Raw genomic sequence first — 56142 nt, forward strand, 5'->3', positions numbered from 1 at the left:
CGGGCCCCCCCCCCGTTTCCCCCCCGCGGGGGGCGGGGGTGCCCGCCCCCCGGGGGGGTCCCCCCTTGTTTGACCACCGGCCCGGGGGCGGCCGGGCCCCCCGCGCGCCCGCCAGGGCCACCGCCGGTGCGGTGGCCCCTTCACTACCGCTCCTCGGCGCCCAGCAGGTGACGGGCGATCACCACGCGCTGGATCTGGTTGGTGCCCTCCACGATCTGGAGCACCTTCGCCTCCCGCATGAGCCGTTCCACGGGGAAGTCCGCCGTGTAGCCGTAACCGCCCAGGAGCTGGACCGCGTCGGTGGTGACCCGCATCGCGGTGTCCGTGCAGAACAGCTTGGCCATGGCCGCCTGCCGCCCGTAGGGCCGGCCCGCGTCGCGCAGCCGGGCCGCGGCCAGGTAGAGGGCCCGGCCGGCCTCAATACCGGTGGCCATGTCGGCCATCAGGAACCGCAGCCCCTGGAAGTCGGCGACCGGCCGGCCGAACTGCCGCCGCTCGGTGGTGTAGCGCAGCGCCTCGTCGAGGGCGGCCTGCGCAAGGCCCACCGCGCACGCGGCGATGCCGAGCCGGCCCGCCTCCAGCGCCGCGAGGGCGACGGTGAGCCCCTGGCCCTCGTCCCCGATGCGGCGGGCGTCGGGGACCCGCACCCCCTCGAAGTGGACCTGCGCGGTGACCGAGCCCTTCATGCCCATCTTCCGCTCGGGCCGGGCGGAGGACAGCCCGGGGGCGTCACCGGGCACGAGGAAGGCGGTCACGCCGCGGGGGCCCGGGCCGCCGGTGCGCGCCAGGACGGTGTAGAAGTCGGCGATGCCGCCGTGGGTGATCCACGCCTTGGTGCCGTCCAGCACCCAGTCGTCCCCGTCCCGGCGGGCGCGGGTGGTCAGTGAGGCGGCGTCGGAACCGGCAGCGGGCTCGGAGAGGCAGTAGGCGCCGAGCAGGCCGCCGCCCAGCATGTCCGGGAGGTGCTCGGCGCGGGCCTCCTTGGTGCCGTAGGTGGCCAGGGCGTGGCAGGCGAGGGAGTGGACGCTCACCCCCAGCCCGACGGTGAGGCGGGCGGCGGCGAGTTCCTCCAGCACTTGGAGGTAGACCTCGTAGGGCTGTCCGCCGCCGCCGAACTCCTCGCTGTACGGCAGGGAGAGGAGACCGGAGGAGGAGAGCAGGGTGAAGGTCTCGCGCGGGAAGCGGCCCGCCTCCTCCTCGTCCGCGGCGTGGGGGCGGATCTCCCGCGCGGCCAAGTCCCTCACGAGGGCGAGCAGATCACGGGCCTCCCGGGTGGGAAGCTCCCGTTCCACGGCCGGCGGCAGGTACTCGGTCACAGCGACACTCCAACCTGTGCGTTCCGCGACCGGGCCGGGGTGGAGCCGGGGCGCGGGAAGAGGACAACCTGCGGACGTGCATACCGCCAGATCGTCTCCCGCCGGGTCTCGGCATGCGACGACCTGCTGTCGCGGCGCTTGGAGTATGCCCGAACGGAGGCCTCCCGTCACCGGTGATCACGCACTTCCGGGAGCGAACGCCCCGCTCCGGGTGTTGGTACGAACCATTGACCACAGTGGTCTAGTCCTCTACGTTCTGCTGAACGCCCGGCGCTCCACCGCCCGTTGACGCAACCCGGGCGGTCGCCGGGTGGCCGGAGCCCGTGGACCACCCCTTCCCCCCACCGAGGAGCCCCCATGGCTGGAAGCCGACCCTGGCGCACCCCCCACAAGTTGCTCGCGGCAACCACCGTAGCGGCGACCCTGGCCCTGTCGGGGGCGCTCGCCACCACCGGCGCCGCAGCCGGCGAGGCGCCGTCCCACAAGGAGGCCGGGACCCGGCCCGCCGCCGCGACGCCCTCGACCGCCGCCGGCGACAAGGTCGTCGGCTACTTCACCGACTGGGGCGTCTACGACCGCGACTACCACGTCAAGGACGTCCAGACCTCCGGCTCGGCGGACCGGCTCACCCACATCAACTACGCCTTCGGCAACGTCACCGGCGGCAAGTGCGCGATCGGCGACTCCTACGCCGACTACGACCAGGCGTACACCGCGGCGGACAGCGTCGACGGCACCGCGGACACCTGGGACGCCGGAGCGCTGCGCGGCAACTTCAACCAGTTGCGGGAGCTGAAGAAGCTGCACCCGGGCCTGAAGATCATCTACTCCTTCGGCGGCTGGAACTGGTCCGGCGGTTTCGCCGAGGCGGCCAAGGACCCGGCGGCGTTCGCGCAGTCCTGCTACGACCTGGTCGAGGACCCGCGCTGGGCCGACGTGTTCGACGGCATCGACATCGACTGGGAGTACCCCAACGACTGCGGCCTGACCTGCGACACCAGCGGGCCCGAGGCGTTCCGCGACGTCATGAAGGCGCTGCGGGAGAAGTTCGGTTCGCAGAACCTGGTGACCGCGGCCATCACCGCGGACGCCACGGACGGTGGGAAGATGGACAAGGCGGACTACGCTGGCGCGGCGCAGTACGTGGACTGGTACAACCCGATGACCTACGACTACTTCGGCGCCTTCAACCCCACCGGCCCGACCGCCCCGCACTCGCCGCTGACCTCCTACGAGGGCATCCCCACCGCGAAGTACGACACCACCGACACCATCGCCAAGCTCAAGGGCATGGGCATCCCGGCGTCCAAGCTGCTGCTGGGCATCGGCTTCTACGGCCGCGGCTGGTCAGGAGTGACCCAGGAGGCCCCGGGCGGCACGGCCACGGGTGCCGCACCGGGCACCTACGAGGCGGGCATCGAGGACTACAAGGTGCTCAAGACCAAGTGCCCGGCGAACAAGACGGTCGGCGGCACCGCCTACGCCAAGTGCGGCGACCAGTGGTGGAGCTACGACACTCCCGCCACCATCGCCGGCAAGGAGGCCTTCAAGGACCAGCAGGGCCTGGGCGGCACGTTCCTCTGGGAACTCAGCGGCGACACCCCCGACGGAGAGCTGATCAAGGCGATCGGCTGACCCTCCCCCGCCCGCTGCGGACCGGGTCCGTCCGCTGCCCGGCGGCGGACGGACCCGAGGGCCGGTGGGCGGGCCGCCCGCCGGTCCTGCGCGGGCTCAGGAGTCCCTGCGCCACACCAGGCGCTCCAGCAGTTCCTGGAACTCGCCGTCGACCACGACCCGCAGCGCGTCCCCGTCCGGCTCGCTGAGGCTGGTCATCCGTCCCTCGCGCCACCAGAAGACGTTGGGGCTGATCGCGCCCGCCGCGTCCTCGTGACCGGAGGCGGCGAACCGGGCCATGCTCTGGAGCGCGGGCAGCACGCCGGCACCGTCGATGACGTGGAAGGCCAGTTGGTGGCGGAAGGGGAGGGCGACCAGCGCCCCGTCCCGCCCCAGTCGGCGGCCGGTGACCCGGCCCACCACGTCGTCCAGCACGAGGACCCTGCTCGCGGTGAAGAAGCTGTCCCCGAGCAGCACGTCGAAGCCGGCACCCCGCCCCGCGCGTACGGTCCCGTGCCGCTCCACCGGCAGTGACCGCAGGTTGTTCACGGCCCGGATGCGCAGTTCCGCCGGGTCTCCGAACTTCTCGACGGTGTCGCGGCCGAGCATCTGCACCGCCTCGGGAAGGTCCAGCGCCAGTACCTCCCGCAGGCCGGGCCCGGGCACGTGGCCGTAGCGGTAGGTCCCGGAGGCCGGCAGCGTGTCCTCGGAGACCACCCGCGGGTAGAGGCGGGCGCGCACCTGGTCGGCGTCGAGCGTCGCCATCGGGTCCGGACCGTCGACCGCGCGCAGCACCTTGCCCACGTGGTCCCGGATCACCGCCGGCCAGGACCGCTCGCCCCGTCGGTCCCCGTGGCACACCGCGGCGAGGTTGCCGAGCCCGAAACGGCGTCCGGCGGAGTCCACCACCACGCCGGCGTAGACGGTCACCTCCAGGCCCCGTTCGGCGAAGGCCTGCCGCACCTGGGACCTGAGGACGCCCGCCTCGCGCACCGAGAGGTAGCCGAACTCCGGGTCGCGGGGCGAGTCCGGGGGGTCACGACGCGTGCCGCGACGGAAAAGACCCATGGCTCCCCTCCCCGACCGGTGCAGGACACGGTGATCGTATCGGCCGGTCCGCGGGCGGCGACGGGCGGACCGTGTCCCGGGGCCGGCTCGTCGCTGCCGGGGCCGGCAGTGGCGCGAGGCACCGTGCCGCAGGTTTTACCGGACTTCGGGTACTCCGTTAGACCCGGGGCAGGGAGCGGTGGAGCGCGCCGGGGGGCGCCGGGGGCAGATCCGTCCCGGGGCCGTCACCGTCCGGTGGGTCTCCCATGTCCCAGTCCAGGCCGAACCGGTCGAACACCTCGCGCCGGACGGCGTCCAGGGGCAGCTGCGCGCCGGGCAGGAGGAGGGTGTAGACGCTGCCCATCAGCACCGCGCGCAGCAGGCGGTAGTCGCGTTCGACCGAGCGGGAGCCGTAGGCCCGCACCGCCTCCTGCAAACGTCGGGCGAGCTCCTGCTGCTCCGAGCACTCGATGAAGCCCTCGGCGGTGACCAGACCCGCCATGTGGGTCCGCATGAGGAGCGGTTGGTCCTGCGTCAGGCCGAGGATGGCGTCGACCGCGCGGGCCAGCGCTTCGGGCCCCGCCTCCGCCTCCGGACGCCGCGAGGGCCGGGAGAGCGCCGCGCTGACCGTCCGGTGCATCAACCGGTGCACCGCGCACTGGAACAACTCGCGTTTTCCGCTGAAGTAGTAGGAGACCAGTCCGCGGGCCGCCCCCGCCCGCACGGCGATGTCGGCGAGCGTGGTGGCCTCGTACCCTCGTTCGGCCACCAACTCGACCGTGGCACGCAACAGGCGCTCCCGGGAGCGCCTTCGCAGTTCCTCGTTGACCGATGCACTGCGCGGCGTCATGCTACTCCTGCGTTGACTGGCTCCTAGCCAATATACTCGGAGCCGGCTGCTGAAGCGACGGCCCGTCGTGGCGCATCGCTCAGTGCTGCCGCCCTGCTCGGGCGAAACGGGGGATCGCCCGAGCAGGAGTGGTCACTCCCCGCCGCGGCGGTCCCGGGCACGGGCGCCAACTCCCGCCCGTCCGGCCCTGATCGGGCTTGCCCCTCCGGGAAACTCCTGCGCGGTACCGCGGGCTCTTCGCCAACCCCCGTGCCGGCACCCGCGATCCGCCCGCCGCCGGGGCCGTCTCCTCCCGGCATGCTCCGCCGACGCCGTCGTACCCGGTCAGGGCAGACGCCAGTCCACCGGTGCGGCGCCCTGCCGTTCGAGGAGGGTGTTGACGCGGCTGAAGGGACGGGAGCCGAAGAAGCCGCGGTCGGCGGACCTGGGCGAGGGGTGCGTCGACTGGACGGCGGGGACGTCGCCGAGGAGCGGGCGGAGGGTGCGGGCGTCGCGCCCCCAGAGCACCGCCACCATGGGCGAGCCGCGCTGGACGAGTGCGCGCATGGCCTGGTCGGTGACCTCCTCCCAGCCCCTGTCACGGTGGGCACCCGGGTTGCCGGGGGCGGTCGTCAGCGCCCTGTTGAGCAGGAGGACGCCCCGGCGGGTCCAGGGGGTGAGGTCGCCGTTGGAGGGACGGGGAATGCCGAGGTCGCTCTGGAGTTCCCGGAAGATGTTCTCCAGGCTGCCGGGCAGGCGGCGCACCTCCGGCGCCACGGCGAAGCTGTGCCCGATGGCCATCCCCGGCGTCGGGTAGGGGTCCTGGCCCACGATGAGCACCCGCACGTCGTCGAACGGCTGCTGGAAGGCGCGCAGGACGTGGGCGCCGGCCGGGAGGTAGGTGCGGCCTGCCGCTATCTCGGCGCGGAGGAAGTCCCCCATGGCGGCGATGCGGTCCGCCACCGGCTCAAGGGCCTTGGCCCACCCGGCTTCGACGATGTCGTGGAGAGGTCGTGCAGCCATGGTCCGCCAATCTACCGGTGCGGGGCCGGGCTTCTGCCGCCCGGTCACCGTCGCCGGTCCGGAACCGGCCGGCGGCCTGCGCGCCTGGCTCCTCACGCCGCGGGCCGCAGGGTCCCGGCCGGTCCGCACCGGGCCGGGCCCGGTCGGCCCTGGTCGCTAGGCTGGCTCCCATGACCCAACCGAACATCCCCGCGGGCTGGTACGCGGACCCGCAGGGCGCTGCCGACCTGCTCCGTTGGTGGGACGGCGCACGGTGGACCGAGCACACCCATCCGGCCCGGCAGACGCAGCCCTCCCCCGCCCCGGCCGCCCAGCAGCAGGCCCCGCAGCCGCAGGTCCAGCAACCGCAGCAGCAGGTCCAGCAACCCGCGCCGATACCTCAGCAGGCGCCACCGCACCAGATGCCTCAGCAGCAGGTACCGCAACAGCACTTCGCCCCCCAGCAGGGTGCGCCCGCAGGCGTCCAGGCCCCCGGGCAGCAGGCGCCCCACCAGGGCGGTCCGCAGGGGGGCCGCCCCCAGGGCGGGACGCAGTGGGAGAAGGGCGCCGGGCAGCCCCACGGTCAGGCAGACCCGTACCACCAGGCCCCGGGGCAGCCCTACGGTCAGGGCCCCGCAGGTCCGCCCGGACAGCAGCAGGCGCCGGGGCAGCAGCCCATGGGGGTGCAGCCCATGGGGATGGCGCCCATGGGGACGCAGGGCGGGCCGCAGGGGCCGGTGCCCGCGCTGTTCACCGAGCCGGTGCTGGTGGTCAACCAGAAGGCCAAGGTCATCGAGGTCACCAACGAGTACAGCGTCTTCGACCGCAACGGCAACGCCATCGGGACGGTGGTCGAGGTCGGGCAGAACATGGCCAAGAAGGTCCTGCGCGTGGTCTCCAAGCTCGACCAGTACATGACGCACAAGTTGGAGATCCGCGACGCCTACGGGCAGCCGCAGTTGGTGCTGACCCGGCCGGCCAAGCTCCTCAAGTCGAAGGTCCTGGTGCAGCGGCCCGACGGTTCGATGGTGGGCGAGATCGTCCAGAAGAACGTCATCGGGAAGATCGACTTCGCCATGATGGTGGGCGACCAGCAGATCGGCGCCATCAGGGGCGAGAGCTGGTGGCAGTGGAAGTTCCAGATCGTCGACCACACCGGGCAGGAGGTCGCCCGCGTCACGAAGCTGGTGGAGAACATCGCCAGTGCGCTGTTCACCACGGCGGACAACTACGCCCTGGAGATCCACCAGCAGTTGCCCGAACCTCTGCTGAGCCTGGTGGTGGCGAGCGCGCTCACCATCGACACCGCGCTCAAGCAGGACGAGCGTTGAGCCTGCCGGAGGGCTCTCCCGGCGGCGCCACCGTACTCGCCGTCGACTCCGGCGGCTCCGGGCTGCGGGTCGCGGTGTCCCCGCTGGCCGCGGCAGGCCCGGGCCCGGCACAGGTCCGCCACCGCCACACACCGGTACCCACCGGTCCCCGCGGCATCGACGCCGAGCACCTGCTGGCCGGGGTGCGGGAACTCACCGCCGGGCTCGCGGAGCCGCTTCGGCCGGTGGCGGTGTGCGTGGGTGCGGCCGGCATGGCCACCCTGGGTGAGGAGCTGCGGGAGCGGCTGCCGTCAGCACTCGCCGCGGAGTTCGGCGTCCGGCGGGTGGCGCTGGCGGCGGACGCGGTCACGGCCTACGCCGGCGCTCTGGGCCAGCAGCCGGGGGCGGTGGTGGCTGCGGGGACCGGGCTCATCGCCATGGGGACGGACCTGAGCCCCGCGGGCGGCTGGCGGCGGGCGGACGGCTGGGGGCACCTGCTCGGCGACTGCGGCGGCGGTGCCTGGATCGGACGGGCCGGCCTGGAGGCCGCGCTGCGGGAGCACGACGGCCGCCAGGGCGGTTCCGGCGCCTTGCTGGAACGGCTCACGGCACGGTTCGGGGCGCCGGCCGCACTGCCCGCGCTGCTCTACCCGCGCACCGACCGGCCCGCGCTGCTGGCCTCGTTCGCGCCGGACGTGGCGGCGTGTGCCGCCGGCGACCCGGTGGCCGCGGACATCCTGGAGCGGGCCGCAGCGGAGATCGCGGACGCGATGGCGGCCGTCTGCCCCGACGTCCCCGGAGCGCGGATCGCCGTCACGGGCGGCCTGCTCCGGCTCGGCGCACCCCTGACCGAGCCCTTGCACGCCGCCCTCGACAAGCGGCTGCCGCGGGCCCGGGAGACCGGTGCCGTGGGTGATCCCCTGCACGGCGCCCTGGTCGTCGCCGCCGCGCTCGCCGCGGGGAACCTGCGGCTTCCCGTCGACGGCCGGCTGCTGCACGTACCGGGTTGACCTGCCCGGACGCCGGGTGGGGCGCGCGCGGGGGAGCCGGCACGCGGGACGCGCTGGACAAATCGGGATGGAGGTCACCCCGGGCCTCCCTGCCTCGGCACCGGTGACCTCGGAGGCGTTAGCATGCGGCGCCATGAGTTCCCCCACAGGGCCCGCACCTGGCCTGCCCGTACGAATGCCACGCCCCCGCCCCTCCGGCCGCCACCGCCGGCCGGAGCCCGCGGCGGCTCCCGAGGGTGCGCCGTCCCTCGTGCTGGCCGTCCCGGGGGTGCCCGGCGCGGGCTCCCGTGCCCTGGCCGAGGAAGTGTGCAGCATCGCCAGGTCCGGGCTGCCCGGCCTGGACGCCCGGATCGGTTTCGTGGACGGCCCGGGCGCCGCCCAGGACGAGTTCCCCGCCCTGGAGTCGGTACTGGTGCACCTCGGCGCGGAGCGCCGCGAGCGGTTCGGGGAGGACATCGACCGGGAGGGCCCCTCGGCGGTGGTGGTCCCGCTGCTGGCGGGGCCCGACAGCGCCTCGCTGCGGCGGATACGGCAGGCCGTGCTGAACAGCGGGTCGGGCGCCGAGCTGACCGACGTGCTCGGACCGCACCCGCTGCTGGCGGAGGCGCTGCACGTGCGCCTGTCCGAGGCCGGTCTCGCCCGGGCCGACCGCGCCCGGCTGTTCACCGTCACGACGGCCGCCGACGGCATCATCCTGGTCACCGTCGGGGGTGACGAGGCCGTGCAGGCGGCGGGCATCACCGGCATGCTGCTCTCGGCGCGGTTGGCCGTCCCGGTTCTGGCGGCGGCGCTGGACGAGGAGGGCGCCGTGGCCCGCGCCGCCGAGCAGCTCCGCGGTTCCGGGTCGGCGCAGCTGGCTCTCGCCCCGTACCTGGTGGGTCCGGAGGTGCCGCGAGAGCTGCTGGAGGCCGCCTCCCACGAGGCCGGTTGCGCGGCCGCCGAGCCGCTCGGCGACTACACCGCCGTCGGCAAGCTGGCCCTCTCCCACTACGCGACGGCCCTGGGCATCACGCTGGAGCCGTCCGCGCCGGGCACCCCGGTCCGCTGACCCCGTGCGGTGGGGCGGGGTACGCCCCGGCCCACCGCGAAGCGGTCCGCCCGGCCCGGTCGCCCCCACGCCCGACGACGGGGGAGGTGGCGCCGCAGGCCGTCGGGCCTGTTGGCATGCTGGGCCCATGAGCCCCTCCCCCACCCCGGTCGTCTTCGACCTCGACGGCACCCTCGTCGACAGCGAGCCCAACTACTTCGAGGCCGGTCGCCGGCTGCTGGCCCGTTTCGGGGTGGAGTACACCTGGGAACACCACGCGCGCTACATCGGCATCGGCACCCGCGAGACTTTGGCGACGCTGCGGGAGGAGTACGGGCTGCGTCCCGGGGTCGACGAGTTGCTGGCCGAGAAGAACCGCCTGTACCTGGAGCTGGCCCGCGCCGGCACCACCGTCTTCCCCGAGATGCGCGCCTTCGTGGACCTGCTGCGCGCGGGCGGCCACCCGATGGCGGTGGCCAGTGGCTCCTCGCGGGCGGCGATCGACGTCATCCTGGCCGGTACCGGGCTGGACGAGGTCATTCCGACGCGCGTCTCGGCCGAAGAGGTCGCGCACGGCAAGCCGGAGCCGGACGTCTTCCTCGCCGCGGCCCGGCTGCTGGGCGTGGAGCCGTCGAGGTGCGCCGTCCTGGAGGACGCGGTGCCCGGCGCCGAGGCCGCCCACCGGGCCGGGATGGCCTGCCTGGTGGTGCCCTCGGTACCGGAGAGCGTGTCGGACCCGGCGTTCGCCCGTGCCGGGTTGTTGTTCCGCGGCGGCCACCCGGAGTTCTCCGCCCAGGTGGCCTACGACTGGGTGCAGGGGTTGTCGGCGCACGGCGGGTAGCGGCGGTCCGCCCGGGCCGCGGTCGCCTGGGCCGGGGGCCGGGGCGGCCTCGCCGGTCGGGCGGTGCCGGCGGGGCGGCCTGGCACGGGTGCCGGGCGGTGGACGTCCCCGGCACCCGCCCGAGGTCAGCGCGCGGCGGCCACGGCGGCCTGGCCCATGGACTGTTCACCCGCGGCGTTGGGGTGGAAGGGTGCGGCAGCGGTCGTCAGCAGCGGCTCGACCCACCGGGTCCCGGCGGCCTTGCAGACGTCGTGGCCGACCGAGGGCCGGTAGGTGTCGACGTACGTCGCGCCGTGCGACGCGGCCTGAGCGGCGATCATCGAGTTGAGGCGCTTCTCGGTGTCGCGCAGCCACGGCGCGTCGCCCTTGGCGATCGACACGGTGGAGGAGCAGTTGGAGCCGTCGTCGGGAAGGATGTCCGGGTAGCCGACGACGAGGACCTTGGCGTGCGGGGCCCGCTGGTGGACGCCGTCGAGGACTGCCGCGATCTTCGGTGCGGTGGAGTTGATGGTCCGGGCGAGCTGGTCGGTGCCGGTCCAGGTGTAACTCGTCTTGCACGGTGACCCGCCCGGCGAGAGGACACCGAGGCTGATGCACCGCACGAGGATGTCGGCGAAGCCGATGTCGTTGCCGCCGATGGTCACGGTGACCAGGTCGGTGTCGGAGGTCAGTGCGTCGAACTGCGGTGGCGCGGAGGCGCTCTGCGCGGAGGTCATGTCGTCGGTGACGGCCCCTCCGCAGGTGACGTCGGTGCGTACGGCGGGGGCGAGCGAGGCGCTGACCACACTGGGGTAGTTGTGGTCGCTGCGGGTGCAGTCGGTGTCGACCTGGGTGGGTACCCCGGCGCCGGAGGCGTAGGAGTCCCCGAGGGCGACGTAGTGGGCGACCGCGCTCTGCGCCGAGGCGGGGGCCGCACCCGCTCCGGCCGCCACGCCCAGGGATGCGGTGACGGCGGCTGCGGCCAAAAGGGAACGGACACGCGGCGATCTGGCTGACGACATGGGTCTGCCTCCACGGTGAGGAAGAAGGGGACGCGCCCCGCCCCGACGGGTCTCGACCGCCGTGCGGGCACGCCGGCACGGCCCGGACGGTCTGGCCGTACGGTGTCGTGCCGTGGAGCACACGTGGTTACTGATCGGTCCTACCGAAGCGTAAGAATGGGTCCGGACCTGGCGGGGCGTCAATGTCCCGGACAGGACTGCCTCAAGAGACGGCCGGTCGGCGTCAGGTGCGGCCGGCGACGGCAGGGGCCCGCCGAGGCCCGCACCGAGGGCGGCCCGGGTGACGCAGTGGGCCACGGGCAGCGGGGGCGTCGGAGACCGTGGCGAGGAGTCCGGAGGTGACCGGGCCGGGGTCCTCGGCGCGGTCGGTGGTGGCTGCCGGCGTCCGAGGCTGTCGCAGGGATCACGTGCCCTCTGGACCGTGCGCACCCGCGGAGAGCGTTCCCCCAGGTCACCGCCGTGATGAGCCCGGCCGCGCGGTTCCCTGCGGCCCACCGGCCGCCGGGCCCGGCGGAGAAAATCCCGGCGGGTGGCGGTCGAGGTGGGGTAACCTGGTCGGGTCCTGTTGTCTCCGATAGAGGTGGACGTTGCGCATCTGAGGTCCGCGATCACCACGCGGTACGGCCCGGCCGTACCTCACGTCACGCTGCAGTCGGCTTTCCTGCCGCCCGTGACCTGCGTGGATGCGACCTCGGTGCACGAGCCGTCCTCCGTCCTCCCAGGACCTCTCCTTCCGGCTCGACCGCCGCGTGGTGCTCGCACACGAAGCCCGTGTCCCTGCGCTGACGACTGCGAGTACGCCATGCACGATTCCCCCATGACCGGCACCTCGGTCACCTGCTCCTCCCTCTCCTTCCAGTGGCCCGACGGCACCCCCGTACTGGACGACCTCTCGGTGGTCTTCCCCCGCGGCAAGACCGGCCTGGTGGGCGCCAACGGCACCGGGAAGTCGACCCTGTTGCGGCTTCTCGCCGGCCGCCTGCGTCCCTCGGGCGGCTCGGTCACCGTCCACGGCGGCCTCGCCTACCTGCCGCAGGACCTCACACTGGACACCTCCCTCCGCGTCGACCAGGCCCTGGGCATCGCCGAGCGCCGCGCGGCGCTGCGTGCGGTGGAGGCAGGCGACGTGTCCGAGGCCCGTTTCGAGACCATCGGTGACGACTGGGACGTCGAGGAACGCGCCCTGGCGACCCTCGGCTCCCTGGGGCTGGGCGGTCTCGAACTGGACCGCACCGTCGGGCAGATGTCCGGCGGCGAGACCGTGCTGCTGCACCTGGCCGCGCTGCTGCTGGAACGCCCCGACGTCCTCCTGCTGGACGAACCGACCAACAACCTGGACCTGTTCGCGCGCCGGCGGCTGTACGAGGCCGTCGAGTCCTGGCGTTCGGGTTCGCTCATCGTGGTCAGCCACGATGTCGAGCTGCTGGAGCGGGTGGACCGGATCGCCGAGCTCCGGGCGGCCGCGGTGACCTGGTACGGCGGCGGCTGGTCCGCCTACCAGGAGGCGTTGGCCGTGCAGCAGGAGGCGGCCGGGCGCATGCTGCGGTCTGCCGAGGCGGATGTGCGCCGGCAGCAGCGGGAACTGGAGGAGGCCCAGATCAAGATCGCCCGGCGGCAGCGCAACAGCAGGAAGATGGACGTCGAACGCCGCGCCCCGCGCATCGTCGCCGGCGCGCGCAAGCGGTCGGCGCAGGAGTCGGCGGGTCGGCTGCGCGGCCTCCACGAGGAGCGGCTGAGCGATGCCCGGGAGCGGCGGGAGGAAGCCGCCGAGGCGGTCCGCGCGGACGCCGAGATCCGGGTGGACCTCCCCCACACCGCGGTCCCCGCCGGCCGCACCGTCCTGAGCCTGGACGGGCTGCGTCCCGCCTACGGCAGGCTGCGGGAGGGGACGCTGCGGGTGCACGGCCCGGAGCGGATCGCCCTGGTCGGACGGAACGGCGCCGGCAAGACGAGCGTGCTGCGCACCCTCACCGGTGAACTCCCCCCGCTGGCCGGGACGGCACAGGTCCACGTCCCGGTCCGGTTCCTGCCGCAGCGTCTGGACGTGCTCGACGACGAGCTGAGCGTGGCAGCCAACGTCTCCCGGGCGGCTCCCGGCGCCACGGACAACACCGTCCGCTCCCAGCTGGCGCGTTTCCTCTTCAAGGGAGCGCGTGCCGAGCAGCCTGCCGGCAGCCTGTCGGGCGGCGAACGGTTCCGGGCCGCCCTGGCGGCCACGATGCTCGCCACACCGGCACCGCAGTTGCTGATGCTGGACGAGCCGACCAACAGCCTCGACCTCGCCAGCGTCCGGCAGCTCACCAGCGCACTGGAGTCCTACCGGGGCGCGCTCCTGGTCGCCAGCCACGACCTGACGTTCCTCGCGTCGATCGGTGTCACCCGGTGGCTGCTGCTCACCGACGAGTTGCGGGAGACCACGGCCGAGGAGGTCACCGACCTGCTGGCGGAGACGGAGCACTGAGACGGGCCCGGACCGGCAGGCGTGGGGCGCGCCCGCCGGTCCGCGGGCTGCCGCATCCCGGGCCGGTGGCGGGCCCGCACCGCCCGCCCCGGCTCACCCCATGGTCTTGGCGCCGTCCAGGGCCTCGCGGATGATGTCGGCGTGGCCCGCGTGCTGCGCGGTCTCGGCGATGACGTGCAGCAGCACCCGCCGGGCCGACCACCGCGTGTCGGGCTGGAACCAGGGGGCCTTCGGCAGCGGATGGGAGGCGTCCAGGTCGGGCAGGGTGGTGACCAGTTCGTCGGTCCGGGCCGCCACGCGGGCGTAGTCCGCCAGGATTCCGTCCAGTGTGTCGCCGGGCAGCATCCGGAACTCGTCGTTCCGTCGCGCCAGGTCCTCCTTGGTCATGTCCGCGAAGTCCCCCATCGCCGACGGCCCTTCCACGATGAAGGCCGCCCAGTTCCGCTCGACCGAGGCGGTGTGCTTGACCAGGCCGCCCAGGCACAGCTCGCTGGCGGTGGTGCGCCGCCCCACCTGTTCGTCGGTGAGGTCGCGTGTGGTGAAGCGCAGGAAGTGGCGCGCCCTGCCCAGCATCTCCAGCAGGTCGGCGCGTTCACCGGTGGCGGCCGGTGCCTCGGGGGCCTTCTTCGGGGTCGTCTGGCTGTCGCTCATGGGGTTCACCTTCCGGGGTTCCTGTTCCCTGTGCTGTGGTCCACGCTAAGCAGCACAGCGGTCAGTTCCCGTCCTCAATGGCGAAGGAAGCACGGCATGGCGAACACCAGCACCCGGACCCTGCGGCTGCTGTCCCTGCTCCAGAGCCACCGGCACTGGTCGGGCGGCGAACTCGCGGAGCGGCTGGGCGTCTCGGCCCGCACGCTGCGCCGGGACGTCGAGCGGCTGCGGGAGCTGGGCTACCCGGTGCAGGCGCGTCGCGGGGTGGACGGCGGGTACCAGCTCGCCGCGGGCGCGGCGCTGCCGCCGCTGGTGATCGACGACGACGAGGCGGTGGCGCTGGCCCTGGGCCTGCAGGCCGCGGCGCAGGGTGCCGTGGAGGGCATGGCCGAGTCCTCGGTGCGGGTACTGGCCAAGGTGGTGCAGGTCATGCCCACCCGGCTGCGGCGCCGGGTAGAGGCGCTGCGGGCGGTGACCGTGCGCGCCGACTGGGACGCCCCGGCCCCGGCCGAGGTCGACCCCGGCGTGCTCACCACGGTGGCGCTGACCTGCCGGGACAGCGAGCAGCTCCGCTTCTCGTACACGGCCGCAGACGGCAGGCACACCGAGCGCCACGTCGAGCCGCACCGGCTGGTCCGGCTCAGCCGCCGCTGGTACCTGGTCGCCTACGACCTCGGGCGGCACGACTGGCGCAGCTTCCGGGTCGACCGGCTCACCGCTCCGCGAGGAGCGGGTGGCCGGTTCGCGCCACGGGAGCTTCCGGCGGCCGACGCCGCCACCTTCGTCCGCCGGGGCCTGGTCGAACTGCCGCGGCCCTACCGGGTGGAGGTACTGGTGGACGCCCCGGCCGAGGTCGTCCGCGCGCGCATCGGGCGGTGGGCCACGGTCGAGGAGGTCGACGCCGACCACTGCCGGATGCGCATGACGGCGGACTCGCTGGACTGGCCCACCCTGGCGCTGGGCGTGGTCGACGCCGAATTCCACGTGCTCCACCCACCCGAGCTGCTGGAGCGGGTGCGCCAGTGGGGGGTTCGGTTCGGGCGCGTCTGACCGGTCGGGCGGCCCGGAGCGTGGCCGGTACGTCACCGCAGGCGGTGACGCGGCTCCCTGCCGAGGGTGCCGGACCGTCCGCCCCCGCGCGGGGAGCCGGTCCGTGTCGTTGCCCGCCGGCCGGTGGCGGCTGCCGAGCGTGCGAGGTGCCCGGTTCTCGGGCGGTGCTTCAGGACCGGCGGCGCGGCTTGCCCCGTCCGCCGCCGCGGCTGCCGCCGGCCGCCTTCCGTCCGGCTCGGCGCGGCCCGCCCGCGGCCCTGCCCCGCTGCGGGTTCTCGGTGCGGGGGCGGGCCGGCTTCGTCTCGGCCTCGGCGGCGGACTTGCGGCGGCCCCGGGTGCTGTTGACCGTCCGGCCGCGGACGACGCCGACGAAGTCGTCGACGTGGTCGGTGGTGCGGTCCTGCGGCCAGGCCAGAGCGACGCCGGACTGCGGGGCGTCGGTCAGCGGCCGGTAGGTCAGGTCCCTGCGGTGGTGCAGGCGCGCGAGGGACTGCGGCACGGCGAGCAGCCCCACCCCGGCCGCCACCAGTTCGATCGCGTCGGCGGTCGTGGCGGGGCGCTCCAGCGCGGGCCGCCCCGGCGGGCGCTCCCAGTCCAGCACGTCGTCCAGGGGGTGCAGCGCGAGGTCCTCGGAGAGATCCTCGCCACACACCTCCTCGGCCGCAGCCACCAGGTGGTCCTTGGGGACCACCACCACCGTCGTCTCGGTGTAGAGGGGGATGGCGCTGAAGACGTCACGGTCCACCGGCAGCCTGACCAGGCCCGCGTCCGCGTCACCACGCCTGAGCACCTCCTCGGCCTCCGCCGGGGAGACCGCCACGAGCTCCAGGGGCACCTCGGGGTACCGCTCGTTCCAGGTCCGCACCCACTTTCCGGGAGTCACGCCCGGTACGTAGGCGAGGCGAAAGGTGGCAGAGGCATCCGAGTCGGTCATTGCGCAAGGGTATCGGCCGTGGTCACGGGCGCCGCGCACGCTCGATACCCTGGACACCATGACCTCGCACCGCAGCACCCAGACCATGAAACCCGCCACCGCGGCGAAGAAGCTGGGTGTGTACCTCCAGGCCACCCCCGCCGAGTTCCAGGAGGGCGTGGTCTCGCGGGACGAGCTGAACGCCCTGCAGGCCGATCCGCCCGAGTGGCTCCGCGAACTGCGTCGCAACGGTCCGCACCCCAGGCCGGTGGTCGCGGCGAAGCTGGGCGTCTCCATCTCCGGTCTCGCCCGCGGCGGGATCACCGAGGCGCTGACCACCCAGGAGATCGACGCGCTGAAGGAGGACCTCCCCGAGTGGCTCCGCCAGGAGCGTGCCACCCAGGCCGAGGTCCGCAGGGAGGCGGTCCGTATCCGGGAGAAGCAGGCCGAGCGGGAGGCGCGGCCCGGGGACGCCCGGCACTGAGGCCGGCCCGCGGCCTGGCGGCGGCCCGTCCCGGCCTCCGCCTCGCCGGAGAGCGCCCCGCGGTCCGGCTCCTCACTCGGTGTCTGGGCCGCCTCGCGCCAGCGTGGGGATCGGGTTCTCCGAGAACCACCTGGTCAGAAAGGTGAGGAGCACGGTGATCCGGCGGGGCGTCTCCCGGCCCGGCCCGTGGAGCGCGTACAGCGGGCGGTCCGGCACCCCCAGCTCGGGGAGCAGCACCTGCAGCGTCCCGGCCGTCAGGTCCTCGTAGACGGGACGCTGCGGCAGCAGCGCGATGCCGCGGCCGTGCACGGCGGCCTTCTGCAGGGCCAGGTAGGAGTTGGAGGAGAAGGCCACGTTGCGGACCTTGTGCAGGGTGGCGGAATGCCCGTGTCCGAGCCGCCAGACCGGGTCGTTGACGTGGAGCAGGCAGTCGTGCCGGGCCAGGTCGTTGGGGTGCGTGAGCGGTCCGCGCCGCGCCAGGTAGGCGCGCGAGGCGCACAGGACGAAGGGCAGCGAGGCGATCTTCTTCAGCCGCATGCTGGAGTCCCGCAGGTCACGCGTGTGGAAGGCGATGTCGAAACCGCTGTCGAGGAAGTCGTAGGTGCGCTCGGACATACCGTCGAGCTCGAAGCGGACGACGATCTTCGGATGCGCCACCGAGAAGGCGGATATGGCGTCCCCCAGGTCCAGGCTGCCTATCCACCTCGGGCACAGGATGTTGAGGGCGCCCTCCGGCCGGTCGTGCAGTCCGGCGATGCTCGACTCCTCGGCCTGGATCTCCTCGAGGATGCGTGCGGCGAACTCGGCGTAGCGCTGCCCCGGTCCGGTGAGGCTGACGGAGCGGGCGGTGCGGTTGACCAGCCGGACGCCCAGCTGTCGTTCGAGTTCGGCGACGTGCCGGGAGACCAGTGACCCCGAGGAGTTGAGCACCTTGGCCGCACCGCTGAAACTGCCGGTTCCGGCGACGGTGACGAGACTGCGCATGAGGAGCAGGCGGTCCATGGTCTTCCTTCGGCCGGCCGGGCCCCGGGGCGTGGCCGGAGCGCGGCGGATGGATCCGGGACGGGGCGGGGCCACAGGGCCTCGCCGAGGCGGCGCCCGGGCGGCTGCCGGTCACGTCCTTGCCGTTGCGGCTCCCGCGCCCACCGGCCGGCCCCCGCACCCGGCCGGTGCCCCCACCGCTCGTACCGGGAAACTAACCCGGGCAGCCGGCGGCGACAAGATCCGGAAGCCGAAGTTCATCGCGCTCTCATGAAGGCGGCGGACCGGCCCTCCCGAGGGCGTCAGGCCGGTCCGCCGCCTCCGCCGGTGACCGTGACGGCGCGGTTGGTCGTGGACGCCGGCTGCGGCGGGGCGGCCCGTCAGGGCTGCGGGACCACGCCCACCACCTTCCCGACGGCGCGGTTGGCCTCCATGTGGCGGTGGGCGGCGGCGAGCTCCTCCAACGGGAAGACGCGGTCCACGACCGGACGGACTCCTCCCGTCTCGATCCGCCGCACGATGTCGGTGAGGGCCTGCCGGGCCCAGTCGCCGGTGTTGATCGCGCTGCTGGAGAACGTGGTCAGCGTCGCCCCCGACGGGATGTCCTCCAGGGGCTCGAAGGCCGGGATGACCCAGCTGTCGGAGAGGATGCCGGTGTTGCACACCCTGCCGCGCGGTGCGAGGGCCCGGAGCGAGTCGAGAACGGCGACACCGCCGACGAGGTCGAGGACGCGGTCCGCACCGTCGGGCCAGACCTCCCGGACCGCCTCGGCGACACCGTCACCCGCGTCGTGCACCACGTGGTCGGCGCCGTGGCGGCGCAGGACCTCCGCCTTGCCCGGGTCACGGGTCGTACAGGCCACCTCCACCCCGTATCCGGCAGCGAGGGCCAGGGCGCCCATGCCGACGGAGGAGGTCGCCGCCCGGATCAGCAGACGGTTTCCCGGTGCGAGCGACAGGGCCTCCAGCGAGCCGTGCGCGGTCAGGCAGGTTTCGGGTACGGCGGCAAGTGTGGTCCAGGGAAGGGTGGTGGTCAGCGGCATGAGCTGGGAGGTGGGCAGGAGGGCGTACTCGGCGTAGCCGCCGTCGAAGTCCCGGCCCATGCCGCCCATGGCCGCTGCGACGGTCGTGCCCGCCGGCAGGCCCGGGTCGTGGGACTCGGCGACCACCCCTACGCACTCGATGCCCAGCACTCGCGGGAAGGCGACGTTCGGCGACTGGCCGCGGCGGGTGAACAGCTCGGAACGGTTCAACCCGAACGCGCGCACCTGCACGAGCGTCCAGCCCTCCCGGGCGCGGGGCCTGGGCAGTTCGACCGGTTCCAGGACCTCCGGCCCGCCGGGCCGCCGCACCACCACGGCTCGCATCGTCTCCCCCACCGGCCTCTCCCCCTGTTCCCTGGCGCACGGGACAGCGAAAGGGTATCCGGGGAACCACCGGTGCGGGCCGGGGCCCTGAGGGTTGCTGCCGGTGGCCGGGGCTCCCCGCCCCCCGGCTCCGGTCCCACCACCAGGAACGCCCCCCGTCAGCCCGGTCCGCCACTGCGTCGCCGGCCCGCGCCCGTCGGGCCCGGTCCCGTGCCCGGGTCGGCCGCAGGCATAGTGGGCAGGGACCGAGACCGCACCCCCCGAGGAACCCGCATGCACACACAGCACACCGCCACGCAGCCCTCGCCCGCCTGGGAAGGCAAGGTGTTCGACGGTTCCTGGCGCGCCGGCCGCGGGGGCGTGCTCGACGTCACCGCCCCCGCGACCGGCGAGGTACTGGCCACCGTGGGTGTCGCCGGCGCGCAGGACGTGGCCGACTGCGTCGCCACGGCGGTCGGCGCGCAGCGCGACTGGGCGCGCCTGACCTACGAGGGGCGGGCCGGTGTCCTGACCCGCGCCGCCGAGCTGCTGGCCGCCGACCCGGACCGCGTCGTACGGTGGCTGGTGCCCGAGTCGGGCTCGGGCCAGGGCAAGGCGCGGTTCGAAGTCGGCCTGCTCATCTCGGAGTTGCGTGAGGCGGCGGCTCTCACCTCGCAGCCCTGGGGTGAGCTGCTGCGCAGCACCAAACAGCGCCTCTCGGTCTCCCGCCGTGTGCCGCTGGGCGTCGTGGGCGTGATCAGCCCGTTCAACTTTCCCGCCATCCTGGCGTTGCGCTCTCTCGCCCCGGCCCTGGCCGCCGGTAACGCCGTGGTGCTCAAGCCCGACCCGCGCACCTCGATATCGGGTGGCCTGGTACTGGCCGAGTTGCTGGCCGAGGCGGGGCTGCCCGCCGGTCTGCTGCACGTCCTGCCCGGGGGTGCTGAGGTGGGTGAGGCCCTGGTCGCCCACCCGCAGGTGCCCTGCCTCTCCTTCACCGGCTCCACGCCGGCCGGCCGGGCCATCGCGGCGGCCGCCGCTCCACTGCTGAAGAAGGTGCACCTGGAACTCGGCGGCAACAACGCCCTGCTGGTCCTGCCCGACGCGGACCTGGAGGCCGCGGCCTCGGCCGGTGCCTGGGGTTCCTTCCTGCACCAGGGGCAGATCTGCATGACCACCGGCCGGCACCTGGTCCACCGCTCGCAGGCCGCCCGGTACGCGGCCCTGCTGGCGGAGAAGGCCGACGCCATCGCGGTGGGCGACCCCACCGACCCGTCCCACCAGCTCGGTCCGCTCATCGACGAACGGCAGCGGGACAGGGTCCACTCGCTCGTCACCCGCTCCCTCGAGCAGGGCGCGACCCTGGCCGCCGGCGGCACCTACCAGGGCCTCTTCTACCGGCCGACGGTGCTGACCGATGTGCCCCTGGACGCGCCCGCCTTCGCCGAGGAGGTCTTCGGACCGGTCGCCCCGGTGGTGGCCTACGACACCCTCGACGAGGCGATCGACCTGGTCAACGCCTGTGAGTACGGGCTGTCGGTGTCGATCCTGACCGCCGACGCGTTCGCCGCCTGGGAGCTGGCCGACCGTATCGACTCGGGCGCCGTGCACATCAACGACCAGACGGTGGACGACGAAGCGGTGGCGCCCTTCGGCGGCAGCAAGGCGTCCGGGGTGGGCGGCCGGTTCGGCGGCAGGGCGGGGCTCGACACCTTCTCCGAGGTGCAGTGGGTCACTGCTCAGTCGGCCATCGCACGCTACCCCTTCTGAACCGGCCCCGGTCAGCACACCGTCGCGCCCGGGCCACGGGCACAGCCCTCGCGCCGGGCGGTCGGTCGTGGCGGGCGCCCCGCCGGAGCAGCGGCCCGGTGCGACGCGAGCGGTGCGGGCCCCGCTCACCCCGCGTGCTGGGCCGACATCCGCGCAGGGGCGTTGGCGGCGCCGAACCCGCGGTAGCCACCGATGCGTTGGACCATCTCGAAGAAGAGGTGGCGGCCGACCATGGGGGTGTAGAAGTGGAGGAACTCCCCGTCCTCGTCACGGTCGTAGAGGACGGAGTGGGAACGCAGTTCGGCGATCCGGTCCCCGGGCAGGTCCCAGCGGGCCGCCAGGTCCTCGTAGTAGTTGTCGGGGATCGCGAGCGGCGCCAGACCCGCGTCCCGGGCCGCTCGGGCCGCGGCGAGGACGTCGTCGCAGGCGAAGGCGGCGTGCTGGGTGGCCGGAGACGGGTGGGCGCCCAGGTGTGGGGTGTTGAGCGCGATCCGCACGCCCCGGCCCGCCTCCTCCGGCACGGTTCCCCCCGCCCGGTCAAAGGCGTCGGCGCCGGCGGGGGACGCCGTGCCGCCTCGGCCCGGTGCGGTGGTGAACGCCCGGCTGCGCACCAGCCCGTAGGGATCGGCGAGTTCCTGGCTGTCGGCGGGGTGGAGGCCGAGCACCGCGCGCAGGAACAGCGTCTCCTCGTCGTACCGGTCGAAGGGCACCTGGGCGGTGACGTGGTCGACGCCCCGCGCGCGGGCCGGGCCCGTCCGCGGCCCGGGGGCTGCCTCGCGGCGGTCACCCTCCGCTGCGGCCGCCGTGGTGTCGGTGGCCGGCCCGGGGCCGCGGTCGCCCGGGGCGGCGCCGAAGTCGGTGCGCCAGGTCCGGCCCTCGGCGTCGGCGGCGCAGAGCAGCACCTCCAGGGGGCCGTCCGTGGCGAGGGCGGGGAGGGCCGCTTCGCCGGGGCCGCGGGTGCCGGGGTCGGGACGGGCGCGGAACGCCGCGGCGCGGGCGGCCGCCCGGTCGAGGTCCGGTGTGCTGAGCCCGACTGCCGCCAGCGAGGGGCCGTCGGGCCGTGGGCCGCGGCCGGTGTGGACCACGATCCGGGCCTCGCCGTTCTCCCAGAGCGTGGCCGGCTTGGTGCGGTGGGTGCCGGTCTCCCGGAAGCCGAGGGCGGTCAGGGTGCGCGACAGGGCGGCGGGGGCGGCCGGGTCGGCGGCGAGTTCGACGAAGGCGAAGGCGCCGGCGGGCGCCGGCTCGGGCGGCCGGAACAGCTCCACCCGCTCCCCCGCCGCGGCGCCGGTGGCAAAACGGCCGACGGACTCCTCCAGCAGGAGCAGGGAGCGCAGCGCGTCGGCGGCGGTGCGGCCCGCATCCGCCTGCCGGAAGGTGTCGTTGAAGACCTCCAGTGACAGCGGGCCCCGGTAGCCGGCGGCCAGGACGTGGCCGGTGAAGCCGGTCAGGTCGAAGTCGCCCTGGCCGGGGAAGCAGCGGTGGTGCCGGGACCAGGACAGCACGTCCATGGCCAGCCGTGGGGCGTCCGCCAACTGGACGAAGAACAGCTTCTCGGCGGGGATCTCCCGGATGTGGGCAAGGTCGGTGGAGCGGGAGAGGATGTGGAAGCTGTCCAGGCAGACCCCGAGGTGGGGGTGGTCGGCAGCGGCCACCAGGGCGGCGCTGTGCCGGTAGTCGTTCACGTGCCGGCCCCAGGCGAGCGCCTCGTAGGCGACCCGCAGTCCGCGGGCGTGGGCACGTTCGGCCAGGGTGCGGAGCTGGGCCGCGGCCCGTGCGTCGTCGTCCACGGCCGCGGGGTGGACGCTGGAGCAGACCAGCATCGTCGGTGCGCCGAGCCGTTCCATCACGTCGAACTTCCGCTCCGCGCGGCGCAGGTTGCGGGCGAAGAGGTCGTCGGGCACCCCCTCGAAGTCGCGGAAGGGCTGGTAGAGGTCGACGGTCAGTCCGAGGTCCCGGACGCGGGCACCGATCTCCTCGGGCCCGAGGGCGCAGTTGACGAGGTCGCTCTCGAAGATCTCCACTCCGTCGAAGCCGGCCCGGGCAATGGCGGTCAGCTTCTCCTCCAGCGTTCCGCTGATGGACACGGTGGCGAGGGACTTGTGCATGGGACATCCAGGGTGAGGGAGGGACGGACGGTGGGCCGGTCGTCGACGGCACGCGGTCAGGCGGGAGCCGGCTGCAACGGCCCGCCGGGGTCAGCGCATTTCGATCCGTTTGACGTCGCCGACGAGGAAGACGTAGGCGGCGGCGCCGACCAGTGCCACGGCGCCGATGTACAGCAGGGCTCCGACGAACGAGCCGGTCGCCCCGACGAGGGCGCCCACCACGAGCGGGGTGAGGATGGAGGCCAGCATGGCGGCGAAGTTGAAGAGGCCGCCGGCCAGGCCGAGGAGGCCGGCCGGGGCGATGTCGGAGACCAGGGTCCAGCCCAGCGCCGCCATGCCCTGGGCGAAGAAGGCCACCGACATGATGGCGATGACCAGTGCGTCGTCGTCGGCGTAGTTGGCGGCGACGATGGTGGAGGCGAGCAGCAGCCCCGCGATGACGGGGAGTTTGCGCGCCAGGTTCACCGAGGCGCCGCGGCGCAGCAGGGTGTCGGAGGACCAGCCGCCGAAGAGCACCCCGACGCAGGCGGCGAGGAAGGGGATCATGGAGGAGAAGCCGACCTTGAGGAAGTCCATCCCCCGCTCGGTCTCCAGGTAGGTGGGGAACCAGGTCAGGAAGAAGACCAGGGTGGAGTTGCCGGCGAACTGCCCGAGCGAGATACCGAGCATCCGCCGGTCGCGCAGCAGCGGCAGGGCGCGTCGCCGGAACCCGTCGGCCCCTGCCGCAGTGGGGCCCTTCGCGGCGGGCCTCACCAGGCCACCGCCCGCCTCGATGAGGTCCAGCTCCGCCCGGTTGACCCGGCGGCTGGCGTGCGGCTCGCGGTACGTCGCCCACCAGCCGATGCCGAACAGCACCCCGACGGCGCCGACCAGGCCGAAGAGCACGCGCCAACCCCAGTGTCCGGTGATCCAGTAGAGCAGCGGGCTGATCAGGGCCATGCCGACGTACTCGCCGACGGTGTAGACGCCGGTGGCCGTGGCGCGTTCGCGCTGCGGGAACCAGGTGGCCACCACCCTGCTGTTGGCGGGGAAGCACGGCGACTCCGCGGCGCCCAGGGCGAGTCGGGCACCGAGGAGGCCGCCGAGCCCTGCGACCAGCGCGTGTGCCGCGGTGACCAGCGACCACAGCAGGACCGAGAGGCCGTAGGTCACCTTGGACCCGAAGCGGTCGAGGAAGAGGCCGCCGGGGATCTGCATCACGGCGTAGCTCCAGCCGAAGGCGGAGAAGACCACGCCCATGGTGGCCGCGCCCAGCCCGAGGTCGTGGCTCAGGTCGGGGGCGGCGACGCTGACCACCGCACGGTCCAGGTAGTTGACGAGGGTGCCGATGGCGAGGAGCGCCAGGATGCCGTGGCGCACCCTGGTCGGCCGGGCGGTGGCACCGTCCGGGGGCGCGGGTGGTGCGGTGGTCGGGGAACGGTCGCTGAGGGACATCGTGTCCTCCTGCGGGAGCGGGGGCAGGGGAGCCGGCCGGGGTGGCGGGCCGGAGGAAGAGAGGGCGGTCGGGGTCAGGCGGCGGTCGTCGCCGCGCCGGTGGTGTGGTGGGGGTCCGTGGCGTGGGGCGCGCGACCGCCCGCCTGCTCCTCGGGGTTGCCGTTCGCGGTGAGCCGGGCGAAGTGGCGCAGCATCCGTTCCGCGTCGGGGGTGGCGCCGGTGAACAGCTCGAAGGCGTGGACGGCCTGGAAGACCGCCATGCCGCCGCCTCCGACCACCGGGCAGCCGGCCCGCTGCGCGTGGCGCAGCAGTGCGGTCTCCAGTGGCCGGTAGACGACGTCGGCCACCCAGAGACCGGGGTGCAGGGCGGCCGGGTCCAGGGGGCAGCCGGGGTGGCCGACCATGCCGGTCGGGGTGGCGTGCAGGAGTCCGTCCGCGGCGGCCAGGCGGGCGTCGAGGTCGGTGCGGGGCGCGGTGAGCACCCGCTCGGTGCCGAAGTGGGCGCGGAGCCGGTCGGCGAGGGCTTCCGCCCGGTCCTGTGCGACGTCGACGACGGTCAGCCGGCCGGCGCCCAGGCTGAGTGCGGCATGGCCGACGGCGGCTCCCGCTCCGCCCGCGCCGAGGAGGACGACGCGGTCGAGGCGCGCGTCGGGCAGGGCGCGGGTGAGTCCGGCGGCGAAGCCGGTGGTGTCGGTGTTGTGCCCCACCGCCCGTCCGCCGTCGAGCACCACGGTGTTGACCGCGCCGATCGCCGCGGCCTGGGGCGAGAGGGCGTCGAGTGCGGGCAGGACGGTCTGCTTGCAGGGGTGGGTGACGTTGAGTCCGTCGAAACCCAGCCGCCGTGCCGACTCCAGCACCTCGGGGGCGTCCTCGGGCCGGACGCCGAGCGTGTCGATGTCCAGGACGCGGTAGGCGTACCCGATGCCCTGGGCGCGGGCCTCGGCCTCGTGCAGCGCGGGGCTGAGGGACCCGCCGATCCCGGAGCCGATCAGGCCGACGAGGCGGGAGGGGGTGTGGCTGGTCATGCGGTGGCTCCGATCAGTGTGCAGGCGCGTTCCACGGCGAGGGCGTAGCCCTGTACGCCGCAGCCGGTGATCACGGCGTCGGCGACCACCGAGACGTACGAGTGGTGGCGGAAGGCCTCGCGGCGGTGGATCGCGGTGAGGTGGACCTCCAGGACGGGCTTGCCGTCCAGGGTGGCGAGGGCGTCGGCCAGCGCCACCGAGGTGTGGCTGTAGCCGGCGGGGTTGATGACCACGGCGGCGTGCGACGTCCGGCTCTCGTGCACCCAGTCGATGAGCCGGCCCTCGTGGTTGGACTGGCGGAAATCGATGGTCACTGAGTGGGGCGCCGCTGCCCGGACGCACAGGTGCTCGGCGTCCGCCAGGGTGGCGGTGCCGTACAGTTCCGGCTCCCGTTGACCGAGCAGGTTCAGGTTCGGTCCGTTGAGGACCAGGATCGTTCGGGGAGACACGTTCACGTCCCTGTAATGTACGAACTGGTTCGTTAAATAGAACGACACGCAGTCGACCCTTGGGAAGCCCCCGCAGCCGACTTTTTCGGCCACCCGGTCGGCCCGGCCGGGACGTCGCTACGATGACGGTGCCGGGCGGGCCGGCCAGCGCCGCCGTCCCACCGGTCGCTCCGACCGGTCGCGCGCCGGCGTCCGCAGTCCGTGGCGGCCCGGGGCGACGCGCACCGCCGACCGAGGAACCCCATGCCTTCGCCCCGCCCGACCGCCGGCCCCGACCGGGAACGCCTGCGCGATGCCGACCGCACCAGGGCGGAGATCCTGGACGTGGCCACCGAGGAGTTCGCGCGCCTGGGGTACGCGGGAGCGCGGGTCGACGAGATCGCCGCGCGGACCCGGACCACCAAGCGGATGCTGTACTACTACTTCGGCGGCAAGGAGCAGCTCTACCGCACGGTCCTGGAGCGCGCCTACGCGCGCATCCGCGAGGTGGAGCGGCAGGCGGAGGTCGACCACCTCGACCCGGTAGCCGCCATCCGCCGGCTGGCCGAGCTCACCTTCGACCACCACCAGGAGCACCCGGACTTCATCCGCCTGGTGAGCGGTGAGAACATCCGCGAGGCCGACCACATCCGGGCCTCGCCGGAACTTGCGCGGCTGGGCACGCCCGCGGTCGGCATCATCGAGTCGATCCTCACCCGCGGCCGGGCCGAGGGGCTGTTCACGGCCGCGGCGGACGCGCTCGACGTCCACATGCTCATCAGCTCGTTCTGCTTCTTCCGCGTCGCCAACCGGCACACCTTCGGCGCCCTGTTCGACCGCGACCTGACCGACCCGGCGCTGCGCGAGCACTACCGGAGCATGCTCGGGGACCTGATCGTGGCGTATCTGACGAGCGCGCCGGCACCGGGGAGTTGACGGACCGCCCGCTGACGGGGGACGCGGCGCGCCACCGCGTTTGCCGTAACGGCAACCTGGCTCGTCGTCCGGGCGAGCAGCCGGGCAGGATCGTCCCCGGCGCCCCGGCCGGGGCACCCCCTCCGCCCGTCCCGTCCGGGCGCACCGTTCTCCGGGAGGACCGCAGTGCCGCAGACACCCGCCGCCGACCGCACCCACCGCCTGGTGCCCTCACCCGCCGGCCGCATCCACCTGGTGGAGCAGGGGACCGGTCCGCTGGTCCTGCTGGTGCACGGCTTCCCCGAGTCCTGGTACTCCTGGCGCCACCAGCTCCCCGCGCTGGCCGCGGCCGGTTACCGGGTGGCCGCCGTGGACGTCCGCGGGTACGGGCGCTCCTCACGGCCTGCGCAGGTCGAGTCCTACCGGCTGCTGGACCTGGTGGCGGACAACGTCGCGGTGGTGCAGGCCCTGGGCGAGGAGTCGGCGGTGATCGTCGGGCACGACTGGGGTGCGTCCGTCGCCGCGACCTCCGCCCTGGTCCGGCCCGAGGTGTTCCGCGCGGTCGGACTCCTGAGCGTGCCCTACACCCCGCCCGGCGGTCCCCGGCCCAGTGAGGTCTTCGCCCGGATGGGAGACGGGGAGGAGTTCTACGTCTCCTACTTCCAGCAGCCCGGCCGCGCCGAGGCGGAGATCGAGCCGGACGTCCGCGGTTGGCTGGCGGGCTTCTACGCGGCCCTCTCCGCCGGCACCCGGCCCGCCTCCGACGCCCCGGACCCGCACTTCGTCAGCGACGGCGGGGCACTGCGCGACCGTTTCCCGCAGGGTGGGTTGCCGCACTGGCTCGACGAGCACGACCTCGACGTCTACGCGGGCGAGTTCGAACGCACCGGGTTCACCGGGGCCCTGAACCGCTACCGCTGCATGGACCGGGACTGGGCGGACCTGACCGAGTACACCGGCCGCCCCCTCACCCAGCCCTCACTGTTCCTCGGCGGGGCCCTGGACGCGTCCACCACCTGGCTCGCCGACGCGATCCGGGCCTACCCCACCACCCTTCCCGCCCTGAAGTCCTCCCATGTCCTGAAGGGCTGCGGCCACTTCGTGCAGCAGGAGTGCCCCGAGGAGACCAACCGGTTGCTGATCGACTGGCTCGCCACTCTCGACTGAGCCGGACCACCCCCCGGCGGTGCGCTGCCGCCGGTCCCGGGAAGTCCTCGCCGTCCCGCGGCGGACGCGTCGCTCAGGGGGACCCGGGGCCCATCAGATCGCGCAGCAGCGGGCTTTCGAGGACACCGTGCGGGTCGAGGCCACGCAGCGTGGCGAGGGTGGCCTCCCACCCTGCGTTGCCCGGCCCGGCGGGAAAGCCGCCCGGAATGCGGTGGCCGATCACCTCCGCGTCGCTCCACGCCGCCTCGTCCGTGTACGCCCAGCCCTTGGACCACTCCACGCGCAGCGCGGACCGGTCGGTGCCGTCGAAGGCGGTGAACAGGGCGCGTTCGAGGTCGCGGTAGAAGCGGTGCGCTCCCGGCGTGCCGGGCAGGGTGAGGACGTCCAGCCAGACGGCGGTGTCCCACTCGGGGTGGTCGGGGCGGGGGGTGACGGCGGAGAGGGCCGGCGCGAGAGCCCCCGGCGTGCCCGCCCAGGAAGGGTCGTCGACGCCGGTGACCCTGATCTCCACCTGGCCGTTGACGGGGTACTCACCGACGGGCCGCGTAGCCCTCCAGCAGCTCGCGGTAGAGCGTGGCGAAGGTGTGGACCACCCACTGCACGTCGCGGCGCCGGACGAGGACGGCATACCCGTCGGCGGTCTCCCGCAGGGTGGTGGGTCTGATGTAGAGCAGCAGGTGGCGGGAGGCCCCCCACAGGTCCGACCGGGGCCCTGCGGCGAGGAGGTGGCGCAGCGCCTCCCCGTCCAGCAGGTCCCGCAGGAGGGTGTCGGAGAGGAGGAGATCGCTGATGTCCCCGGTCAGGGCGGCACGCGCCACGGCGTACTGCAACCGGCCGAAGAGGGGGGTCAACGCCCAGGACCCCTCGGCGAGTTCGCCGGCCAGGCGGGCGACCGGCTCGGGCAGGCTGTCGGAGAACGGGTAGTTGTAGGGCCCGTCTACGGCCCGGGAGGCGAACGGGCGGCGTGGTGAGCGCTGCCAGGTCTTCAGCCAGGGGTGGTCGGTGAAGGCGAACCAGATGGCCTCGGCGCGCCCGGTGCGGTCCAGGAAGGCGGCGAAGCTGTCGCTCCCGGCGGCCTCGGGGGCGGCGAAGAGACGGCTCGCGGGGACGTCCAGCGTGCTCACGCAGCGCAGCGTGGCGTCCTGCTCCACGCGCAGCACGACCTCGGTGACCAGCGCCCGGCCCAGGTGGACGAGGAGCGCCGCGCACGTGGGGTCGGCGCGCTCGAAGGTGCGGGCCACGTGCCGGCCGGCGTCCTCGTCCCAGACGACGGCCGTGAGCGCCACCACCCGGTTGCTCACCGAACCGTAGCCCTGGCCCGGCGCACGCTCCTCGCCTCGCGCCGGAACCGCCGTGCCGTGCCCGCCGATGGCCAGGACGCCGCCGAGGGTGAGGTCGCCGGGGGCCGGGCAGGAGGTGAGGCCGAGGCCCCGCTCCCCCAGGAAGTCCAGGAGTTCCTCCATGAGGACGCCGGTGCCGGCGCGGACCGTGTCCGGCCCGTCGAGCGAGACGGTGGTGAGATGGGCCGTGGTGTCGAGCAGTACCACGCGCTCGGTGCCGGCGGTGCCGTCCGCGACGGCCAGCGGCGCCCAGGTGTGGCGCTTCCCCCGCGGCCGCAGCCGCCACCCGTGCGTCGCGGCCCAGTCGGCGAGCGCCACGACCTCCTCGGCATCGCGTGGCGCGCAGGTCCACAGGGCGTCGGTGCGGACCTCGCCGGACCAGTTGACGAAGACGTGACGCTGGGCGGGTATCCCGGGCGGCAGGCCGGGCGGTGCCGGGGTCGGTGCGGCCGTGGCGGCAGGTCCGGCCGCCACGGCGGCTCGGGCGGGAGCCGCCGTCAGCGTGCCCGTGAGCAGCCAGCCGGCACCGGCGGACAGGGCGGCCACCGCGCGCCGCCGGCTCCACTCACTTCCGCGGCCCGCCGTCTCGGGCGTGTCACCGTCCGTCATCTCATCCCCTCGCGCTCAGCGTTCCGGTAGGGCGGCACCCGCCGTCGGGCGTCTTCGTGCGCCGTCTCACCGTAGGGACCTCCGGCCCGGGAGGAGGGGGGTTCGCCCCACCAGGCGGAGACCTTCGCGGCCGGGCCGGGCGACGGACCCGGTTTCCTCGAACTTGCTTGCTTCCGCTGGCACTTGCGTTCGGTTTTCGGCGTGCGCCCCCCGCTGCCGACCCCGAACCCGACTCCGACTCCAGGGACCCACTTGCCTGCGTCACCCCCTTGACCGGTGACGCATGCCGTGCGACAGTCACCCACAGGTGGACCGAAGGGGGCTCGGCGGGCTGCCCGGGCCGCACACCGCCGATGGCCCTCCGGCCCGACTCGACACACGCAGCGGCGACTTCCGGCAAGAAGCTCGCGCCGGCGCAGCCGGGCGGAGCCACGCAGGGCGTGCGCCTCTTCGCCTCGTCATCATCCGAGTGGAGGCTGGACGATGGAGTACCGGAACACGACCGAGCGGGACGCGGCGGCCCGGCAGGCGCGGTTCGGGGCACTGCCCGAGCGCACCCGCTTCGAGGACATGGTCGAGGAACGACCCGCCGACCCCGTGGGTCGTCCGGGGCAGGCGTACGCGTCCGAGGGCGCGTGGACCCACTACTCCTGCCTGGCACTGGACCTGGGCCTGTGACCGCGGTGGCCCGTGCGCTGCGGACGCGGGCCACCGGGGCGTCGGCGTGGCGGGGGGCTCCACCGTGAGCGGCGTTCCAGCCGCGTACCGGAGCCGGACGGCCGCCTGACCGATGGCCGGACACTCGGGTGCGCCCGCCCCCGCACCCGGACCCGACGGGGCCCGGGACGCGGACGCCGGCCCGGGAGTCAGCGCCTGTCTTCACCGGCGGACCGGTTGTCCGGGCCCCCAGGTGGGGCCGGTTGCGGCGCCGGACCGTCGCCGATCAGCGTGAACAGCCTGGTCATCGCTGCCACCGCCACAGTCCCCTCGGGACGCGCCGCGGGGTCGTCGTCCCGTTCGCGGTAGGCGGTCAGCAGGCGGCGGACGGCGGCGCCGAGTTCGGCCATCTCGGTCGGGGTGAGGTGGAGCACGGCGCTGAAGGACTCCTCCCGCCGCCACTCGGCCGGCATCGACTCCCGGTGGGAGAGCCAATGTGGGTAGCTCTCGTCCTCCAGGCCGCGTACGAGCGCGTTGAGGGGTTCCGGCACCGGCCGGGCGGACCCGTCCGGTTCCCAGCGCAGCCGCCACGGCCGGGCCCGTCCGCCGTGGTGCGGAGCCTCCTCGATGAGGCCCTGCCGCGCGAGTTGGCGCAGGTGGAAGGAGCACAGGCCGGAGCTGTGACCCAGGCGGGCGGCGGCCTGCGTGGAGGTGACGGTGCCGACCTCGGCGAGCAGGTCGAGCAGGGCCACGCGTACGGGATGGTCCGGGAGGGGCTGCCGTGCGCGGCGCGTCGGCGAACCCGGGGACTGTCTGCGGCCGTTGTCCTCACTCACTTTGCAAAGACTGCTACCTTGCAAAGCGTTCGGTCAAGCGCCGCACCTCGGCGCGGCCGAGGCTCCCTCGTGGTGTGGGTTCGGTCCTCTGTGAAAGGCGTTGGCTTCCCATGACGTATCGGTTCGGTGGCATCCCTCAGGGCCGTCGGATGTCCGGTGGCACCTCGCCGGACCGCCGGGTACGGGTGCAGGGCGAACCGGTCGACTCCTATCCGCGGTTGGCGCCGGAGGTGGAACGGGGGGCGGTGCGCCGTATCACCGTCGTCGGGGAGGAGGTCCTGCACCGTCGGTGCCGCGAGGTCACCCGCTTCGGCACCCCGGAGCTCTCACATCTGGTCGACGACATGTTCGCCACCAACCAGGTGGCGGAGGGGGCCGGTCTCGCCGCCAACCAGGTCGGGGTGGACCTGCAGTTGTTCGTGTGGGACATCACCGACGAGTGGGGGGTGCGCCACGTCGGGCACCTCGCCAACCCCGTCCTGGCGGAGGTGCCGGCCGAGCACCGCCGGTTGGTCGAGGAGCCGGAAGGGTGCCTGTCGGTCCCCGGCCCCTACCGGGTGGTTCCGCGCCTCGACAGTGCCGTGGTGCGGGGCCGCGACATGAACGGCTCACCCCTGGTGATCGAGGGCAGGGGCTACTTCGCCCGTTGCCTCCAGCACGAGACGGACCATCTGCACGGTCGTCTCTATCTGGACCGGCTCGCCCAGCGGGAACGGAAGGCAGCGCTCCGCGAGATGGCCGAGGCCAAGGAGCGGACCTTCGCCCGGCGCGCCGCTCTGGCGGCGAAACTGGGCAAGTGACCCCGCCCGGGCCCCGAGGTGACCCTCGCGGCTCCCGGAGCCGAAGGGCCAGGCGGTCCGGCCCCTCGACCCGAGGGCCCCGCCGCGACAGCCCGGCCCCGGCTGCGGGGCCTCCGGGCCGCGCCTGCCCGGAGGCCGTACCGTTCCGCCTCAGCGCAGCACGGCGTCCACCGCCGCCCGTGCCGCCGCGACCGTCTCCGGATCGGTGAGGAAGTGGGTGTCCTGCTCGGCCGAGGTGCCGGCGGCGCCCATCGGCACCCACGCAGCGCCCCGCCTGGTGGGCGCGCGGCGTTTGGCGGAGAGGTGGACGGCGGCGACGCCGGCGCCGGCCAGCCGGGGCACGTCCGTGGGGCGGACGCCCGCGCCGGCCATCACCTCGACGCCGGGCGCCGCCGCAGCCACGGCCGCAAGGGTGGCCAGACCGTCGACGGCGGTGGGCGCTCCGCCGGAGGTGAGGATCCGGGTGAGGCCCAGCTCGGCGGCGAGGGCGGCGGTGGCCACCGGGTCTGCCGACTGGTCGATGGCCCGGTGCAGGGTGATCTCCGCCGGCCGGCCGGAAGACCTGGCGGCGTCGGCGAGGCGTGCCATCGCCGGCAGGTCCAGGCTGCCGTCCGCGGTGAGTGCGCCGACGACCACCCCCGCGGCCCCCGACGCCAGGACCGAGCGGACCTCGGCCGCCATCAGGGCGACCTCCTCGTCCTCGTGGACGAAGTCGCCGGGCCGGCACCGCACGAGGACGTGGACGGGGAGACCGACCGCGGCGACCGTCTCGACCGAGGCCGCCGACGGGGTCAGGCCGCCCAGTTCCAGCGCGGAGCACAGCTCGACCCGGTCGGCACCGTGGTCGCGGGCCACCCGTGCCCCGGCGGGACCGGTGACGGCGATCTCCAGGGCAGGCCGGCGGGTGGCGCCGGTGCTCCCCCGGTCGTCCCGCGGTGTGCGCGCCGGTGTCCGGGCCGTCCGGTCCGGCCTCTCCCGCCCGGCGGCTGTGTCACCCCCCGGTCCGCGCCCCTGAGGTTCCCCGCGTCGGTCCCCTGCCCCGGGGAGGGCAGCCCGGGCCGCATCGCCTTCCTGCCGTGGGGTGGTCACTCGTCGTCCCCGGTGAGCGGCCGGTCGGCGGCCGGGATGATCCGGGCCGAGAGGTCCGGGTCGGCCATCTCCGGGTCGAAGGGGAACAGCGGACGGCGGATACGGCGGTGGCCCAGCCGCACCAGGTCCTGGTCGACTCCGCCGGGGGTGAGCGCCATCTTCCAGCTCACGGACATGTCGAAGAGTTCGGGCTCCAGGTAGCCGATCTTGACGACGACGATGTCGGCGCTGCGCGGGTCGAGGCCGAGGCCGGTGAAGTCGCTCTCGTGGTGGTACGGCTTGCGCAGCTTGGTGAGGATGGCGTGGACGCTGCCGACCCGGATCACCACCTCGGTCCCTGCGTCGCGGTCGCCGTGGCGGATGGCGTGCACCTGGCCGGTGAGGGTGACCGGGCCGGCGTGCCGGTCGTCCACCTCGGCGCCCGCTGTGACCGTGACGGTGGCCCCCACGCCGGCGGCCACAGCGGTGGCGACCGCGGCGGGGCCGGGCACCGAGGCGTAGATGACGGTCGGACCGTCCGGCTTCTGGAACTCGGGGCGGGCCAGCAGGTGGGTCAGGCCCCAGGTGACGTCGCCGGCGCCGCCCGCCGTCGGGTTGTCGCCGGTGTCGCTGATGAAGTAGGGGCGCCGGTCGGTGGCGAGGGCCTCGTCGAGGAGGCCGTCCAGGGTGCCGGTGGGGGCCACGAAGTCGAAGTCGCGGCGGGCCTCCCAGAATCCCCGGGCCAGACGTTCGGCGCCGGCTGCCACGGCCTGTTCGTCGGCGCCGGTGACGACCACGGCGGCCCGGTTGCGGGGCTCGTCGGCCCAGGCGTAGCCGACCCAGATCGCCGCGTCGGTGACGCCGTCCACGGCCTCGACCTCGTCGACGGCGGCGTAGACGCTCCGGGCGGGTTCGATGCGGGTGGAGGTCTGCTCGCCGGCCAGCAGCACCGGCACCGGCACCCAGGCCTTGACGGGGCGGGGCGCGCCGGAGACGAGGAGGTCCACGAGGTTGCGGGCGGCCCGCTCCTTGGTCTCCATGTGGTCCTCGTGCGGTGCCATGCGGTAGCAGGTGATCAGGTCGCTGCCGTGGACGAGTTCGCGGGAGACGTTGCCGTGCAGGTCCATGGAGGTCGAGATGATCACGTCGGGACCGACGACCTCGCGTATGCGCTCCAGCAGGACGGCCTCCGCGTCGTCGACGCCCTCCACGGTCATCGCGCCGTGGATGTCGTACCAGAGGCCGTCGGGGCGGGGAAGTGCCGCGAGCCGTGCCAGCAGTTCCCCGGTCAGCTCGGTCCAGGCGGCGGCGGTGACCGTGCCACCGGGCAGCGACTTGCCGACCAGCGCCCCGTGCCACTCGGCCGCCTCCCGCAGCGGTGCACCGTCGGCGAGGAAGGGGTAACGGGCGAGGACCTCCTCATCGCCCCGGGAGGGGTGGAAGGCGGGGGCCTCGGTCCGGGCCGGGGAGAAGGTGGAGGACTCGATGCCGAGTCCGGCGACGGCGATGACCGGGCGGGGGACGGCGGTGCGGGAAGGCGACATGGCTCCTCGTGCGGGGTGTGCGGGGTGGATCGGTCGGAGGTGCGCAGGGCTCGGGGCGGTCCTGAGGAGGTGCGGTCCTCAGGGGTTGCGCGGTGCGGCGATCGGGGCGCGGCCGGGGGCGGTGTGGCCGCCCGCCTCGCGAAGGGTGTCGGCCAGCGCGCGCTGGAGGGCGAACCGGCCGGCCCCGGCGAGTCCGGCGTCGGCGCCCAGGCTGACGCGTTCGATGGTGAGGTGCTTGGTCATCAGGGGATGGCAGCTCTCGTAGAGCTGACTGCGGACGGCGGCCACGAACGGCTCCAGGGTGGACAGGATGCCGCCGAGGTAGACCGCGTCGGGGTTGAAGAAGTTGACGTTGGCGGCCAGCACCTGGCCCAGGTAGTCGCCGGCCCGGCGGACCGCGCGGGTGGCCTCGGGGTCGGCGTCCATCGCCAGGGCGACGACGTCCTCGGGGCGGCTGACGTCGGCGCCCCGCTCGCGCAGGACGCGCACCAGGGCCGCGCCGGACGCCACCGTCTCCAGGCAGCCGGTGTTGCCGCAGGAGCACGGGATGTCGGCGCCGGCGTCGATCCGGATGTGGGTGATGTCGCCCGCCGCGCCGGTCGCCCCCCGGTACAGGCGCCCGTCGACGACGACCCCCGCCCCGATGGCCGAGCCGATCTTCACCGTGATCGTCTGCCGGTGCTCGGCGGGCCGTGCGCCGGCTTCGCCGACCGCCATGCAGTTGGCGTCGTTGTCCACGGCCGCCGGCACCCCGAACCGCTCCGCCAGCCATGCGGTGACCGGGAAGGAGTGCCAACCGGGCATGCGCGAGGGCAGGACGACGGTCCCCGAGACGACGTCGACCGGGCCCGGCAGTGAGAGGCCCACCCCGCGCAGCCGGCCCGTGCCATGCCGCTCGGCCAGTCTGTCGAGTGTGTCGGCGAGGTCGCAGAGGGCCGTCTCGGGGCCGGCGGTGATGTCGAACGGGACGGTGGTCACCTCGCTGAGGCCGCCGCCGGGCAGCACCACCCCGATGCGGGCGTGCGCTCCGCCCAGGTCGGCCGCGAGGGCGAACTCGTCGGTGCTGCCGAGCCTGAGCACCTTGCGCGGCCGTCCGCCGGTGGAGGACCGGGTGCCCTCCTCGGCCACCAGTCCGCGCTCCACCAACTGGCCGACGGCCAGCGAGATGGTGGAGGGGGCGGCGCCGAGCAGGTCGGCGAGTTCGGCGCGCGAGGTGGCCTGCCCGGAGGCGATGAGTTCGACGATGCGTGCGGCGAGCGACGGTGCGCCCTTCCCGGCCCTGCGGCCCCGTGCACTTATTTCAGTCATGTACGAAGTAACTTCCGCAACGGTGTGTGTGACGACGACAGTACGCCCGGGATGCGGCGAGCGGAACAGGCGATGAGGCGAACGGAGCGTCCCTGCAACCGTGCTGAACACATCAAACTGGTACATAAGCCCACCCCGATCGGCGCCCCGGGACTTAGATCGAAGCCGAAGAAACTTTCTTTTTACTAAACTTTGTTTGTTTGTTCGGCGTGTCCGTCGTTGACTGTCGGCAACGTCGCGCCGTTCCGACGGCGGCGCCCCCGCCGCCCCGTGGGCGGAGCGGGTCCTTTCACTTCCGAGGAGAGCCATGTCCCCTGCTCAGCCGGCGAGACGCCGGCGCTGGGCCCTCGTGACGGGCGCCGCCGTCACCGTCGGAGCCCTCCTGACCGGCTGTTCCGGGACGGGCGGCTCCCCGAGGTCGTCGGCCGACACGAACTCGATCGACTACGCGCTACCCCCCAACTTCACGCCCAACTGGATTCTGCCGGTCGGCACGGCGGCGCACCTGAACACCAACAACTCCTCCATATCGCAGTCCCTGTGGGAGCCGCTGGTCGCCTACGACGGCTCCACGGGCAAGATCGGTTGGAACAAGGACGCCTCCCTGGCCACCGACGCGGACTTCGCCGAGGACGGCCGGAGCGTCACCCTCACCCTCGGCGACCGCCACTGGAGCGACGGGAAGCCGATCACCTCCCGCGACATCCAGTTCTGGTACAACCTGGTCAGGGCGGAGAAGAAGCAGTGGGCCAGTTACAACCCCGGCAAGGCGCCGGACAACTGGACCTCGCTGAAGGTGCTCGACGACAGGCACTTCACCCTCACCTTCGACCGGTCCTACAACCAGCAGTGGATGCTCGCCAACGAGCTGAGCCTGATCCGCCCGATGCCCCAGCACGCCTGGGACAGGACCAGCGCCTCGGCCGCCGTCTCGGACGCGGACCGGACCACGGCCGGCGCCAGGAAGGTCTGGAAGTACCTCAACTCGGCCGCCAAGAACATCTCCGGCTACGCCACCGATCCGCTCTGGAAGACCGTCAGCGGCCCCTACACCATCAAGTCCTTCTCCACCGCCGGCCGTGTCGTGCTGCGCGCCAACCCCCACTACGACGGCGGCGGGAAGGCCCACATCGCGACGGTGAACCTGCTGCCGTTCACCACCACCGCGGCCGAGGAGAACGCGCTGCGCGCGGGGACGGTGGACTACGGCTACATCAACGCCACCGACCTGCCCCAGAAGGCCTCGTTCACCGGCCGGGGCTACACGATCAAGCCGTGGGCCGGCTGGGCCGTGACCTACATGCCGTACAACTTCCACAACCCGGCGATGGGCGCGGTGTTCAAGCAGCTCTACGCCCGCCAGGCGATCCAGATGTCGGTGGACCAGACCACCATCTCCAAGGTGCTCTTCAACGACACCGCGGTCCCCACCTACGGCCCGGTCCCGCAGGGCCAGTCCTCGGCCTTCCTCGCCCCCGAGCAGCGCACCAACCCCTACCCCTACTCCCCCGCCAGGGCCAGGGCTCTGCTGACCGGCCACGGCTGGAAGCTGCGCGACGGCGTCATGACCTGCGCCAGGCCCGGCACCGGCGACACGCAGTGCGGGGCGGGGGTGGGGCGGGGCACCGAGTTCCGGATGCAGGTGCTCTCGCAGTCCGGCTCGACCGTCACCGACAACATGATGAGCGCCCTGCAGTCCTCGCTGGAGCAGAGCGGCATCGCCTTCTCGATCAAGACCGCGCCCGTCAACTCGGTGCTGTCGCAGGCGAGCCAGTGCTCGGGGCGCTCGGGGTGCTCCTGGCAGCTGTCGTTCTTCGGCACGGCCGGGAGCTGGTACTTCCCGGCCTACCCCAGCGGTGACTCACTGTTCCAGAGCGGCGGCAGCTCCAACTTCGGCAGCTACTCCAACCCCGCCGTGGACCGCCTGATCACGCAGACCACGAGGTCCACCTCCCCGGCCGCGGTGCGCAGGTACAGCGCGGCGCTGGCCAAGGACCTGCCCGTGGTCTGGCTCCCGGAGCCGGACTACCAGGTCTCCGTGATCCGCAAGGGCCTGGGCGGCTTCGCACAGGACTCGCTCGCCAACTTCCACCCCGCCCAGTGGGCCTGGACCACCAAGTGAGAGGCGGACCGGTGACCGTGCGCACCCTCACCGAGCCGAAGCGACCGGAAAGCATATGAGTACCCCCACCTTCCTGATCAGACGGGCCCTGCAGGCCGTCACCGTCATCGTCATCGTGACGATCGTGGTCTTCTGCCTGCTGCACGCCCTGCCCGGGGGGCCCGCCCGCGGCATCCTCGGCCCGCAGGCGACGGCGCAGCAGATCACCGCCTTCGAGCACGAACAGGGCCTCGACAAGCCCCTGCCCGTCCAGTACTTCTACTACCTGGGCCAGCTCCTCCACGGCGACCTGGGCACCTCCTACACCCTCAACGAGCCGGTCTCCCAGCTCATCGCCGAGCGGCTCCCCAAGACCCTCCTGCTGACCGTGCTGTCGGCGCTCGTCGGCCTGGTGTTCGCGGTCCCGCTGGGCATGTGGCAGGCCGTGCGGCGCAACCGGCCCGCGGACTACGTCATCACCACGCTGAGCTTCATCGCCTACTCCACGCCCGTCTACTTCCTCGGGCTGGTGCTGGTGCTGGTCTTCAGCCAGGTGCTGCCCTGGTTCCCCGCCCAGGCGCCGCAGGGCGACACCCTCGCCCAGGTCTTCGCCGAACCCAGGGCGCTGGTGCTGCCGCTGATCGCGGGCGCCGCCTCGATGGTGGCGGTCTTCAGCCGGTACATGCGGGCGGCCACCCTGGAGAACCTCTCCGAGGACTACGTCCGCACGGCCCGGGCCGGCGGCTCCCGCTCCCGCGCCATCCTGTGGCGGCACGTCTTCCGCAACTCGCTGACCCCGGTGACGGCCATGCTCGGGTACTACGTGCCGGTGCTCTTCGGCGGTGCCCTGGTGGTGGAGCAGCTCTTCAACTACCCCGGGATGGGACTGCTGTTCTGGAGTTCGGCGCAGGCCTCGGACTACCCGGTCCTGCTGGGCTGCGTCCTGGTGATCGCGGTCGCCACCGTGGTCGGTTCCCTGCTCGCCGACGTCGTCCAGCGCGTCATCGACCCCCGAGTGAAGGCAGGTCGGGCATGAGTACCGTCACCCAGCCCGGCGAGATGCCCGGCACCCGACCGGCCGCCGCACCGGGCGAGACCTCCGGCACCCGGCTCGCCGCCCGCCGGTTCCTGCGCAACCGGCTCGCCGTCGTCGGCCTCGGCGTGGTGGTGTTCTTCTTCCTGTTCTGCTTCGTCGGGCCGCTGCTGTTCCCCACCGACCAGACCCACACCCTGCTGCACCAGGTCAACCTCGCCCCGAGCGCCCACCACTGGCTGGGCACCGACGCCGTCGGCCACGACGAGCTCGGACGGCTGATGTACGGCGGCAAGGTGTCGCTGGTCGTCGGTTTGGCGGCGGGCGTCCTGGCCACGGTCATCGGCACCCTGTGGGGCGCCGCGGCCGGGTACGCCGGGGGCTGGCTGGACGCGGTGATGATGCGGGTCGTGGACGCCGGAATCGCCATCCCGGCACTCTTCATCCTGCTGGTGGTGTCCGCCATCACCACCCCGGGGCTCACCGGGCTCGTCGTCATCCTCGGCTTCGTGTCCTGGCTGGTGCCGTCCCGCCTGGTCCGGGCGGAGACCCTCACCCTGAAGAACCGCGACTACGTGCTGACGCTGCGCGCCATCGGCGGTACCCACTCCCGGGCCATCACCCGGCACATCCTGCCCAACTCCGTCTCGACCATCGTCGTCGCCGCCACCTTCCAGATCGCCGACGCCATCCTGCTGGTCGCCTACGTCTCCTACCTGGGCATGGGCGTCCAGCCGCCGGCCACCGACTGGGGCGGCATGCTGACCGCCGGCCTCAGCGCGGCCTACTCCGGATACTGGTGGCTCATCCTGCCGCCCGGCCTGGCCATCATCCTGGTGGTGTGGGCGTTCAACGCGGTCGGGGACGGGCTCCGCGACGCATTCGACCCGAGGGGACGCGGATGACCGCCACCCAGGGGCCCGCCGCCACCGCGGCCGGGCCGATCCTCGAACTCGACGACCTGCGCGTCGACTTCACCACCGAGACCGGTGAGGTGCCCGCCGTCCGCGGTGTCGCCCTGCACGTCGGCCCGGGCGAGACCCTCGCCCTGGTGGGCGAGTCCGGCTCGGGCAAGTCCACCGTGGCGCTGGCCGCGATGGGGCTGCTGTCCGGCAACGCCCGGGCGAGCGGCAGCGTCTCGGTGGCCGGCACCCAGGTGGTCGGCGCCCCGGAGAGCGCGCTGGCGGGCCTGCGCGGCCGGACCGTCTCCATGGTGTTCCAGGAACCGGCCACCGCGCTGGACCCGCTCACCCGGATCGGCGCGCAGATCGCCGAGGTCATCCGCAACCACCGCCCGGTCAGGTCCGAGGAGGCCCGGCGTGAGGCGGTGGAACTGCTGCGCCGGGTCGGTATCCCGGAGCCGGAGAAGCGGGCGTCGGCCTACCCCTTCCAGCTCTCCGGCGGGCAGCGGCAGCGGGTGGTCATCGCCATGGCGATCGCCAACGAGCCCGACCTCTTGATCGCCGACGAGCCGACCACCGCCCTGGACGTGACGGTGCAGGCCGAGATCCTCGACCTGCTGCGGCGGCTCGCGGTGGAGACCGGCACCGGCGTCCTGCTGGTCACGCACAACATGGGCGTGGTCGCCGACTTCGCCGACCGGGTCGCGGTGATGTACCGCGGCGAGATCGTCGAGACCGGGCCGGTGGAGGAGGTGCTGCTGCGGCCCGTGCACCCCTACACCGAACGGCTGCTGGCCGCGGTGCCCCGCCTTACGGTGGCCGAGAGCGGAAGCAGCACCCCGCAGCCCGCGGCCACCGAAGCGCGGACCGACGCCGTCGTCGAACTGCGCGACGTCTCCGTGGTGTTCGGACGCGGCAAGGGGGCGGTGCACGCCCTGGACGGGGTCTCCTTCGCCGTCCACCCCGGTGAGACACTGGGCCTGGTCGGGGAGTCGGGTTCCGGCAAGTCGACCGCGGCCCGGGTGGCGCTCGGCCTCGTCCCGCCGACCGCCGGCACGGTCACGATGTTCGGCGCGGACCTCGCCCGTACCCGGGCCCGCGCCCGTCGGGCGCTGCGGGCCGGCGTCGGTGTGGTGCTCCAGGACCCGGTGGCCTCCCTGGACGCCCGGATGACGGTGGGCGAGTGCGTCGCCGAGCCGCTCAGGGTGCACCGCCGCGGCATGTCGGCCGCCGACCGCCGGGCCCGGGTGGCCGAGGTGCTGGACCGGGTCCGGCTGCCGCGTGACCTGGCCCGCCGGGCACCCCGGGAGCTCTCCGGGGGACAGCGTCAGCGGGTGAGCCTGGCCCGCGCGCTCGTCCTGGAGCCCCGCCTGCTGGTCGCCGACGAGCCCACCAGCGCCCTCGACGTCAGCGTGCAGGAGGCGGTGCTGGAGGTGATCTCCGAACTCCAGGACGAGCTCGGCTTCGCCTTCCTCTTCGTCTCCCACGACCTCGCCGTGGTCCAGCACCTGGCGCGGCGGGTGGTGGTCATGCGCGCCGGCCGGGTCGAGGAACAGGGCGCGACCGACGTGACCCTGCTGCGTCCGGAGACCGACTACACCCGGCGGCTGCTGGCCGCGGTGCCGGTACCCGACCCGGTCGTCCAGCGGGAGCGCCGGGCCCTGCGTCTGCGCACGCCGGCCACCGGCCGCACGGAGGCACAGGGATGAGCGGGACGGAGCGGACCCTGTTCGCCGGGGTCGACATCGGCGGCACCACCACCCAGGTGGTGCTCTGCCACCGCGACCTCACCGTGCTGGAGCGCGCCGAGGTGCCGACCCCGGCGGCCGAGGGCGGCCGGGCCATGGTGGGGGCGGCGACGGACGCCCTGGCCCCCCTGCTGGCCCGGACCCCGGGCCGGCTGGCCGGCGCCGGCATCGGTGCCGCCGGGGTGGTGGACGCCGCCGAGGGCCGCGTCCTGGTGGCCAGCGACTCCTTCCGCGGCTGGGCCGGCTTCCCCGTCGCCGCCGTGGTCGGCGACGCGCTGGGCGTCCCGGCCTTCCTCGACAACGACGTCAACGCCTTCCTGCGCGGCGAGGTCTCCGGGGGCGCCGTGCGCGGGGAGGCCGACGTGCTCGGCATGACGCTGGGCACCGGCGTCGGTGGGGCACTGTGGGTGGGCGGCACGCTGTTCGAGGGGCCGCACGGGGCGGCCGGAGAGATCGGGCACATCCCCGGCTTCGGCGAACTGCCCTGCACCTGCGGGGGCCGGGGGCACCTGGAGACCCTGGCCTCGGGCCGCTCCGTCGGGGCGCGGTACGCGGACCGCACCGGCCGCCGCCTGACCGCCCGCGAGGTCGCGACGGCCGCCGGGGATGGCGACCCGGACGCCCGTGAGGTGTTCCGGGCCGCAGGGGCGGCGCTCGCCCGGGCCGTGGTCATGACGGCCGGTCTGGTGGACATCACCACCGTGGTCGTCGGCGGCGGCCTCACCCGCGCCTGGCACCTCCTGGAGCCCCTTGTCCGCGCCCCCCTGGAAGCGGAACCCCCGGTCAGCGGCCGGCCCGTCCGGCTGGTGCGCGGGAGCCTGGGTTCCGACGCGATCCCCGTCGGCGCCGCCGCCCGGGCCCGGCGGGAGGTGGGCACGGAGTAGGGGTGCCGGGGCCGGTGAGTCCACCGGCGCACACGGCACGGGCGGCGGGCCCGCCGGGCGCAGGTGTCCGGCCGGCCCGCCGCGCCGAGGTCCTCGGGCTCCGCCGCAGGCGCCTCGGGAGACCCTTCCGTTCCGCGCCTCCCCGCGGTCACAAGGGTGCATGCCGCCTCGCTCCGGTGACACAGGCCACCCGGTTGGCTCTGCGGAGCACGGGTACTGGGCTGACTCCCCCGCGACGTCACCACGACGAGGAGAGACATGCCCGACATCAACGTCTTCGTACTCGGCCTGGACGAGGCCAACCTGCCCACCCTCCAGGAGGTGCCGGAGGCCGAGTCCTACCGGTTCCACCGCCTGCTGAGCGTGGAGGAGTTGCAGAGCGGCGAGGTCTCGGTACCCGACCTCCTCGCCCGCGCCCGCAAGCAGCTCGACGCCTTCGAGGGGTCGATCGACGCCGTCGTCGGTTACTGGGACTTCCCCGTCAGCACCCTGGTGCCGTTGCTCAGCCGCCACTACGGCACCCGCAGCACCTCCCTGGACTCCGTGGTCAAGTGCGAGCACAAGTACTGGAGCCGGCTGGAGCAGGCCAAGGTGATCGACGAGTACCCGCGGTTCGGGAAGGTGGACCTCTCCGCCGAGGACCCCCGGCCGCCGGAGGGCGTCCGCTTCCCCATGTGGCTCAAGCCCGCCCTGTCCTACTCCTCGGAACTCGCCTTCGGCGTCAAGGACATGGACGAGTTCCGGGACGCGGTGGCGCAGATACGGGAGGGCATCTCCCGGGTGGGGCGCCCCTTCGAGTACGTGCTGGACCAGTTGGACCTGCCGCCGGAGATGGAGGGGGTGGGTGGCCAGGTCTGTCTGGCCGAGGAGGCGCTGAGCGGCCTCCAGGTCGCCGTCGAGGGGTACGTCCACCAGGGCGAGGTCGTGATCTACGGCACGCTCGACTCCATCAACTACCCCGGGACCTCGTCCTTCCTGCGCCACCAGTACCCCTCCGCGCTGCCCGCGCCGGTGCAGGAGCGGCTGCGCGACGTCAGCTCGCGCGTCATGCGCCAGATCGGCATGGACGGCGCCACCTTCAGCATCGAGTACTTCTACGACCCGGCGACCGACGCGATCAACCTGCTGGAGATCAACCCCCGGCACTCCCAGTCCCACGCCGAGCTGTTCGAGTTCGTCGACGGCGTCCCCAACCACCACTGCATGCTCAGCCTCGCGCTGGGCCGGGACCCACGGCTGCCGGACGGGGAGGGCCGCTACCGCACGGCGGCCAAGTGGTACCACCGCTGGTTCACCGACGGCGTGGTGCGCGGCGTCCCCGACGCCGCGGCGATCGAGCAGGTGGAGCGCGAGGTGGGGGGCGTGCGCATCGACGTGGTGCCGCAGGACGGGCAGGCGCTCTCGGAGCTGGAGCAGCAGGACAGCTACAGCTACGAGCTGGCCCACGTCTTCACCGGTGGGAGGGACGAGGCGGAACTGCGCGAGAAGTACGACCGCTGCATCGCCGCGCTGGGCCTGGGTGCCGAGGACGTGCGCCCCGACGCCGCCCGAACCGGTGAGCGGCGTTGAGCCGCTCGCCCCGCCGCTGGTGTCGCAGGGTGCCCGGCGGGGCACGCGGGCCCGTGTCGCCGGTGGCGGATCCGCGCCCCGGCGCACCGGTGCGGCCCTGACCGCCGGGGCCGCACGGAGAGACGGAGAGGAGACGGCCGGCCACATGCGCTTCGTGACCAACCTGCCCCACCCCACGATGGAAGAGGACCACGTCGCCGTACCCGTGCGGGACGGCACCGTGCTCTCGGCGCGGGTGTGGCGGCCCGTCTCCTCCGACCGGGAGCCGGTTCCGGCGGTACTGGAGTACATCCCCTACCGCAAGCGGGACCTGACCTCGACCCGCGACGCCCTGCACCACCCCTACATCGCCGGCCACGGCTACGCCTCGGTCCGCGTGGACCTGCGCGGCACCGGCGACTCCGAGGGGGTGCTGCGCGACGAGTACCTGGAGCAGGAGCAGGCCGACGCCGAGGACGTGCTGGCCTGGCTCGCCGACCAGCCCTGGTGTGACGGCAGCACCGGCATGATGGGCATCTCCTGGGGTGCCTTCGCCGCCCTGCAGACCGCCGCGCGCCGCCCGCCGAGCCTGCGGGCCATCGTCATCGCCTCCTTCACCGACGACCGGTACGACGACGACATGCACTACATGGGGGGTGCGCTGCTCTCGGACAACCTCGCCGAGGCGGGCACGATGTTCGCCTACGGCACCTGCCCGCCCGACCCGGCCGTGGTGGGCGAGCGGTGGCGGGAGATGTGGCGGGAGCGGCTGGAGGGGACCAGGCCCTGGGTGCTGGAATGGCTGCGGCACCAGCGGCGCGACGACTACTGGCGCCACGCCTCGGTGTGTGAGGACTACTCGGCGGTGCGCACCCCCGTCCTCGCCTCCAGCGGCTGGGCCGACGGCTACTCCAACGCCGTCACCCGGCTCCTGGCCGGTCTCGACGTCCCCCGCAAGGGCCTCATCGGCCCCTGGTCGCACAAGTTCCCCCACCTGGGCGAGCCCGGCCCGGCCATCGGCTACCTCCAGGAGGTCGTGCGCTGGTGGGACCACTGGCTCAAGGGCGTCGACAACGGCGTGATGGACGGCCCCATGCTGCGGACCTGGATGCAGGAGAGCATGCCGCCCTCCACCGCCTACGAGGAGCGCCCGGGCCGCTGGGTCGGGGAGCCGAGTTGGCCGAGCCCCCAGGTCCAGCCGGTGGCGCACCCGCTGCGCGCTCACCGCATCTGCCGGCCGGAGGAGGAGGTGCCGGGCGGCGGCGAGCCGCTCACCGTGCAGTCGCCGCTCTCCGTCGGCCAGTTCGGCGGGAAGTGGGCCTCCTACAACGCTCCGCCGGACCTGCCCTACGACCAGCGTGAGGAGGACGGCGGCTCCCTCGTCTTCGACACCGACGTCCTGACCGAGCGGGTGGAGATACTGGGCTCCCCCACCGTCACCCTGGACCTCAGCGCGGACCGACCCGTCGCGCTGGTGGCGGCCCGGCTCTCCGACGTCGCGCCGGACGGCAGTGCCACCCGGGTGACCTACGGCATCGTCAACCTCACCCGCCTGGAAGGCCGCGACGCACCCGAACCGCTGGAGCCGGGACGGCGCTACCGTGCGACGGTGCGGCTGAACGGGGTGGCGCAGGCGTTCCCGCCGGGACACCGCATCCGGCTCTCGCTCTCCACCTCGTACTGGCCGCTGGCGTGGCCCCCGCCGGAGCCGGTGTGCCTGAGCATCCACGAGGGCTCCAGCAGCCTGACGCTGCCGGTGCGGCCCGTCACCGTCCCGGACGGCGTGGAGCAGCCGGCCTTCGGGGAGCCGGAGGCCACTGCGCCTCCGCCGACCACGCAGCTGACGCCGCCCGAGCAACGCTGGGAGGTGAAGCGTGACCTGGTGGGCTACAAGTCGCAGTTGGAGATCGTCAAGGACCCCGGGCTGACCCGGTTCGACGACATCGACCTGGAGGTGGGGCGCCGGGCCTACGAGCGCTACTCCTCGGTGGCGGACGACTTCTCCTCCGTCACCGGGGAGTCGTTCTGGACGATGAGCTTCCGACGCGATGACTGGGACGTCCGGGTCGAGACCCGTACCGTCCTGCGTTCCTCGAAGGAGGAGTTCTTCGTCGACGCGACCCTGGACGCCTACGAGGGCGACCGGCGGGTCTTCTCCCGCACCTGGAACGAGACGGTGGGGCGCGACCTGCTCTGACGAGGCGGTCGACCGGAGGAGCGGGGCCGGGTGCGAACCCGCTCCGGACCGACCCCGGTCCCCCGGCACCGCCGGCCGTCCCCGGCCGAGGTCAAGGACGGCCGACGGCGGTCTGTCTGCCGCTGCCGCCCCAGACCGCGGCTGTCGCCGTGCCCGGGCCTCGAAGAGACTGCGCTCCCGTCTTCGAGCACGTCGTGTTCGGCCTGGAGCCAGCCGCGAACGGCTACCTGGAGCGGCTCAGGGTGGCCGAGCGGTTGAGTTCGTGGTGCGCCCTGTCGTGCTGAGGTTCACACCGCCGGATCCACGGTGGCGAAGCCGTCCGATGCGTCGGCCGGTCGGCCGTGCTCCCAGATACTGTCGAACTCCGCCTCGAAGTATGGGAACCACTCGCCGTCACGGTGCGGGAGAACGGTGAAAACGGCGTCCCCGCTCGCCGAGCCGTGCGAGTAGATGTCCACGTGGATGCGGCCACCGGGGCGGTGCGGGTCGAGCAGGACGAGACCAAAGGCCGGAACGAAGTCGAGAAAGCGCACCTCCACTCTACCCGCTGCGCCAGGCGTCTCGACGAGTTCCCGTAGCAGGTCGATGGAGGAACGCAGCCGGTTGCGGTACATCCCGGCCCGGTCCGGGATGGTGCTGCGGCGCGCCGCCTCCTCGGCGGTCGGACCGGCCGGGTCCAGGAGCGCCACCTTGACCACAGCACCGGCCGCGGCCCTGCGCTGGAGCTCGTCAACGAGATCGCGCAGCGTGCGCGACAGCGTCACCCCGACGATCCGGATGTCCTGTGCGGCATGCACCTGCCTCGGAAGGTCGGCTTTGCCCTTGTCGAGGAAGTCCGCTACGGAGAGCTCGCCCTTGCCCCGGGCGCGCACCTCTGCGGTCAGCTTCGCCACCTGTCTGCGGCTGCCGAGCATGCCGCCGGCCAGCAGGGCGAGCGTGGCCAGCGTTGCGGCCGCCAGCACCTCGCCTCCGACCATGCCGAGCACCCCGAGGACGGCCAGCACCAGGGACAGCAGTGCTGTCGTGTAGATCTCCAGGTTCTCCCCTGCCAGCAGGTCCGTGCGCAGTTGCCGAAGTAGACGCATGGCAGGCATCGTCTTCACCCGCTTGATGGCATGTCAATGACGTCTGTGCGCAACCCTGACGAGCCACCGGCGAGCAAGCAACGTCTCTTCGGGACGGGTGCGTGCGATGTTGAACTCACCAGGTGAAGAGCTCAGTGATGCTGAGGGGACCCGGGCGTCCGATGCTCTTCCGGATATCGTTTCCGTGGGCGTGGCGGTCGTCGTGCTGGACGCGGCAGGGCTTCCTGAGCGGATGATGTCTGAGGGGTGCGGGAGACGCTCCGACCGGGGGGCGGAGAAAGTGGTCATCCGCCCGCAGGGCGACGGCGAACTGGGGTGGCGAGTGCCTGGCAGCTGTCGTCCTCGTCACCGCCCTCGGCCAGACCTGGCGGCGGCTGCCGCCGGTCGCCTACGCCACAAGCGTGAGCCCGGGCGCTTCCTCGCCTACATCGCCACCGCCCCGGCCCCATCGCCCACCGCCGCCTCGCTGAGTGAGACGAAGGACCCGGCCGGGTAACGTACCGCCCATGTCGAGCCCCGAGGCGTCCACGGTGGGGGTTGCCGGTCACGCCGTCAGCCCCCTGCACCCCTGAGAGAGACGGTTCCGTCGTCCTGCCGCCTGCGCGGCCGGGCGAGTGCACCCACGGGCGCTGACCGCGGTGACGAGAGACCCCCTTGCGCTTCTCCTCACCTCGGAGCCACTCGATGCCTCTTCCCCTGTACCTGCTCGCCCTGGCCGTCTTCGCCATGGGCACTTCGGAGTTCATGCTCGCCGGCCTGCTGCCGGACATCGCCGCCGACCTCGGCGTCGGGGTCGGCACGGCCGCCGCGCTCACCTCGGCCTTCGCGCTCGGGATGGTCGCCGGTGCCCCGCTCACGGCCGGGTTGCTGCGCGACCGGCCGGGGCGGAGCAGCCTCCTCGGATGCGTCCTCGTCTTCTCGGCGGCCCATGTCGTGGGGGCACTCATTGGGAGCTTCCCGGTCCTGGTCGCGACCCGGGTGGTCTCGGCGCTCGCGAACGCGGGTTTCCTGGCGGTGGCCCTGGAGACCGCCGTCACGTTGGTCCCGCCGCACCGCAAGGGGCGGGCGCTGGCCGTGCTGCTGTCCGGGACGACGGTGGCCACGATCGCCGGGGTGCCGGGCGGGGCGGCCCTGGGTGCGCTCCTGGGGTGGCGGGCCGCGTTCTGGGCGGTCGCCGCGCTCTGTCTGCCGGCCGCCCTCGGCATTGGGCGGGGCGTCCCCGCCCGCCCCGCGCCGGCGCCCACTGGCGGGAAGGCGTCCCTGCGCCTGGAGTTCGCGCAGCTCGGCAGGGCGCGGTTGGTCCTCGTGATGCTGCTCGGTGCGTTGGTGAACGCAGCCACCTTCGCGGGTTTCACCTTTCTCGCGCCCGTGGTGACCGGCACCGCCGGCCTGGGCAAGGGGTGGGTCTGCGTCGTTCTGGTGCTCTTCGGCACGGGTTCCCTCGCCGGTGTCACCCTCGCCGGGCACCTGTCCGACCGGCACCCCGGCCTCGTCCTCGCCACCGGTGGTCCGCTGCTGCTCGTGGGCTGGCCGGCCCTGGCGATGCTCGCCGCGGAGCCGGTCGCCCTGTTCGGCCTGGTGTTCCTCCTGGGCGCGCTGTCCTTCGCGGTGGGCTCCACGTTGATCGCACGGATCCTCTACGAGGCCGCCGGTGCCCCCACCATGGCCGGCTCCTACGCGACCGCCGCGCTCAATGCCGGCGCCGCACTCGGACCGCTGGTCGGTGGGCGTGCCCTCGGCACCGGTTCGGGTGACCTGGGGCCCCTGTGGGTGAGCGGCTTGCTGGTGCTGGCGGCGCTGCTCCTGGCCTGCGCCGGCCGAGGTGTCCTCGTCGTGCGCACCACCGCTGCGGAGGGCGAAGGGCGCATGAGGGGACGGTAGGGAACCCCGGCCCTGCCGCGTGCCGTCCGGCAGGGGCGGGCCCCCTCCCGGACGGACCGGGCACGGCGGTCCGCCGCCACCGGCTGCTCCGGACGCCCGGAGCAGCCGGACCCGGCGAAGTTGCGCGAAGAGGTGAAAACCCGGGTCCTATCGAGCAGTTGCGCGCTCTTGACATGACAGAAAGTGCTCGATTTACTCCAGAGGACGTCGCCGGACACCGCGCGACGCAGAGGTACGCCTAGCCGGTGGATGGCGTTGCGCCACGAGTCCGGACTGAGTCGCCAGGACCACTTCCCGGGTCCGAGGCGGGGACGTGCCCCCCTCACATGGAGCTCGTTGATGAGCCTTGATTCTGTTCGTCACCGCAGGTCCCTGGGGTTTGCCGCGATCGGCACCGCGGCCCTCGTGGCCTCGCTGGCAACCCCGCTCGTCGCCTCGGCCGCACCGAGCGCGGTGACGCTCCCGCCCGCACACGCAGGGTTCGACTACCAGATCGGCGGCGCGTACACCCCGCCCGCCGGGGTCGACGTCGTCAGCCGCGACCACTCCGACTCGCCGGCCGCCGGCAAGTACAACATCTGCTACGTCAACGCCTTCCAGGCCCAGCCGGACGCCGAGGGCGACTGGGACTCCGACCTGCTGCTGCGGGACGCGAACGGTGACGTGGTCTACGACGAGGGCTGGGGCGAGGCGCTGCTCGACGTGCGTACCGCCGCCAAGCAGAAGCGGGTGGCCGCGAAGATCGACACGCTGATCGACGAGTGCGCCTCCAAGGGCTTCAACGCCGTGGAGCCCGACAACTACGACAGCTACACCCGCTCGGACAAGCTGCTCAACAAGTCCGAGGCCCAGGCCTACATCAAGCTGCTCTCCGCGCACGCCCACGACAAGGGGCTGGCCATCGCGCAGAAGAACACCTCGCAGCTGGCCGGCAACCGGGTGGCCAACGGCCTCGACTTCGCGATCGCCGAGGAGTGCGGCCGGTACGACGAGTGCGGTCAGTACACCGCCGCCTTCGACGACCACGTCATCGTGATCGAGTACAACGCCTCCGGACTGTCGAAGGCCTGCTCCCAGTGGGGCGACAAGTTGAGCATCGTCCGCCGGGACGTGGACGTCTCCCCCGCCGGCAGCAGCGGATACGTCCGGCAGACCTGCTGAGCCGGTGCCGGTCCCGGGCGCCGGGGCGTGCCCGGGACCGGCCGACGCGACGGCTGCCCACCGCGAGGCGCCCGGAAAGGCAGCAGGCTGCCGGGGCACGGCGATCCCGCCGTGCCGCGGGACCGCCGTGCCGCGGATCGCGACGCCCGCTCTTCCTGGAGGTTCAGATGGCTGCAGTCTCCCGCGTGGCCGCCCGGCCCTCACGGCGGGGGCTCCTGCGCGGCGGCGGCGCCCTGGCGCTCTCCGCGGCGGGCGGCCCGGTCCTGGCGGGTTGCGGGGCCGGCGCCGCCGACGGGGTCGACGCGGACGGCCGGGTGGTGCTGGAGATGTGGCACGGCCAGGCCGACACGGCGGCCGCGGTCGTCAAGCGGCTGGTCGCCGACTTCGAGCGCGCCCATCCGCACATCCGGGTCGACCTGGGCGGCGGAGTCCTCTCCGACGCGATGCTCCAGAAGGTGACGGCAGCCCTCGCCGCGGGCGCCTACCCCGACATCGCGTACATCTTCGGGTCCGACCTGGCGAGCGTGGCCCGCAGCCCGCAGGTCGTCGACCTGACGGACCAGGTCAGCAGCGGGCCGACGCCGTGGAAGAACTACTGGGCACCGGCCCGCGAGGCGGTCACCCTCAACGGCCGGGTCAGGGCCGCCCCCGCCGTCGTGGACTCGCTCGCGGTGGTGTGCAACGTCCGGCTCTTCCGGGATGCCGGGGTGCCGCTGCCCCGGGCCGGCTGGACCTGGGAGGAGTTCGTGGCGACCGCGCGCAGACTCACCCAGCCCGCGCGCGGCAGGTTCGGCACCGGATGGCCGGGCGTCGGCGACGAGGACACCGTGTGGCGGCTGTGGCCGATGATCTGGGACCTCGGCGGTGAGGTGATCGCCGAGGACGGCAGGCACATCGGCTTCGCGGACACCGGCGTGCGGGCGCTGGAGGTGGTGCAGGCGCTCGCCCGGGACCGCAGCGTCTACATCGACCCCAAGACGGGCAGCGAGCAGCTGTACCAGGTGTTCCAGTCCGGCCGGATGGCCATGGTGGCGACCGGCCCCTGGCAGCTGCCCGACATCCGGCAGGCCGGGGTGGAGTACCAGGTGGTGCCGCTGCCCAGCTTCAGCGGGCGGCCGGTGACGATCTCCGGGCCGGACACCTGGACGGTCTTCGACAACGGCGGCGCCCGGGTGGCGGCGGCCCGCACCTTCGTCAGCTGGCTGACGCAACCCGCGCAGGACGCCCGGTGGGACGTCGAGGCCGGGAGCCTGCCGCTGAGCCGGCGCAGCCAGGCCCTGCCGGGGTGGCAGCACCACGCAGCGGACACCGAGGGGCTGCCGGTCTTCACCCGGGCCCTGGAGACGGCCCGGGTGCGGCCGGTGCACCCGGCCTATCCGCAGATCTCGCAGGCACTCGGGCAGGCGATCGTCGCCGTGCTGCTCGGGCGCAAGTCCCCGACCGAGGCGCTGCGTGCCTGCGCGGCGGAAGCGAACGCCGCCCTGATCATTCCGCGTTGAGGAGCCCCGTATGCCGCGCCTTCCCTCGCCGCTCACCCTGACCGACACCGACCGGGACCGGCGTGCGCTGCGCCGTCGGCGCCGTGGCGAGTCGGCCACGGCCTGGGCTTTCGTCTCTCCCGCCGTACTGATCATCATCGGGCTGAGCGTCGTCCCGGTGCTGTGGTCGCTGCTGCTGTCCTTCCAGGCCGACGACCTGGTGACGCCGAGCCGCTGGGTGGGGCTGGACAACTACCGGGCCCTGGCGCAGGACCCGCACTTCGGCCAGGCCGTGCGCAACACGCTGCTCTACACCGTGCTGTACGTGCCGCTCAGCATCGCTCTCGGCCTGGCGCTGGCGCTCGCGCTGAACCGGCGCATCAGGTTCGTCGGCCTCTACCGGACCCTTTTCTTCGTCCCGTTCGTCGTCTCGGCCACCGCCCAGGGCATCCTGTTCTCCTTCATCTTCGACCCGCAGTTCGGCGCCGCCAACGCGGTCCTGCACCACCTGGGCGTCTCCCCGCAGGGCTTCCTCACCGATCCCTCGCAGGCCCTGCTCGTCCTGATCGGCATCACGCTGTGGAGCGGCACGGGGTTCTGCGTCGTGGTCTTCCTCGCCGCGCTGCAGGACGTCCCGCTGGAACTCCTGGAGGCCGGCCGGCTGGACGGTGCGGGCCGGGGCACCCTGCTGCGGCACGTCACCCTCCCCACACTCACACCGGTCACCGTGTTCCTGCTGCTGTGGCAGACGATCGAGTCGCTCCAGGTCTTCGACCTGGTGTACGTGACCACCAAGGGCGGGCCGCTGGGCTCGACCACCGTGATCGTCTACTTCATCTGGGAGCAGGCGTTCAAGAACTTCACCGCCGGTTACGGGGCGGCAGCCGCCTACGTCCTCGCCCTGGCGCTTCTCGTGGTCGCCGTCGTCCTGCGCGTCGTGCGCGGCCGGGAGCGCCACCGGACCCAGGGAGCCACCTCATGACCGCCGTGTCGGCACCACCGAAGACGGCCCGCCGCCCCGAGGCGGAGCCCGCCCGCCGCGCCGTAGGGCGCCGCCGGTGGCTGCCGTTCAGCAAGTGGCACCTGCTGCTCGCCCCACTGGGCCTGCTCTTCGCCCTGCCGCTGGTGTGGCTGCTGCTCAGCTCCGTGATGAGCGACGCGGAGATCAACCGGTTCCCGCCGGCGTTGTGGCCCTCCGGAATCGACCTGGGCGGGTACCGCTACGTGCTGGGCAATGCCATGTTCCCGCGCTGGCTGCTGAACTCCGTGATCGTCTCGGCGGTGGCGGTCGTCACCAACCTGGTGTTCGGTGCGCTCGGCGGTTACGCCTTCGCCCGGATGCGGTTCGCCGGGTCCAGGGTGCTGCTCGTCCTGATGCTGGCCACGATGGCGATCCCGTTCCAGCTGACGATGATCCCCACCTTCCTGGTGATGAAGCGCCTCGGCCTCATCGACACCCTGGGCGCGCTGATCGTGCCCTCGCTGGTCACGCCGTTCGCGGTGTTCCTGCTGCGGCAGTTCTTCCTCTCGCTGCCCCGGGAGTTGGAGGAGGCCGCCTGGATCGACGGGTGCTCCCGGCTGCGGGTGCTCTTGCGCATCGTGCTGCCGCTGTCCCGGCCGGCGCTCAGCACCGTGGCCGTGCTGACGTTCCTGTCCACCTGGAACGACCTGACCTGGCCGCTGATCGCCATCAACCACGACACCCAGTACACCCTCCAGTTGGGGCTGACCACCTTCCAGGGACAGCACCACACACGGTGGTCGGCCGTGATGGCGGGCAACGTGGTCACCGTCCTCCCGGTCCTCCTCGCCTTCCTCGGGGCGCAGAAGGCGTTCATCCGCTCCGTCACCTCCAGCGGCCTCAAAGGCTGACCCCGAACACCCCGCAACGACCCTGGGAAACCGTGATGCCGCACACCTTCGACCTCCTCGTCATCGGGGACGCCAACCCCGACGTGATCCTCGGCCCGCTCACCTCTCCGCTCGCCTTCGGGCAGCGGGAGCAACTGGTGGGCTCCGGCGCCCTCACCCTCGGCGGCTCGGCCGCGATCATGGCCTGCGGTGCGGCGCGGCTCGGCCTGAGCGTGGCCTTCGCCGGACGCGTCGGCGACGACGACGCCGGCCGTTACCTGCGCGACACCCTGGCCGGGCGGGGTGTCAACATCGACGCCCTGCGAGTGGACCCGTCCCTGCCCACCCCGCTGACGACGGTGGTGACCCGCGGGGAGGACCGGGCCGTCCTCACCTCACCCGGCACGCTGGCGGCCACGACCGGGGACGACGTCCCCGCCCACCTCCTGAGGACCAGCAGGCACGTGCACGCCGCGTCCCCCTTCCTGATGCCGCAGCTCGCCAGGGCCCTGCCCGAGCTGCTGCGCGTCGCCCGCAGTCACGGGGCGGTGACCTCCCTGGACACCAACGACGACCCCTCGGGCCGGTGGGAGCCGGTCGCCCTGGCCCCGCTGCTCGCCGCGGTGGACATCCTGCTCCCGAACGCCTACGAGGCCGGTCGCCTCGCCGGCCCGGGCGTCCGCACGCCACGGGCGGCAGCCGAACTCCTCGCCGCCGGCGGTACGGTCGTCGCCGTCAAGAACGGTGCGGCCGGCGCGCTCTGCCACGACGGCCGCACCCTGGTGACGGCGCGGAGCCCCGCCGTCGTCCCCGTGGACACCGTCGGCGCCGGGGACAGCTTCGACGCCGGGTTCGTCGCCGCGTCGCTGGCCGGCCTGCCCCTGACGGACGTCCTCCCCTTCGCCGCCGCCTGCGGCGCGCTGTCCACCCGCGCACCCGGCGGCACCCCGGCCCAGCCCACGTGGGACGAAGCCCTCGCCCACGTCACCCGCAACGGAGAGCACCAGCCATGACCCCTCCCAAGATCGCCTTCATCGGTGCCGGCAGCGTCGTCTTCACCCAGGGCCTGCTCGCGGACCTGTTCGCCTTCACCGAGTTGAAGGACGCGCACATCGCCCTCCACGACATCGACCCCGAACGGCTGTCCACCGCGCAGGCCGCCGCGCGGCACATCGCCGGCGAACTCGGCGCGAGCGCGCGGATCACCGCCCACGCCGACCGGCGGGAGTCGCTGGTCGACGCCGACTTCGTCATCAACATCGTCCAGGTCGGCATGGGCGAGGCCACCCGCACCGACTTCGACGTCCCGGCCCGCTACGGCCTGCGGCAGACCATCGGGGACACCCTGGGCATCGGGGGCGTCTTCCGTGCCCTGCGGACCTTCCCGCACCTGCGCGCCCTCGGTGCGGACATCGCCGAACTCTGCCCGGACGCCTGGTTGTTGAACTACACCAACCCGATGGCGATGAACGTGCAGTACCTCGCTGAGGCGACCGGCCTGAGCCGGGTGGTGGGCCTGTGCCACTCGGTGTACTGGACCGTTCGCGACCTCTCCGACCTGCTGGGCGTCCCCTACCAGGAGGTCACCTACCGGGCGGCCGGTGTCAACCACCAGGCGTGGCTGCTGGAGCTGCGGCACGGCGGCGCCGACCTGTACCCGCGGCTGGACGCAGCTGTCGCCGGGGACGAGCAGTTGCGGCGCCGGGTCCGCGTCGACATGTACCGGCGGCTGGGCTACTACCCGACCGAGACCAGCGAGCACTCCTCGGAGTACGTCCCCTGGTACCTGCACCACGACAGCGAGATCGAGCGCCTGCGCCTCCCGGTCGGCGCCTACCTCGGCATCGTCGAGGAGAACGTGGCCGCGTACGAGAGGACCCGGGCTTCGCTGGCCGCCGGGGAGCCGCTGCCCGTCGAGGGCACCATGGAGTACGCCCCCCAGATCATTCACAGCATCGTCACCGGGGTACCCCGCACCGTGTACGGCAACGTGCCCAACCACGGCCTGATCGACAACCTCCCCCGCGCCGGGGTGGTGGAGGTGCCCTGCCTGGTCGACGCCTCGGGCGTGCAGCCCACCCGGATCGGCTCGCTGCCCCCGCAACTGGCCGCCCTCAACCGCACCTACCTGAGCATGAACGACCTGGTGGTGCGCGCCGCGGTGGAGGACGAGCCGCGGCACATCCGGCATGCGGCCATGACCGACCCGGCCACCGCCGCCGCCCTGCCGGTCGAACGGATCTGGCAGCTCTGCGACGACATGGTGCGTGCCCACGCCGACCGGCTCCAGCCGTCCCTGCGCGCCACCCTCGGCAGCTGACCTCCCCGCAGCGCCCGAGCCCGGGGCCGGCACGTGCACCGGGACGGGTCCGGGGGCCGGCCGGGAA

At 73.4% G+C, this 56142-nt stretch carries 47 protein-coding genes; 27 read left to right on the forward strand and 20 right to left on the reverse strand.

What is annotated here, in order from left to right; all coding sequences use genetic code 11:
• Positions 1–143: 143 nt before the first annotated feature.
• Positions 144–1316: an acyl-CoA dehydrogenase family protein gene (locus ACFV3R_RS09075; protein ID WP_385577954.1), complete on the reverse strand. Its 1173-nt coding sequence runs from the start codon at positions 1314–1316 to the stop codon at positions 144–146.
• A 357-nt stretch (positions 1317–1673) separates the two neighbouring features.
• Here ACFV3R_RS09075 and ACFV3R_RS09080 point away from each other — a divergent pair, with 357 nt between their 5' ends.
• Positions 1674–2951, forward strand: a complete 1278-nt coding sequence (locus ACFV3R_RS09080) for a glycoside hydrolase family 18 protein (protein WP_385577957.1) — start codon at positions 1674–1676, stop codon at positions 2949–2951.
• Between the two features lie 96 nt (positions 2952–3047).
• Here the strand turns inward: ACFV3R_RS09080 and ACFV3R_RS09085 are convergent, their stop codons facing one another.
• The 3 genes from ACFV3R_RS09085 to ACFV3R_RS09095 all read right to left on the reverse strand — a co-directional run bounded on the left by ACFV3R_RS09085 (position 3048) and on the right by ACFV3R_RS09095 (position 5829).
• Positions 3048–3998 carry a hypothetical protein gene (locus tag ACFV3R_RS09085; protein WP_385577960.1) on the reverse strand — a complete coding sequence of 317 codons (951 nt, stop codon included), beginning with the start codon at positions 3996–3998 and terminating at the stop codon, positions 3048–3050.
• 157 nt (positions 3999–4155) lie between these two features.
• Positions 4156–4827, reverse strand: a complete 672-nt coding sequence (locus ACFV3R_RS09090) for a TetR/AcrR family transcriptional regulator (protein ID WP_385577963.1) — start codon at positions 4825–4827, stop codon at positions 4156–4158.
• A 324-nt stretch (positions 4828–5151) separates the two neighbouring features.
• A complete protein-coding gene (locus ACFV3R_RS09095) occupies positions 5152–5829 on the reverse strand; it encodes a uracil-DNA glycosylase (RefSeq protein ID WP_385577966.1) in 678 nt (225 codons plus the stop codon).
• A 170-nt stretch (positions 5830–5999) separates the two neighbouring features.
• Here ACFV3R_RS09095 and ACFV3R_RS09100 point away from each other — a divergent pair, with 170 nt between their 5' ends.
• The 4 genes from ACFV3R_RS09100 (at position 6000) to ACFV3R_RS09115 (ending at position 9996) form a co-directional block, all read left to right on the forward strand.
• Positions 6000–7139 (forward strand): phospholipid scramblase-related protein, encoded by a 1140-nt coding sequence (locus ACFV3R_RS09100; protein ID WP_385577969.1) that lies wholly within the window; start codon positions 6000–6002, stop codon positions 7137–7139.
• On the forward strand, positions 7136–8128 hold the full coding sequence (locus tag ACFV3R_RS09105; protein ID WP_385577972.1) for an N-acetylglucosamine kinase: 993 nt from the start codon (positions 7136–7138) through the stop codon (positions 8126–8128). Before ACFV3R_RS09100 ends, ACFV3R_RS09105 begins: the two co-directional genes overlap by 4 nt.
• Positions 8129–8261: 133 nt before the next feature.
• Positions 8262–9176, forward strand: a complete 915-nt coding sequence (locus ACFV3R_RS09110) for a sirohydrochlorin chelatase (protein WP_385577975.1) — start codon at positions 8262–8264, stop codon at positions 9174–9176.
• A 127-nt stretch (positions 9177–9303) separates the two neighbouring features.
• The gene (locus tag ACFV3R_RS09115) at positions 9304–9996 is read left to right on the forward strand and encodes an HAD family hydrolase (RefSeq protein ID WP_385577978.1); all 693 of its coding nucleotides are present in this window, start codon (positions 9304–9306) and stop codon (positions 9994–9996) included.
• 125 nt (positions 9997–10121) lie between these two features.
• On the opposite strand, the gene ACFV3R_RS09120 is transcribed toward ACFV3R_RS09115, so the two are convergent.
• Positions 10122–10997, reverse strand: a complete 876-nt coding sequence (locus ACFV3R_RS09120) for an SGNH/GDSL hydrolase family protein (protein WP_385577982.1) — start codon at positions 10995–10997, stop codon at positions 10122–10124.
• An 817-nt stretch (positions 10998–11814) separates the two neighbouring features.
• Between ACFV3R_RS09120 and ACFV3R_RS09125 the strand changes: the two genes are divergently transcribed.
• On the forward strand, positions 11815–13458 hold the full coding sequence (locus ACFV3R_RS09125) for an ATP-binding cassette domain-containing protein (RefSeq protein ID WP_385577985.1): 1644 nt from the start codon (positions 11815–11817) through the stop codon (positions 13456–13458).
• 93 nt (positions 13459–13551) lie between these two features.
• Here the strand turns inward: ACFV3R_RS09125 and ACFV3R_RS09130 are convergent, their stop codons facing one another.
• Entirely contained in the window at positions 13552–14109 is a 558-nt protein-coding gene (locus tag ACFV3R_RS09130; protein ID WP_385577988.1) for a DinB family protein, read from the reverse strand.
• Between the two features lie 96 nt (positions 14110–14205).
• Between ACFV3R_RS09130 and ACFV3R_RS09135 the strand changes: the two genes are divergently transcribed.
• Positions 14206–15159 carry a helix-turn-helix transcriptional regulator gene (locus tag ACFV3R_RS09135; RefSeq protein WP_385577991.1) on the forward strand — a complete coding sequence of 318 codons (954 nt, stop codon included), beginning with the start codon at positions 14206–14208 and terminating at the stop codon, positions 15157–15159.
• A gap of 169 nt (positions 15160–15328) precedes the next feature.
• On the opposite strand, the gene ACFV3R_RS09140 is transcribed toward ACFV3R_RS09135, so the two are convergent.
• Positions 15329–16093: a LysR family transcriptional regulator substrate-binding protein gene (locus ACFV3R_RS09140; protein WP_385577994.1), complete on the reverse strand. Its 765-nt coding sequence runs from the start codon at positions 16091–16093 to the stop codon at positions 15329–15331.
• 58 nt (positions 16094–16151) lie between these two features.
• On the opposite strand from ACFV3R_RS09140, the gene ACFV3R_RS09145 reads away from it, so the two are divergent.
• Positions 16152–16556: a DUF5997 family protein gene (locus tag ACFV3R_RS09145; protein WP_385577997.1), complete on the forward strand. Its 405-nt coding sequence runs from the start codon at positions 16152–16154 to the stop codon at positions 16554–16556.
• Positions 16557–16628: 72 nt separating this feature from the next.
• Here the strand turns inward: ACFV3R_RS09145 and ACFV3R_RS09150 are convergent, their stop codons facing one another.
• Complete coding sequence (locus ACFV3R_RS09150) at positions 16629–17558, reverse strand: LysR family transcriptional regulator (protein ID WP_385578000.1); 930 nt, start codon at positions 17556–17558, stop codon at positions 16629–16631.
• Positions 17559–17917: 359 nt separating this feature from the next.
• The gene (locus ACFV3R_RS09155) at positions 17918–18916 is read right to left on the reverse strand and encodes a zinc-binding dehydrogenase (RefSeq protein WP_385578003.1); all 999 of its coding nucleotides are present in this window, start codon (positions 18914–18916) and stop codon (positions 17918–17920) included.
• 261 nt (positions 18917–19177) lie between these two features.
• Here ACFV3R_RS09155 and ACFV3R_RS09160 point away from each other — a divergent pair, with 261 nt between their 5' ends.
• Positions 19178–20650 carry an aldehyde dehydrogenase family protein gene (locus tag ACFV3R_RS09160; RefSeq protein WP_385578005.1) on the forward strand — a complete coding sequence of 491 codons (1473 nt, stop codon included), beginning with the start codon at positions 19178–19180 and terminating at the stop codon, positions 20648–20650.
• 125 nt (positions 20651–20775) lie between these two features.
• On the opposite strand, the gene ACFV3R_RS09165 is transcribed toward ACFV3R_RS09160, so the two are convergent.
• The 4 genes from ACFV3R_RS09165 to aroQ all read right to left on the reverse strand — a co-directional run bounded on the left by ACFV3R_RS09165 (position 20776) and on the right by aroQ (position 25663).
• Positions 20776–22755 carry a TIM barrel protein gene (locus tag ACFV3R_RS09165; protein ID WP_385578008.1) on the reverse strand — a complete coding sequence of 660 codons (1980 nt, stop codon included), beginning with the start codon at positions 22753–22755 and terminating at the stop codon, positions 20776–20778.
• A 90-nt stretch (positions 22756–22845) separates the two neighbouring features.
• Positions 22846–24189 (reverse strand): MFS transporter, encoded by a 1344-nt coding sequence (locus ACFV3R_RS09170; protein WP_385578011.1) that lies wholly within the window; start codon positions 24187–24189, stop codon positions 22846–22848.
• A gap of 74 nt (positions 24190–24263) precedes the next feature.
• Positions 24264–25214 carry a shikimate dehydrogenase gene (locus ACFV3R_RS09175; protein WP_385578014.1) on the reverse strand — a complete coding sequence of 317 codons (951 nt, stop codon included), beginning with the start codon at positions 25212–25214 and terminating at the stop codon, positions 24264–24266.
• Positions 25211–25663: a type II 3-dehydroquinate dehydratase gene (aroQ, locus tag ACFV3R_RS09180; RefSeq protein WP_385578017.1), complete on the reverse strand. Its 453-nt coding sequence runs from the start codon at positions 25661–25663 to the stop codon at positions 25211–25213. The genes ACFV3R_RS09175 and aroQ overlap by 4 nt, the downstream gene beginning before the upstream one ends.
• Before the next feature lie 243 nt (positions 25664–25906).
• Between aroQ and ACFV3R_RS09185 the strand changes: the two genes are divergently transcribed.
• Both ACFV3R_RS09185 and ACFV3R_RS09190 read left to right on the forward strand, forming a co-directional pair.
• Positions 25907–26578 carry a TetR family transcriptional regulator gene (locus ACFV3R_RS09185; RefSeq protein WP_385578019.1) on the forward strand — a complete coding sequence of 224 codons (672 nt, stop codon included), beginning with the start codon at positions 25907–25909 and terminating at the stop codon, positions 26576–26578.
• Between the two features lie 165 nt (positions 26579–26743).
• The gene (locus ACFV3R_RS09190; protein WP_385578021.1) at positions 26744–27724 is read left to right on the forward strand and encodes an alpha/beta fold hydrolase; all 981 of its coding nucleotides are present in this window, start codon (positions 26744–26746) and stop codon (positions 27722–27724) included.
• Positions 27725–27797: 73 nt separating this feature from the next.
• On the opposite strand, the gene ACFV3R_RS09195 is transcribed toward ACFV3R_RS09190, so the two are convergent.
• Together ACFV3R_RS09195 and ACFV3R_RS09200 are read right to left on the reverse strand one after the other, a co-directional pair.
• The gene (locus ACFV3R_RS09195) at positions 27798–28235 is read right to left on the reverse strand and encodes a cholesterol oxidase substrate-binding domain-containing protein (protein WP_385578023.1); all 438 of its coding nucleotides are present in this window, start codon (positions 28233–28235) and stop codon (positions 27798–27800) included.
• A gap of 19 nt (positions 28236–28254) precedes the next feature.
• Complete coding sequence (locus ACFV3R_RS09200; RefSeq protein ID WP_385578026.1) at positions 28255–29673, reverse strand: cholesterol oxidase substrate-binding domain-containing protein; 1419 nt, start codon at positions 29671–29673, stop codon at positions 28255–28257.
• 483 nt (positions 29674–30156) lie between these two features.
• Between ACFV3R_RS09200 and ACFV3R_RS09205 the strand changes: the two genes are divergently transcribed.
• Positions 30157–30351 (forward strand): hypothetical protein, encoded by a 195-nt coding sequence (locus tag ACFV3R_RS09205; protein WP_385578029.1) that lies wholly within the window; start codon positions 30157–30159, stop codon positions 30349–30351.
• A 188-nt stretch (positions 30352–30539) separates the two neighbouring features.
• Here ACFV3R_RS09205 and ACFV3R_RS09210 read toward each other — a convergent pair whose 3' ends face one another.
• Positions 30540–31166, reverse strand: coding sequence for an ArsR/SmtB family transcription factor (locus tag ACFV3R_RS09210; protein WP_385578031.1), 627 nt, complete (start codon positions 31164–31166; stop codon positions 30540–30542).
• Between the two features lie 149 nt (positions 31167–31315).
• Between ACFV3R_RS09210 and def the strand changes: the two genes are divergently transcribed.
• Entirely contained in the window at positions 31316–31966 is a 651-nt protein-coding gene (def, locus tag ACFV3R_RS09215; RefSeq protein WP_385578277.1) for a peptide deformylase, read from the forward strand.
• A 150-nt stretch (positions 31967–32116) separates the two neighbouring features.
• Here def and ACFV3R_RS09220 read toward each other — a convergent pair whose 3' ends face one another.
• The 3 genes from ACFV3R_RS09220 to ACFV3R_RS09230 all read right to left on the reverse strand — a co-directional run bounded on the left by ACFV3R_RS09220 (position 32117) and on the right by ACFV3R_RS09230 (position 35886).
• Positions 32117–32857: a copper homeostasis protein CutC gene (locus ACFV3R_RS09220; RefSeq protein WP_385578280.1), complete on the reverse strand. Its 741-nt coding sequence runs from the start codon at positions 32855–32857 to the stop codon at positions 32117–32119.
• Between the two features lie 194 nt (positions 32858–33051).
• Positions 33052–34578: a M81 family metallopeptidase gene (locus tag ACFV3R_RS09225; protein WP_385578034.1), complete on the reverse strand. Its 1527-nt coding sequence runs from the start codon at positions 34576–34578 to the stop codon at positions 33052–33054.
• Positions 34579–34656: 78 nt separating this feature from the next.
• Positions 34657–35886: an ROK family protein gene (locus ACFV3R_RS09230; protein WP_385578036.1), complete on the reverse strand. Its 1230-nt coding sequence runs from the start codon at positions 35884–35886 to the stop codon at positions 34657–34659.
• A 307-nt stretch (positions 35887–36193) separates the two neighbouring features.
• On the opposite strand from ACFV3R_RS09230, the gene ACFV3R_RS09235 reads away from it, so the two are divergent.
• The 7 genes from ACFV3R_RS09235 to ACFV3R_RS09265 all read left to right on the forward strand — a co-directional run bounded on the left by ACFV3R_RS09235 (position 36194) and on the right by ACFV3R_RS09265 (position 46299).
• Positions 36194–38008: a peptide ABC transporter substrate-binding protein gene (locus ACFV3R_RS09235; RefSeq protein WP_385578039.1), complete on the forward strand. Its 1815-nt coding sequence runs from the start codon at positions 36194–36196 to the stop codon at positions 38006–38008.
• A gap of 55 nt (positions 38009–38063) precedes the next feature.
• Positions 38064–39023, forward strand: a complete 960-nt coding sequence (locus tag ACFV3R_RS09240) for an ABC transporter permease (RefSeq protein WP_385578042.1) — start codon at positions 38064–38066, stop codon at positions 39021–39023.
• Positions 39020–39925: an ABC transporter permease gene (locus ACFV3R_RS09245; RefSeq protein ID WP_385578045.1), complete on the forward strand. Its 906-nt coding sequence runs from the start codon at positions 39020–39022 to the stop codon at positions 39923–39925. The genes ACFV3R_RS09240 and ACFV3R_RS09245 overlap by 4 nt, the downstream gene beginning before the upstream one ends.
• Positions 39922–41631 carry a dipeptide ABC transporter ATP-binding protein gene (locus tag ACFV3R_RS09250; protein WP_385578048.1) on the forward strand — a complete coding sequence of 570 codons (1710 nt, stop codon included), beginning with the start codon at positions 39922–39924 and terminating at the stop codon, positions 41629–41631. Before ACFV3R_RS09245 ends, ACFV3R_RS09250 begins: the two co-directional genes overlap by 4 nt.
• A complete protein-coding gene (locus ACFV3R_RS09255; RefSeq protein ID WP_385578051.1) occupies positions 41628–42554 on the forward strand; it encodes an ROK family protein in 927 nt (308 codons plus the stop codon). Before ACFV3R_RS09250 ends, ACFV3R_RS09255 begins: the two co-directional genes overlap by 4 nt.
• A gap of 258 nt (positions 42555–42812) precedes the next feature.
• Positions 42813–44123 carry an ATP-grasp domain-containing protein gene (locus ACFV3R_RS09260; RefSeq protein WP_385578054.1) on the forward strand — a complete coding sequence of 437 codons (1311 nt, stop codon included), beginning with the start codon at positions 42813–42815 and terminating at the stop codon, positions 44121–44123.
• A 145-nt stretch (positions 44124–44268) separates the two neighbouring features.
• A complete protein-coding gene (locus ACFV3R_RS09265; RefSeq protein WP_385578057.1) occupies positions 44269–46299 on the forward strand; it encodes a CocE/NonD family hydrolase in 2031 nt (676 codons plus the stop codon).
• A gap of 287 nt (positions 46300–46586) precedes the next feature.
• Here ACFV3R_RS09265 and ACFV3R_RS09270 read toward each other — a convergent pair whose 3' ends face one another.
• Positions 46587–47384, reverse strand: coding sequence for a hypothetical protein (locus ACFV3R_RS09270; protein ID WP_385578060.1), 798 nt, complete (start codon positions 47382–47384; stop codon positions 46587–46589).
• A 684-nt stretch (positions 47385–48068) separates the two neighbouring features.
• Here ACFV3R_RS09270 and ACFV3R_RS09275 point away from each other — a divergent pair.
• From ACFV3R_RS09275 to ACFV3R_RS09305, 7 genes are all read left to right on the forward strand, one after another.
• Positions 48069–49265, forward strand: coding sequence for a Cmx/CmrA family chloramphenicol efflux MFS transporter (locus ACFV3R_RS09275; RefSeq protein WP_385578062.1), 1197 nt, complete (start codon positions 48069–48071; stop codon positions 49263–49265).
• A 339-nt stretch (positions 49266–49604) separates the two neighbouring features.
• The gene (locus tag ACFV3R_RS09280) at positions 49605–50426 is read left to right on the forward strand and encodes an endo alpha-1,4 polygalactosaminidase (protein ID WP_385578065.1); all 822 of its coding nucleotides are present in this window, start codon (positions 49605–49607) and stop codon (positions 50424–50426) included.
• A 167-nt stretch (positions 50427–50593) separates the two neighbouring features.
• A complete protein-coding gene (locus tag ACFV3R_RS09285) occupies positions 50594–51925 on the forward strand; it encodes an ABC transporter substrate-binding protein (protein ID WP_385578068.1) in 1332 nt (443 codons plus the stop codon).
• Between the two features lie 10 nt (positions 51926–51935).
• Entirely contained in the window at positions 51936–52886 is a 951-nt protein-coding gene (locus ACFV3R_RS09290) for a carbohydrate ABC transporter permease (protein ID WP_385578070.1), read from the forward strand.
• On the forward strand, positions 52883–53776 hold the full coding sequence (locus tag ACFV3R_RS09295) for a carbohydrate ABC transporter permease (protein WP_385578072.1): 894 nt from the start codon (positions 52883–52885) through the stop codon (positions 53774–53776). Before ACFV3R_RS09290 ends, ACFV3R_RS09295 begins: the two co-directional genes overlap by 4 nt.
• Before the next feature lie 35 nt (positions 53777–53811).
• Positions 53812–54768 carry a carbohydrate kinase family protein gene (locus ACFV3R_RS09300; RefSeq protein WP_385578075.1) on the forward strand — a complete coding sequence of 319 codons (957 nt, stop codon included), beginning with the start codon at positions 53812–53814 and terminating at the stop codon, positions 54766–54768.
• Positions 54765–56075, forward strand: a complete 1311-nt coding sequence (locus tag ACFV3R_RS09305) for an alpha-glucosidase/alpha-galactosidase (protein WP_385578078.1) — start codon at positions 54765–54767, stop codon at positions 56073–56075. The genes ACFV3R_RS09300 and ACFV3R_RS09305 overlap by 4 nt, the downstream gene beginning before the upstream one ends.
• Positions 56076–56142 lie beyond the last annotated feature (67 nt).

The sequence above is a fragment of the Streptomyces sp. NPDC059740 genome, assembly GCF_042733155.1.
Taxonomy (GTDB): Bacteria; Actinomycetota; Actinomycetes; order Streptomycetales; family Streptomycetaceae; genus Streptomyces.

Excerpts from the sequence above, each read along its gene's own strand:
- ACFV3R_RS09275 (WP_385578062.1), top strand. The coding sequence starts at position 48,069 with ATGCCTCTTCCCCTGTACCTGCTCGCCCTGGCCGTCTTCGCCATGGGC.
- ACFV3R_RS09145 (WP_385577997.1), top strand. The coding sequence starts at position 16,152 with ATGACCTCGCACCGCAGCACCCAGACCATGAAACCCGCCACCGCGGCG.
- ACFV3R_RS09265 (WP_385578057.1), top strand. The coding sequence starts at position 44,269 with ATGCGCTTCGTGACCAACCTGCCCCACCCCACGATGGAAGAGGACCAC.
- ACFV3R_RS09090 (WP_385577963.1), bottom strand. The coding sequence starts at position 4,827 with ATGACGCCGCGCAGTGCATCGGTCAACGAGGAACTGCGAAGGCGCTCC.
- ACFV3R_RS09295 (WP_385578072.1), top strand. The coding sequence starts at position 52,883 with ATGACCGCCGTGTCGGCACCACCGAAGACGGCCCGCCGCCCCGAGGCG.
- ACFV3R_RS09300 (WP_385578075.1), top strand. The coding sequence starts at position 53,812 with ATGCCGCACACCTTCGACCTCCTCGTCATCGGGGACGCCAACCCCGAC.
- ACFV3R_RS09085 (WP_385577960.1), bottom strand. The coding sequence starts at position 3,998 with ATGGGTCTTTTCCGTCGCGGCACGCGTCGTGACCCCCCGGACTCGCCC.
- ACFV3R_RS09185 (WP_385578019.1), top strand. The coding sequence starts at position 25,907 with ATGCCTTCGCCCCGCCCGACCGCCGGCCCCGACCGGGAACGCCTGCGC.
- ACFV3R_RS09115 (WP_385577978.1), top strand. The coding sequence starts at position 9,304 with ATGAGCCCCTCCCCCACCCCGGTCGTCTTCGACCTCGACGGCACCCTC.
- ACFV3R_RS09100 (WP_385577969.1), top strand. The coding sequence starts at position 6,000 with ATGACCCAACCGAACATCCCCGCGGGCTGGTACGCGGACCCGCAGGGC.
- ACFV3R_RS09175 (WP_385578014.1), bottom strand. The coding sequence starts at position 25,214 with ATGACCAGCCACACCCCCTCCCGCCTCGTCGGCCTGATCGGCTCCGGG.
- ACFV3R_RS09125 (WP_385577985.1), top strand. The coding sequence starts at position 11,815 with ATGACCGGCACCTCGGTCACCTGCTCCTCCCTCTCCTTCCAGTGGCCC.
- ACFV3R_RS09305 (WP_385578078.1), top strand. The coding sequence starts at position 54,765 with ATGACCCCTCCCAAGATCGCCTTCATCGGTGCCGGCAGCGTCGTCTTC.
- ACFV3R_RS09230 (WP_385578036.1), bottom strand. The coding sequence starts at position 35,886 with ATGACTGAAATAAGTGCACGGGGCCGCAGGGCCGGGAAGGGCGCACCG.
- ACFV3R_RS09200 (WP_385578026.1), bottom strand. The coding sequence starts at position 29,673 with ATGACGGACGGTGACACGCCCGAGACGGCGGGCCGCGGAAGTGAGTGG.
- ACFV3R_RS09250 (WP_385578048.1), top strand. The coding sequence starts at position 39,922 with ATGACCGCCACCCAGGGGCCCGCCGCCACCGCGGCCGGGCCGATCCTC.
- ACFV3R_RS09110 (WP_385577975.1), top strand. The coding sequence starts at position 8,262 with ATGAGTTCCCCCACAGGGCCCGCACCTGGCCTGCCCGTACGAATGCCA.
- ACFV3R_RS09240 (WP_385578042.1), top strand. The coding sequence starts at position 38,064 with ATGAGTACCCCCACCTTCCTGATCAGACGGGCCCTGCAGGCCGTCACC.
- ACFV3R_RS09280 (WP_385578065.1), top strand. The coding sequence starts at position 49,605 with ATGAGCCTTGATTCTGTTCGTCACCGCAGGTCCCTGGGGTTTGCCGCG.
- ACFV3R_RS09205 (WP_385578029.1), top strand. The coding sequence starts at position 30,157 with ATGGAGTACCGGAACACGACCGAGCGGGACGCGGCGGCCCGGCAGGCG.
- ACFV3R_RS09170 (WP_385578011.1), bottom strand. The coding sequence starts at position 24,189 with ATGTCCCTCAGCGACCGTTCCCCGACCACCGCACCACCCGCGCCCCCG.
- ACFV3R_RS09095 (WP_385577966.1), bottom strand. The coding sequence starts at position 5,829 with ATGGCTGCACGACCTCTCCACGACATCGTCGAAGCCGGGTGGGCCAAG.
- ACFV3R_RS09260 (WP_385578054.1), top strand. The coding sequence starts at position 42,813 with ATGCCCGACATCAACGTCTTCGTACTCGGCCTGGACGAGGCCAACCTG.
- ACFV3R_RS09140 (WP_385577994.1), bottom strand. The coding sequence starts at position 16,093 with ATGACCGACTCGGATGCCTCTGCCACCTTTCGCCTCGCCTACGTACCG.
- ACFV3R_RS09285 (WP_385578068.1), top strand. The coding sequence starts at position 50,594 with ATGGCTGCAGTCTCCCGCGTGGCCGCCCGGCCCTCACGGCGGGGGCTC.
- ACFV3R_RS09270 (WP_385578060.1), bottom strand. The coding sequence starts at position 47,384 with ATGCGTCTACTTCGGCAACTGCGCACGGACCTGCTGGCAGGGGAGAAC.
- ACFV3R_RS09165 (WP_385578008.1), bottom strand. The coding sequence starts at position 22,755 with ATGCACAAGTCCCTCGCCACCGTGTCCATCAGCGGAACGCTGGAGGAG.
- ACFV3R_RS09160 (WP_385578005.1), top strand. The coding sequence starts at position 19,178 with ATGCACACACAGCACACCGCCACGCAGCCCTCGCCCGCCTGGGAAGGC.
- ACFV3R_RS09080 (WP_385577957.1), top strand. The coding sequence starts at position 1,674 with ATGGCTGGAAGCCGACCCTGGCGCACCCCCCACAAGTTGCTCGCGGCA.
- ACFV3R_RS09245 (WP_385578045.1), top strand. The coding sequence starts at position 39,020 with ATGAGTACCGTCACCCAGCCCGGCGAGATGCCCGGCACCCGACCGGCC.
- ACFV3R_RS09255 (WP_385578051.1), top strand. The coding sequence starts at position 41,628 with ATGAGCGGGACGGAGCGGACCCTGTTCGCCGGGGTCGACATCGGCGGC.
- ACFV3R_RS09225 (WP_385578034.1), bottom strand. The coding sequence starts at position 34,578 with ATGTCGCCTTCCCGCACCGCCGTCCCCCGCCCGGTCATCGCCGTCGCC.
- ACFV3R_RS09150 (WP_385578000.1), bottom strand. The coding sequence starts at position 17,558 with ATGGACCGCCTGCTCCTCATGCGCAGTCTCGTCACCGTCGCCGGAACC.
- def (WP_385578277.1), top strand. The coding sequence starts at position 31,316 with ATGTCCGGTGGCACCTCGCCGGACCGCCGGGTACGGGTGCAGGGCGAA.
- ACFV3R_RS09235 (WP_385578039.1), top strand. The coding sequence starts at position 36,194 with ATGTCCCCTGCTCAGCCGGCGAGACGCCGGCGCTGGGCCCTCGTGACG.
- ACFV3R_RS09120 (WP_385577982.1), bottom strand. The coding sequence starts at position 10,997 with ATGTCGTCAGCCAGATCGCCGCGTGTCCGTTCCCTTTTGGCCGCAGCC.
- ACFV3R_RS09290 (WP_385578070.1), top strand. The coding sequence starts at position 51,936 with ATGCCGCGCCTTCCCTCGCCGCTCACCCTGACCGACACCGACCGGGAC.
- ACFV3R_RS09130 (WP_385577988.1), bottom strand. The coding sequence starts at position 14,109 with ATGAGCGACAGCCAGACGACCCCGAAGAAGGCCCCCGAGGCACCGGCC.
- ACFV3R_RS09135 (WP_385577991.1), top strand. The coding sequence starts at position 14,206 with ATGGCGAACACCAGCACCCGGACCCTGCGGCTGCTGTCCCTGCTCCAG.